This is a genomic window from Micromonospora sp. DT228, assembly GCF_049841595.1.
Classification (GTDB): domain Bacteria; phylum Actinomycetota; class Actinomycetes; order Mycobacteriales; family Micromonosporaceae; genus Micromonospora.
Window position 1 is genome coordinate 172220 of record NZ_JBNCKO010000011.1, and the last position, 55767, is coordinate 227986.

54 protein-coding genes, 1 pseudogene and 1 riboswitch (2 of these 56 only partly in view) are annotated in these 55767 nt (G+C 71.0%); of the genes and pseudogenes, 27 read left to right on the forward strand and 28 right to left on the reverse strand.

Annotated elements, in window-relative coordinates; genetic code table 11:
- Positions 1-1171, forward strand: partial view of a peptidase domain-containing ABC transporter gene (locus ACLQ29_RS22575; RefSeq protein ID WP_425773532.1) — the 3' portion only. Its footprint begins 962 nt before the window's first position; only the last 1171 of its 2133 coding nucleotides appear in the window; the start codon falls outside the window, past its left edge; the stop codon is at positions 1169-1171.
- A gap of 20 nt (positions 1172-1191) precedes the next feature.
- Here ACLQ29_RS22575 and ACLQ29_RS22580 read toward each other — a convergent pair whose 3' ends face one another.
- Positions 1192-4002, reverse strand: a complete 2811-nt coding sequence (locus tag ACLQ29_RS22580) for an AfsR/SARP family transcriptional regulator (RefSeq protein WP_425773533.1) — start codon at positions 4000-4002, stop codon at positions 1192-1194.
- 122 nt (positions 4003-4124) lie between these two features.
- Between ACLQ29_RS22580 and ACLQ29_RS22585 the strand changes: the two genes are divergently transcribed.
- The gene (locus ACLQ29_RS22585) at positions 4125-4646 is read left to right on the forward strand and encodes an aldo/keto reductase (RefSeq protein WP_425773477.1); all 522 of its coding nucleotides are present in this window, start codon (positions 4125-4127) and stop codon (positions 4644-4646) included.
- 8 nt (positions 4647-4654) lie between these two features.
- Here the strand turns inward: ACLQ29_RS22585 and ACLQ29_RS22590 are convergent, their stop codons facing one another.
- Positions 4655-5482: a hypothetical protein gene (locus tag ACLQ29_RS22590; protein WP_425773478.1), complete on the reverse strand. Its 828-nt coding sequence runs from the start codon at positions 5480-5482 to the stop codon at positions 4655-4657.
- Positions 5482-7074, reverse strand: a complete 1593-nt coding sequence (locus ACLQ29_RS22595) for a LuxR C-terminal-related transcriptional regulator (RefSeq protein WP_425773479.1) — start codon at positions 7072-7074, stop codon at positions 5482-5484. Before ACLQ29_RS22595 ends, ACLQ29_RS22590 begins: the two co-directional genes overlap by 1 nt.
- A gap of 199 nt (positions 7075-7273) precedes the next feature.
- On the opposite strand from ACLQ29_RS22595, the gene ACLQ29_RS22600 reads away from it, so the two are divergent.
- On the forward strand, positions 7274-7534 hold the full coding sequence (locus ACLQ29_RS22600; RefSeq protein ID WP_425773480.1) for a hypothetical protein: 261 nt from the start codon (positions 7274-7276) through the stop codon (positions 7532-7534).
- A 13-nt stretch (positions 7535-7547) separates the two neighbouring features.
- Positions 7548-8681 carry a cupin domain-containing protein gene (locus ACLQ29_RS22605; protein WP_425773481.1) on the forward strand — a complete coding sequence of 378 codons (1134 nt, stop codon included), beginning with the start codon at positions 7548-7550 and terminating at the stop codon, positions 8679-8681.
- 106 nt (positions 8682-8787) lie between these two features.
- Here ACLQ29_RS22605 and ACLQ29_RS22610 read toward each other — a convergent pair whose 3' ends face one another.
- The 5 genes from ACLQ29_RS22610 to ACLQ29_RS22630 form a co-directional block, all read right to left on the reverse strand.
- Positions 8788-10251, reverse strand: coding sequence for a PepSY-associated TM helix domain-containing protein (locus ACLQ29_RS22610; RefSeq protein WP_425773482.1), 1464 nt, complete (start codon positions 10249-10251; stop codon positions 8788-8790).
- Between the two features lie 197 nt (positions 10252-10448).
- Complete coding sequence (locus tag ACLQ29_RS22615; RefSeq protein WP_425773483.1) at positions 10449-11045, reverse strand: copper resistance CopC family protein; 597 nt, start codon at positions 11043-11045, stop codon at positions 10449-10451.
- Entirely contained in the window at positions 11042-12256 is a 1215-nt protein-coding gene (locus tag ACLQ29_RS22620; protein ID WP_425773534.1) for a Dyp-type peroxidase, read from the reverse strand. Before ACLQ29_RS22620 ends, ACLQ29_RS22615 begins: the two co-directional genes overlap by 4 nt.
- 23 nt (positions 12257-12279) lie before the next feature.
- Positions 12280-12879 (reverse strand): copper chaperone PCu(A)C, encoded by a 600-nt coding sequence (locus tag ACLQ29_RS22625; protein WP_425773484.1) that lies wholly within the window; start codon positions 12877-12879, stop codon positions 12280-12282.
- Positions 12880-12944: 65 nt separating this feature from the next.
- Positions 12945-15056 (reverse strand): copper resistance CopC family protein, encoded by a 2112-nt coding sequence (locus ACLQ29_RS22630; RefSeq protein WP_425773485.1) that lies wholly within the window; start codon positions 15054-15056, stop codon positions 12945-12947.
- A gap of 129 nt (positions 15057-15185) precedes the next feature.
- A riboswitch (cobalamin riboswitch) is annotated at positions 15186-15399 on the forward strand.
- Positions 15400-15595: 196 nt separating this feature from the next.
- On the opposite strand from ACLQ29_RS22630, the gene ACLQ29_RS22635 reads away from it, so the two are divergent.
- From ACLQ29_RS22635 to ACLQ29_RS22645, 3 genes are all read left to right on the forward strand, one after another.
- Positions 15596-16042 carry an acyl-CoA thioesterase gene (locus ACLQ29_RS22635; RefSeq protein ID WP_231396807.1) on the forward strand — a complete coding sequence of 149 codons (447 nt, stop codon included), beginning with the start codon at positions 15596-15598 and terminating at the stop codon, positions 16040-16042.
- A 107-nt stretch (positions 16043-16149) separates the two neighbouring features.
- Positions 16150-17142: a zinc-dependent alcohol dehydrogenase family protein gene (locus ACLQ29_RS22640; protein WP_425773486.1), complete on the forward strand. Its 993-nt coding sequence runs from the start codon at positions 16150-16152 to the stop codon at positions 17140-17142.
- A 699-nt stretch (positions 17143-17841) separates the two neighbouring features.
- Entirely contained in the window at positions 17842-18342 is a 501-nt protein-coding gene (locus ACLQ29_RS22645) for a DinB family protein (RefSeq protein WP_425773535.1), read from the forward strand.
- 43 nt (positions 18343-18385) lie between these two features.
- On the opposite strand, the gene ACLQ29_RS22650 is transcribed toward ACLQ29_RS22645, so the two are convergent.
- Positions 18386-18769 (reverse strand): hypothetical protein, encoded by a 384-nt coding sequence (locus tag ACLQ29_RS22650; RefSeq protein WP_425773487.1) that lies wholly within the window; start codon positions 18767-18769, stop codon positions 18386-18388.
- 200 nt (positions 18770-18969) lie between these two features.
- Entirely contained in the window at positions 18970-19185 is a 216-nt protein-coding gene (locus tag ACLQ29_RS22655; RefSeq protein WP_238659872.1) for a winged helix-turn-helix domain-containing protein, read from the reverse strand.
- Positions 19186-19876: 691 nt separating this feature from the next.
- Here ACLQ29_RS22655 and ACLQ29_RS22660 point away from each other — a divergent pair.
- Complete coding sequence (locus ACLQ29_RS22660; RefSeq protein ID WP_425773488.1) at positions 19877-20836, forward strand: GNAT family N-acetyltransferase; 960 nt, start codon at positions 19877-19879, stop codon at positions 20834-20836.
- A 28-nt stretch (positions 20837-20864) separates the two neighbouring features.
- On the opposite strand, the gene ACLQ29_RS22665 is transcribed toward ACLQ29_RS22660, so the two are convergent.
- Together ACLQ29_RS22665 and ACLQ29_RS22670 are read right to left on the reverse strand one after the other, a co-directional pair.
- Positions 20865-21443 carry an HD domain-containing protein gene (locus tag ACLQ29_RS22665; RefSeq protein WP_357369315.1) on the reverse strand — a complete coding sequence of 193 codons (579 nt, stop codon included), beginning with the start codon at positions 21441-21443 and terminating at the stop codon, positions 20865-20867.
- Positions 21440-22566, reverse strand: a pseudogene (locus ACLQ29_RS22670) (helix-turn-helix domain-containing protein). Before ACLQ29_RS22670 ends, ACLQ29_RS22665 begins: the two are co-directional and overlap by 4 nt.
- Positions 22567-22767: 201 nt before the next feature.
- Here ACLQ29_RS22670 and ACLQ29_RS22675 point away from each other — a divergent pair.
- The 3 genes from ACLQ29_RS22675 to ACLQ29_RS22685 are packed head-to-tail and all read left to right on the forward strand — an operon-like array spanning position 22768 to position 23403.
- A complete protein-coding gene (locus ACLQ29_RS22675; RefSeq protein ID WP_425773489.1) occupies positions 22768-22974 on the forward strand; it encodes a hypothetical protein in 207 nt (68 codons plus the stop codon).
- A gap of 40 nt (positions 22975-23014) precedes the next feature.
- Complete coding sequence (locus ACLQ29_RS22680; RefSeq protein WP_425773490.1) at positions 23015-23233, forward strand: hypothetical protein; 219 nt, start codon at positions 23015-23017, stop codon at positions 23231-23233.
- Entirely contained in the window at positions 23230-23403 is a 174-nt protein-coding gene (locus tag ACLQ29_RS22685) for a hypothetical protein (protein ID WP_425773491.1), read from the forward strand. The genes ACLQ29_RS22680 and ACLQ29_RS22685 overlap by 4 nt, the downstream gene beginning before the upstream one ends.
- Before the next feature lie 97 nt (positions 23404-23500).
- Here the strand turns inward: ACLQ29_RS22685 and ACLQ29_RS22690 are convergent, their stop codons facing one another.
- Entirely contained in the window at positions 23501-24502 is a 1002-nt protein-coding gene (locus ACLQ29_RS22690; protein WP_425773492.1) for a hypothetical protein, read from the reverse strand.
- A 36-nt stretch (positions 24503-24538) separates the two neighbouring features.
- Positions 24539-25537: a cupin domain-containing protein gene (locus ACLQ29_RS22695; protein ID WP_425773493.1), complete on the reverse strand. Its 999-nt coding sequence runs from the start codon at positions 25535-25537 to the stop codon at positions 24539-24541.
- 92 nt (positions 25538-25629) lie between these two features.
- Between ACLQ29_RS22695 and ACLQ29_RS22700 the strand changes: the two genes are divergently transcribed.
- The 9 genes from ACLQ29_RS22700 to ACLQ29_RS22740 all read left to right on the forward strand — a co-directional run bounded on the left by ACLQ29_RS22700 (position 25630) and on the right by ACLQ29_RS22740 (position 34853).
- Positions 25630-26475, forward strand: a complete 846-nt coding sequence (locus ACLQ29_RS22700) for an NAD(P)H-binding protein (protein ID WP_425773494.1) — start codon at positions 25630-25632, stop codon at positions 26473-26475.
- On the forward strand, positions 26472-27020 hold the full coding sequence (locus tag ACLQ29_RS22705; RefSeq protein ID WP_425773495.1) for a DUF1772 domain-containing protein: 549 nt from the start codon (positions 26472-26474) through the stop codon (positions 27018-27020). The genes ACLQ29_RS22700 and ACLQ29_RS22705 overlap by 4 nt, the downstream gene beginning before the upstream one ends.
- The gene (locus ACLQ29_RS22710) at positions 27017-27178 is read left to right on the forward strand and encodes a hypothetical protein (protein ID WP_425773496.1); all 162 of its coding nucleotides are present in this window, start codon (positions 27017-27019) and stop codon (positions 27176-27178) included. The genes ACLQ29_RS22705 and ACLQ29_RS22710 overlap by 4 nt, the downstream gene beginning before the upstream one ends.
- A 216-nt stretch (positions 27179-27394) precedes the next feature.
- Positions 27395-28057: an alpha/beta fold hydrolase gene (locus ACLQ29_RS22715; RefSeq protein WP_425773536.1), complete on the forward strand. Its 663-nt coding sequence runs from the start codon at positions 27395-27397 to the stop codon at positions 28055-28057.
- Positions 28050-28658: a TetR/AcrR family transcriptional regulator gene (locus ACLQ29_RS22720; RefSeq protein ID WP_425773497.1), complete on the forward strand. Its 609-nt coding sequence runs from the start codon at positions 28050-28052 to the stop codon at positions 28656-28658. Before ACLQ29_RS22715 ends, ACLQ29_RS22720 begins: the two co-directional genes overlap by 8 nt.
- Positions 28658-29881, forward strand: a complete 1224-nt coding sequence (locus ACLQ29_RS22725) for a low temperature requirement protein A (RefSeq protein WP_425773498.1) — start codon at positions 28658-28660, stop codon at positions 29879-29881. The genes ACLQ29_RS22720 and ACLQ29_RS22725 overlap by 1 nt, the downstream gene beginning before the upstream one ends.
- An 86-nt stretch (positions 29882-29967) precedes the next feature.
- Entirely contained in the window at positions 29968-30672 is a 705-nt protein-coding gene (locus ACLQ29_RS22730) for a DUF998 domain-containing protein (protein ID WP_425773499.1), read from the forward strand.
- A gap of 172 nt (positions 30673-30844) precedes the next feature.
- Positions 30845-34147: a S8 family serine peptidase gene (locus ACLQ29_RS22735; RefSeq protein WP_425773500.1), complete on the forward strand. Its 3303-nt coding sequence runs from the start codon at positions 30845-30847 to the stop codon at positions 34145-34147.
- Positions 34148-34265: 118 nt separating this feature from the next.
- Positions 34266-34853, forward strand: coding sequence for a DUF4760 domain-containing protein (locus ACLQ29_RS22740; RefSeq protein WP_425773501.1), 588 nt, complete (start codon positions 34266-34268; stop codon positions 34851-34853).
- Positions 34854-34884: 31 nt separating this feature from the next.
- Here the strand turns inward: ACLQ29_RS22740 and ACLQ29_RS22745 are convergent, their stop codons facing one another.
- Together ACLQ29_RS22745 and ACLQ29_RS22750 are read right to left on the reverse strand one after the other, a co-directional pair.
- Positions 34885-35325: a hypothetical protein gene (locus ACLQ29_RS22745; protein ID WP_425773502.1), complete on the reverse strand. Its 441-nt coding sequence runs from the start codon at positions 35323-35325 to the stop codon at positions 34885-34887.
- 253 nt (positions 35326-35578) lie between these two features.
- The gene (locus ACLQ29_RS22750) at positions 35579-36046 is read right to left on the reverse strand and encodes an SUKH-3 domain-containing protein (RefSeq protein ID WP_425773503.1); all 468 of its coding nucleotides are present in this window, start codon (positions 36044-36046) and stop codon (positions 35579-35581) included.
- Between the two features lie 67 nt (positions 36047-36113).
- On the opposite strand from ACLQ29_RS22750, the gene ACLQ29_RS22755 reads away from it, so the two are divergent.
- Both ACLQ29_RS22755 and ACLQ29_RS22760 read left to right on the forward strand, forming a co-directional pair.
- Complete coding sequence (locus tag ACLQ29_RS22755; RefSeq protein WP_425773504.1) at positions 36114-36287, forward strand: hypothetical protein; 174 nt, start codon at positions 36114-36116, stop codon at positions 36285-36287.
- A gap of 171 nt (positions 36288-36458) precedes the next feature.
- The gene (locus tag ACLQ29_RS22760; protein ID WP_425773505.1) at positions 36459-37418 is read left to right on the forward strand and encodes a GNAT family N-acetyltransferase; all 960 of its coding nucleotides are present in this window, start codon (positions 36459-36461) and stop codon (positions 37416-37418) included.
- A gap of 117 nt (positions 37419-37535) precedes the next feature.
- Here ACLQ29_RS22760 and ACLQ29_RS22765 read toward each other — a convergent pair whose 3' ends face one another.
- The 4 genes from ACLQ29_RS22765 to ACLQ29_RS22780 form a co-directional block, all read right to left on the reverse strand.
- Positions 37536-38246 (reverse strand): siderophore-interacting protein, encoded by a 711-nt coding sequence (locus ACLQ29_RS22765; RefSeq protein ID WP_425773506.1) that lies wholly within the window; start codon positions 38244-38246, stop codon positions 37536-37538.
- 11 nt (positions 38247-38257) lie between these two features.
- On the reverse strand, positions 38258-38890 hold the full coding sequence (locus tag ACLQ29_RS22770) for a LutC/YkgG family protein (protein ID WP_425773507.1): 633 nt from the start codon (positions 38888-38890) through the stop codon (positions 38258-38260).
- Positions 38887-40266: a LutB/LldF family L-lactate oxidation iron-sulfur protein gene (locus tag ACLQ29_RS22775; RefSeq protein ID WP_425773508.1), complete on the reverse strand. Its 1380-nt coding sequence runs from the start codon at positions 40264-40266 to the stop codon at positions 38887-38889. Before ACLQ29_RS22775 ends, ACLQ29_RS22770 begins: the two co-directional genes overlap by 4 nt.
- 62 nt (positions 40267-40328) lie before the next feature.
- Positions 40329-41039, reverse strand: coding sequence for a (Fe-S)-binding protein (locus tag ACLQ29_RS22780; RefSeq protein ID WP_425773509.1), 711 nt, complete (start codon positions 41037-41039; stop codon positions 40329-40331).
- Positions 41040-41155: 116 nt separating this feature from the next.
- Here ACLQ29_RS22780 and ACLQ29_RS22785 point away from each other — a divergent pair, with 116 nt between their 5' ends.
- The 4 genes from ACLQ29_RS22785 (at position 41156) to ACLQ29_RS22800 (ending at position 44919) form a co-directional block, all read left to right on the forward strand.
- Complete coding sequence (locus ACLQ29_RS22785; RefSeq protein ID WP_425773537.1) at positions 41156-41986, forward strand: fumarylacetoacetate hydrolase family protein; 831 nt, start codon at positions 41156-41158, stop codon at positions 41984-41986.
- Between the two features lie 47 nt (positions 41987-42033).
- Positions 42034-42831, forward strand: a complete 798-nt coding sequence (locus tag ACLQ29_RS22790; RefSeq protein WP_425773510.1) for an SDR family NAD(P)-dependent oxidoreductase — start codon at positions 42034-42036, stop codon at positions 42829-42831.
- Between the two features lie 31 nt (positions 42832-42862).
- Positions 42863-43771 (forward strand): hypothetical protein, encoded by a 909-nt coding sequence (locus ACLQ29_RS22795; protein WP_425773511.1) that lies wholly within the window; start codon positions 42863-42865, stop codon positions 43769-43771.
- Positions 43772-43971: 200 nt separating this feature from the next.
- On the forward strand, positions 43972-44919 hold the full coding sequence (locus ACLQ29_RS22800) for a metallophosphoesterase (RefSeq protein ID WP_425773512.1): 948 nt from the start codon (positions 43972-43974) through the stop codon (positions 44917-44919).
- A gap of 53 nt (positions 44920-44972) precedes the next feature.
- Here the strand turns inward: ACLQ29_RS22800 and ACLQ29_RS22805 are convergent, their stop codons facing one another.
- The 6 genes from ACLQ29_RS22805 to ACLQ29_RS22830 all read right to left on the reverse strand — a co-directional run bounded on the left by ACLQ29_RS22805 (position 44973) and on the right by ACLQ29_RS22830 (position 51273).
- A complete protein-coding gene (locus ACLQ29_RS22805) occupies positions 44973-46796 on the reverse strand; it encodes a sensor histidine kinase (RefSeq protein WP_425773513.1) in 1824 nt (607 codons plus the stop codon).
- On the reverse strand, positions 46793-47494 hold the full coding sequence (locus ACLQ29_RS22810; RefSeq protein ID WP_425773514.1) for a response regulator: 702 nt from the start codon (positions 47492-47494) through the stop codon (positions 46793-46795). The genes ACLQ29_RS22805 and ACLQ29_RS22810 overlap by 4 nt, the downstream gene beginning before the upstream one ends.
- Before the next feature lie 73 nt (positions 47495-47567).
- A complete protein-coding gene (locus ACLQ29_RS22815) occupies positions 47568-48797 on the reverse strand; it encodes an ABC transporter permease (RefSeq protein WP_425773515.1) in 1230 nt (409 codons plus the stop codon).
- Positions 48794-49483, reverse strand: a complete 690-nt coding sequence (locus tag ACLQ29_RS22820) for an ABC transporter ATP-binding protein (protein WP_425773516.1) — start codon at positions 49481-49483, stop codon at positions 48794-48796. Before ACLQ29_RS22820 ends, ACLQ29_RS22815 begins: the two co-directional genes overlap by 4 nt.
- Positions 49480-50682 carry an efflux RND transporter periplasmic adaptor subunit gene (locus tag ACLQ29_RS22825; protein ID WP_425773517.1) on the reverse strand — a complete coding sequence of 401 codons (1203 nt, stop codon included), beginning with the start codon at positions 50680-50682 and terminating at the stop codon, positions 49480-49482. The genes ACLQ29_RS22820 and ACLQ29_RS22825 overlap by 4 nt, the downstream gene beginning before the upstream one ends.
- 6 nt (positions 50683-50688) lie before the next feature.
- Entirely contained in the window at positions 50689-51273 is a 585-nt protein-coding gene (locus tag ACLQ29_RS22830) for a hypothetical protein (protein WP_425773518.1), read from the reverse strand.
- Positions 51274-51459: 186 nt separating this feature from the next.
- On the opposite strand from ACLQ29_RS22830, the gene ACLQ29_RS22835 reads away from it, so the two are divergent.
- On the forward strand, positions 51460-52038 hold the full coding sequence (locus tag ACLQ29_RS22835; RefSeq protein WP_425773519.1) for a sigma-70 family RNA polymerase sigma factor: 579 nt from the start codon (positions 51460-51462) through the stop codon (positions 52036-52038).
- Positions 52039-52086: 48 nt separating this feature from the next.
- Here the strand turns inward: ACLQ29_RS22835 and ACLQ29_RS22840 are convergent, their stop codons facing one another.
- Both ACLQ29_RS22840 and ACLQ29_RS22845 read right to left on the reverse strand, forming a co-directional pair.
- A complete protein-coding gene (locus ACLQ29_RS22840) occupies positions 52087-55446 on the reverse strand; it encodes a hypothetical protein (protein WP_425773520.1) in 3360 nt (1119 codons plus the stop codon).
- Between the two features lie 70 nt (positions 55447-55516).
- Positions 55517-55767, reverse strand: partial view of a hypothetical protein gene (locus ACLQ29_RS22845; protein WP_425773521.1) — the 3' end only. 595 nt of this gene lie beyond the right edge of the window; only the last 251 of its 846 coding nucleotides appear in the window; its start codon lies beyond the right edge, outside the window — the gene reads right to left on this strand; its stop codon occupies positions 55517-55519.

The window sequence follows — 55767 nt, forward strand, 5'->3', positions numbered from 1 at the left end:
GGACATCGCCGCGCAGGCCGAGGAGCAGAACTACGCGGTCGAGGTGCTGGCCGGGGCCGAGACGGTCAAGGCGATGGGCGCCGAGCAGCAGGTCCTCGGCCGCTGGTCCGGGCTGTTCCAGACCCGGCAGTTCGCCTCGCTGCACCGCCGTCAGTTGGAGACCGGGTTGGAGGCGATGCTCGGGGTGTTCCGGATGGGGTCGCCGCTGCTCCTGCTGTGGGTCGGCGCACACCAGGTCGTCGCCGGCGCGATGTCGCTGGGCACCATGCTGGCGCTCAACGCCCTCGCCGCGGCCGTGCTCACCCCGCTGATGGGACTTGTCAACACGGCCCGCCAACTACAGACCGTCGGCACCCACCTGGAACGGATCCGGGACGTGCTGGACGAGGCCGCCGAGCAGGACCGCTCCACCTCCCAGCCGCCGGGCGACATCTCCGGGCAGGTGACCCTGAGCGGGGTCGGCATGCGCTACAGCGCCAACGCCGCCTGGGCCGTACGCGGGGTCGACCTGTCCATTCCGGCCGGCGCGAAGGTGGCGCTCGTCGGGCGGACCGGTTCGGGCAAGACGACACTCGCCAAGACGATCATCGGGTTGTACGTGCCCAGCGAGGGCGAGGTCCGCTTCGACGGGCGTCTCCTGCAGGACCTCGACTTCCGCGAGCTGCGCCGCTGGTGTGGCATGGTCAACCAGGAGCCGGCCCTGTTCGCCGGGTCCGTCCGCGACAACATCTCCCTCGGCCACCCGTCGGCGACCTACGACGAGGTCGTCCTCGCCGCCAGTCGCGCACAGATCCACGACGAGATCATGGCGATGCCGATGGCGTACGAGACACGTCTCACCGAGGGCGGCGGAGGGCTGTCCGGCGGCCAACGGCAACGGCTCGCCCTCGCCCGCGCCCTCGTGCACAACCCGCCGCTGCTGCTGCTCGACGAGGCGACCAGCCACCTGGACGTGGTCACCGAGCGTCGGGTGGACGAGGTCCTCTCCGCGCTGTCGTGCACCCGGATCGTCATCGCGCACCGGTTGAGCACCGTGCTCAACGCGGACCTGATCGGCGTGATGGAGGAGGGCGCCCTGGTGGAGCAGGGCACGCACGAGGAGCTGATCGCGCACGGGCGCTACTACGAGGCGCTGATCCGCGACCAGCTCCAGACGGCCCGGCCGCTGTAGCCGGACGTCGCCCCGCCGGTTCACCGACCCGGCGGGCCGGGCGCGACACGTGCCAGGAGCTGTCGCACCACCTCGGCGGCGGGGTTGCCCAGGTCGTCGTAGATCCGTATCGCCCGCTGCCAGGCCTCGGCGGCGGCGGGAGGGTCGGCCATCGCCTCGCGCGCCTCGCCGAGCCGGACGAGGGTCAGCCCCTCGTGATATCGGTTGGCTGACTCCTGGAAGCGCTGGACGGACTGCTCGTAACAGACCGCCGCCCGGGCCGGGTCACCGAGCCGGTGGTACGCGAAGCCCAGACTGTCCAACGTCGCGGCCTGCCCGACGCGATCGTCGATCGCCTCCTGTTGGGTGAGCGCCTCGGCGCAGTCGACGACGGCCTGGTGGTAGTCACCGGTCAGGGCGTGCAGGTAACCCTTGACGTTCAGCGCGCGGGCCTCGGCGTACCTGTTGCCGATGAGCTGCGAGACCCGGAGCGCCTCCGCGCTGTGCTTGAGCGCCTCGTCCAGCCGGCCGTACTGGGTGCAGTGCTCGGTGTACTGGCGCAGGATCAGCGCCAGGCTGTCCAGGTCCTCGAGTTGCTCGTACAGCTCGAGCGCCCGCCGCACGTGCTGCTCGGCCGCGTGCTCGTCGCCGAGCCGCATGAGCGCGCGGGCGAGCATCCGGCTGGCCAGCGCCTGCGCCCGGACGTCGCCGATGCGCTGCGCCGCCGCGAGCGCCGCCTGCTGGGCCGCGAGCTGCTCCTGGAACATGCCCCGGGGCGAGAGGTACGCGGCCAGGGTCCAGGCGAGCTGACAGGCGTACCGCTCGAAGCCGGTGTCCGCGGCCTGCCGCAGCACCCGCAGCAGGACGGGGTGCTCGGCGTGGAACCAGGCCGCCGCGACGACCCGGTCGGGCATCGGCACGTGCACGTTCGCCGGCATCGGTGGTTCCAGGTCGATGGGTGCCCAGGTCGGCTGGAGCAACACCGCGCCGGGGTGCGCGCTGTGCAGGTAGTGGTCGTACATCCGGCGTGCGGCGGCCTGCCGCTCCTCGGCCAGGTCGGATGCCTGGGCCAGCTCGGCCGCGTACGACCGGAGCAGGTCGTGCAGGGCGTACCGCTGGGGGAGGTGCTCGGTCAACAGGTGCAGACGGGTCAGCTCCTGCAGGAGCGGGGTGACGGCCGTGCGGGGGCGGCCGAGCAGCGCGGCGGCGGCGTCTCCGGTGAGGTCGGGGCCCGGGTGCAGGCCGAGCAGGCGCAGGAGGCGGGCTGCCTCGGTGCTCAACGTCCGGTACGACCAGGAGAAGACCCGGCGGACGTCTCCGTCGGCCAGTTGCTCCAACCGGGATTCGGACGGGCGTAGTTGGGCCGCGACGGCGTCGATCGGGAAGGTGGGCCGGGCGGTCAACCGGGCCGCCACGATGGACAGGGCGAGTGGGAGGCGACCCGTCGATTCGATCATCTCGCTGGTCGCCGCCGGTTCCGCGGCCACCCGGTCGGCGCCCAGCCGGGTGCGGAGCAGCCTCGTCGACTCGGCGGCCGTCAGCACCTCGAGCGTCAGCGGTCGGGCGCCCTGGGCCACGGCGAGGCTGCTGAGCTGGTCGCGGCTGGTCACCAGGACCGCGCACTGGCCCACGCCGGGCAGCAACGGCCGTACCTGGTCGGCGTCGCGCGAGTTGTCGAGGACGACGAGCATCCGGCGCGAGGCCAGCAGGCTGCGGTAGAGCCCGGCCCGAGCGTCGACACTGCTGGGGATACGGCCGACCGGCACGCCGAGCGCATCGAGGAAGTCGACAAGGGCGTCGGCGGGGGACACCGCGTCCGCGTCGTCGTAGCCGCGGAGGTTGACGTACAACTGGCCGTCGGGGAAGCGGTCGACAGCCCGATGGGCCCAGTGCAGCGCGAGCGTCGTCTTGCCCACGCCGGCCATGCCGCTGATGGTGACGATGTCCACGGTGGCGGCCCGCTCGGGCCGGGCGCCGAGGGCCGCGTCGAGGAGGCCGAGCTCGGCGCTGCGCCCGACGAAGCCGGGCAGGGCGAGTGGCAGTTGCTGAGGGCGGCCCGGCGCCGCGTCGTCCGCCGGCCCGGTCGTCGTGGACCGCTGTCCGAGACGGTGGTGCAGGATGTCGTCGTGCAACCGCGTCAGCTCGGGGCCGGGGTCCATGCCCGTCTCCTCGGCCAGCGCCCGTCTGGCCTGCTGGAACGCCGCCAACGCCCCGGAGATGTCGCCGATCTCGTAGAGACCTGTCATGAGCTGGGCCCAGGCCCGCTGGCGTAGCGGGTGACGGTCGAGTAGCGCGCGCAGCCGGGGGATCACCTGGGCCGCCTCGCCGAGCGCGAGCCGCGCCGCGGCGTGGTCCTCCTCGGTCAGCAGCCGCCGCTCCGTGATCCGCGCGACCCGGCTGGTGAGGAGCCGGGGCAGCGGCAGCCCGGCGAAGGCGGACCCCCGCCACATGCCGAGCGCGACGGCCAGTTCCGGCTGCGCCGCCGCCGGGTCGCCGGCCGCCAGCGCCGCCCGTCCGCGTTCCGCCGCCGCGTCGAACCGGTCCAGGTCCCGCTCGTCCGGCTCGACGCGAAGCAGGTAGCCGCCAGGTGTGGTGAGGATTCGACGGCTCTCGTCGGGAGCGCGGTCGAGTGCCTGGCGCAGCCCTCGCAGGTAGCTGCGCAGGTTCGCGGCGGCCGAGGCGGGGGGCTGGTCGCCCCACACCATCGTCATCAGCTCGTGGGCGGAGATCGCCTCGCCGGGGCGGAGCAGCAGAGCAGCCAGCACCAACTGCTGTTTCGTCGATCCGAGGGCGACCGGTCGGCCGTCCCGGGACACCGTCAGCGGCCCGAGTAGGTCGAAGTGGAGGGGCATCGTCACCTCGGCCCGCGGTGCCGGCCGCCCGAGACTGGCGATCGTTTAAGCATCGATCAATGACGTTAGCACCGATTGAACATGGTCTTCATATTTGGCCGGGTGGCTCCCGCCGGTGGCCGGTGGAGTGGCCCGGACCGACGCGGAGATTCCACGCGTACTCGCTGCTGTCCCGTGGCCCGGAGGCCGCGATCCTGCCGGCGTTGCGCGAACTGGGCATCGGGCTGACCGCGTACGGGGTGCTGTCCCGAGGTCTGCTCAGCGGGCACTGGTCGGCCGACCGCGAACTGACCGGCACGGACTTCCGGGCGAACAGCCCTCGTTTCCAGGGCGCACACCTGACCGCGAACCTGCGCCTCGTGGATGCGCTGGGCCGGGTCGCGCGGCGGCTGGGCCGGGTCGCGCGGCGGCTGGGCGCGACCACGAGCCAGGTGGCGATCGCCTGGGTGGCGGCCCAGGGCGAGCAGATCGTGCCGCTTGTCGGCGCGCGGCGGCGAGACCGGCTGACCGAGTCGCTGGCCGCGGCCCACCTGGTGCTGGACCGGGAGGCGTTGGACGAGATCGAGCGTGCCGTGCCGGCCGGCGCCGCCTCCGGCCAGCGGTACGCCGCGCCGATGATGGACCTGCTCGACAGCGAGAAGTGACGGCGACGTCAGGGAGTTGACCGCCAGACCCAGTTGCGGCGCTCGTAGAGCGGCACCAGCCCGGCCCGGCGCAGGTTGTCCAGCGACGGGTTCCGCGTACCGGGTGCGGGTTTCCCGGTCTCGGCGAACAGCCACCGGCATCCGGCCTCCGCCGCGGCTCGGGCGCGGGCGGCGATCAGCGCCGACTGCGCACCGAGGCCGCGGTGACCGGGCACCGTCGCGGCGGCGTTGAGCGAGGCCGACTCGCCGTGCAGGAACAGGTTGCCGCCGGCCACGACCTCGTCGCCGTCCCACGCCGCGTGTGGCCTCCAGGCCGGCTCGCCGACGGTCGCGGCCAGCATGTCGGTGAGCCCACCGGCCGGCATGCCGAAGCCGGCGAGCAGCACGTCGGCCCAGCGCCGCGCTTCGGCCGTCGGCACCGGGCCGACCCGCAGGCGGGTCTGCGCCGCGGCGACGTCGCCCGCTCGGGCGGCGAGCTTGACCCAGGTGCTGCCCGCTTCGAGCCCGCGCGCCGCGGCGATCTCGTCGAAGCCGTCGGGCAGCACCGCCGGGACGAGCTGGAGGACGGCCTGGTCGACGCCCTGCTCCCGGTAGAAGTCGAGGGCACGATCCAGGACCCGCACGGTGAACGGCTCGGTGACGCCGAAGCCGAGCGCCTTGCTCCAGTACCCGCTGGAGGGGTCGTTGCGCATCGCGAGGGCGACACCGCCGCCGATGCGCGCGGTCGCGACCCCGAGATCGGTGTACGCGGGCTCGGGCGCCCGCGACTCGTAGGCGTACATGAACTCGCACTCCACGCCCTCGGCGAGCGGGGTCAGGTCGGTCGTGTCGGTCATCAGCCGATTCTCGCCTTGTACCGATCCCAGGCCCGCACCAACTGCATCCGATTGTGGATACCCAGCTTGTGGTAGATGGACCGGAGTTGGGTGTCCACCGTGTGGAAGGAGACGAAGAGGGTGCCGGCCGCCTCCTTCTTCGTGGCGCCGGCCGCCAGCACCTCGGCCACCCGCTCCTCGGCCGGGGTGAGCGCGCCGATACCGGTCCGCGGCGCACCGTCGACCGGCGGCCGGTGCCGCGGGGTGGCGGCGAGTTCGACACACCGCCGATCGGCTGTCGCCTGGTCGCCCGGCGCGCCGATCCGGGCGTAGAGGGCTGCCGCCTCGTGCGCGGCGTCCCACGCCTCGGTCGGGCGTAGTCGAGGGGTGTTCGCGAGGTCGAGCAACGCGTCGGCGAGCGCCGGCCGGGCGGCGGTGGTCCGCAGCCCGTCGACGGCCGAGCGCAGCGCGTCCGGGTCGCGATCGCGCAGACCCCTGGTCTGCGCGGCCAGCGCGTGCCACAGCGGAACCGGGGTACGGGTGGCCACCAGCTCGACGAGTTCGGTGACCCGGCGGGCCGCCCGGGCGTCGCCGACGGCCATCGCCGCGCGCACCAGTCGAGGGCCGAACTGTGGCACGGGCAACAGCGACCGAACCGACCGGTGCAGGTCAGCGACCACTCTGTCGAGCAGGCGCGCCGGCTCGCGGAGGGCCGGGTCGCGGACCGCGACACAGAACGCCGGAGTCCACATCGTACTGTCCGGCCATCGTCTCTCCCGGAGGCATCCGCGCAGGACGGCGCGGGCGGCGTCGTGGTCGCCGCGGCGGTAGTGGACCTCGGCGATCACCGCGACCAGCAGGGCACGCACCTCCGCGCCGAGGTCCGTCGAGCCCGACCCGAGCGTCGTGACCGCCAGCGCGCCAGCCTCGGGCAACTCTCCCACCGCGACCATCCGTAGGCCGTCCAGGGCGGTCAGTCTGCCGCTCATCAGGATGTCGGGGGAGGCCGTCTCGTCCGCCGCCGTCGCGCTCCGCGCGTCCTGGTGCCGGCCCAGGCCGAGATGGACGAGGATTCGTTCGGCCCGGATCGACGTGGCCTCCGGTCGTGCCACCCAGGCATCGGGGTCCAGGGCCGCCAGCACGGCGTCCGCGCCCGGTAGATCGCCGTGCGACAGCGAGCGAGCGGCCCGAGCGAGCGCGAGGTGGCGAGCGGACGAATTGTCGCCCGCGGCGGCGTGCGCGGTGCCCGCGTCGCGGAGCAGGGCATCGGCGTCCGGGTGGCCGGTGCGCGCCGCGATCGCGGCGACCATGGCGAGCAGAGTGCTCCGGCTCCGGTCGTCCAGGCCCTGGCCGAGCGCCTCCCGCAGGCCGGCGAGGGCGATCGACGGCTGCTCCCGCGCCGCGAGCCGGGTCAGGTGCCCGAGCGCCTGGGCCCGGCTGCGCTCGCCGTGCCGGTGCTCGCCGATCTCGGCCGCCACCGCGTACGGTGCCGCCGTCCCGCCTCCGGCGAACCGGAGTTGGTCCGCCGCGGCGAACAGCGGACGCCGTCGGTGCTCGGCGTCGGCGAGGTCGTCAGCCGGAGATGTTCCGGCGTCGAGGGATGATTCGGACAATGGCGTTCTCCCCGGTGGTTACCCGGCGCGTCGACATGCCGTCCTGCGACCGAGCCTAGCCACGGCGTTCGGAGCGGGCGACCAGATCGACGAACCGGCCCGATTGCGCTTGATGGCCCACGCCGTCCCCTATCTGACCTGCGGTAATGGCGCGATCACGGGATGCGACGGCGACGGCTGGGCCCGGATCATCGACTGTATGACCCCATCGACTGAGCTGCCCGGCCGGTACCGACTCCGGGTCGTACTGCTGGCTCTCGTCCTCCTCGCCACCACCGGGGCGGGTGGTCACGCTCCGCCGTGGACCCGCCTGGTGCTGGCGGCGACCGCGGCAGCGGTTCCCGCCGCGATCGCGGTGACGTACGGCTGGCCGGCGGTGCGCATCTTCCTGGGGCTGCCGTCCCGGCCACGCCTGCGAGGTGGATCCCTTTCCGCGCCCAGTCCGGGCCAACCGGAGTAAGGAGACAGCGATCATGGCGAACAGCGATCCTCAGCCGCGCCGCGGCGACCAGGGGGCCCCGCCCTTCGCGGGCCGTAACGTGGAGGTCGAGCGGCAGAACCCCGATCTGCTGGTGCCGCCCACGACCGACAGCCGGCTGGTGCCCAACCTCAAGTTCTCGTTCTCGCAGGCGCACACCCGGGTGGAGAAGGGTGGCTGGACCCGCGAGGTCACCACTCGCGACCTGCCCATCGCCACGCAGTTGGCAGGTGTCCAGTTCGGCCTGGAGCCGGGCGCGTACCGGGAGATCCACTGGCATCAGCAGTCGGAGTGGGCGTACATGCTCAGCGGCAGTTGCCGGATCAGCGCGGTCGACCACGAGGGACGCAACTTCATCGAGGACGTCAAGGCCGGTGACCTGTGGTTCTTTCCGCAGGGCGTGCCGCACAACATCCAGGCGCTCGCCGACGGCGCCCAGTTCCTCCTGGTCTTCAACGACGGCGCCTTCTCGGAGAACAACACGTTCCTGCTCAGCGACTTCTTCGCCCACACGCCTCGGCACGTCCTCGCGAAGAACTTCGGCTGGACGATGGAGCAGATGGAGAACCTGCCCGAACGGGAGAAGTACATCTTCCAGGGCGACGTCCCACCGTCCTTGCAACAGGACCGGGTGATCAGCCCCACCGGCGACATCCCGCGCAGCTTCAAACACCGGATGACGGCACAGACGCCGCAGCGTTTCCGGGGCGGGACGGTCCGGATCACCGACTCGACGAACTTCGCCGCGTCCGTGACCACCGCTGCCGCCCTCGTCGAGGTCGAGCCCGGTGGGATGCGCGAGTTGCACTGGCATCCGACCACCGACGAGTGGCAGTACTACATCTCCGGGACCGGTCGGATGGGCGTCTTCGCCTCGCAGGCAGCCGCCCGCACGTTCGACTTCCAGGCCGGTGACGTCGGCTACGTGCCGTTCGCGTACGGCCACTACATCGAGAACACCGGTGACGAGCCGTTGGTGTTCCTGGAGATGTTCCGGCATCCGCGCTTCGAGGACATCTCGGTGATGCAGTGGATGGCCAACACACCTCACGAGATCATCGCGGACACGATAAACGTGCCGAAGTCGATTGTCGACGAGTTGCCGACCACCAAACAGGTGGTGCTCTGACCCGGTGACCCACCCTCGCGGGGGTCGCCGCGACCGCCGGTCCGGTCCGGGCCGGACGGTCCGGCGTCCGGCCGCCCGTCCGCGAACGGACGGCCGGACCGGCGGATCACCTCCCGACGGGTGCCGGCGAGACGGGCGCCTGGGCGGGTCGTCGGCGGCGGGACACCGCGCCGGCGACGACGTCGATGACGAGGAAGGCGAGCAGGGTGAGCCCGAACAGGGGGAGCGCCCAGCCGATCGCCGCGGTCACCGGTACGCCGATCAGCAGTGCCCAGAGCGGCAGGCCGCGTACGCCACCACGGGCCGGCGGGGTGCCGGCGAGGGCGCGTCGGTCGGTGCGGGTGGGTCGGCGTTGCCACCACATGCGGTAGCCCCAGACGATGACGCAGAGCAGCCCGAGGGCCAGCGCGGCGAGCAGGATCTGGTTGGCCAGGCCGAAGAGCAGGCCCATGTGGGCCTGGATGCCCAGGCCGCTGAGTTGGGCCAGCAGGGGCCAGTCGGCGAAGTCACTGCGGGCGGTCACCGTGCTGGCGGCCGGGTCGACGGCGATGCGGTCCTTGGCGACCGGCCAGGTGTTGTCGATCTGCGTGACGGTCCAGGCGAAGCCCGGCTCCGCCGCCGGGATGATCTCGACCGGCCCGGAGAGTCCCGCGTCGCGGGCGACGGTCAGGACCCGGTCGAAGGCCGCCGACTCGACTGTCCCGCCCTCCCCGGCGTCACCGTGGTGGTGACCACCGCCCGGCGCGGCGGGGACGGCGGTGAGGCTTGTGGAGATCTCCGGCGTGCGGGCATTTAGCGCGTCGAGACCGGAGGCGAAGTTCGCGCCCGCGTAGCGCGACCAGGTCAGGCCGGTGGCCGACAGGAAGAGCAGACCGACGGCCAGCCAGACACCTGTGGTGGCGTGCCAACCCCGGGTGCGGCGAACACCCCTACCCGTGGACAGGTCCGGCACGAGCAGGTGCCGGGCGGTGGCTCGGGCCGCGCCGCGTCGACGCCACCAGAGGATCACCCCGCCGAGCGCCAACACCCACAGCCAGCTCGCGGCCAGCTCGGAGTAGTGCTCGCCCACCGTGCCCAGGTGCAGGTGGCGGTGCAGGTCGTCCAGCCACGTCGCGGCCGGCGTCGAGCCGAACCAGGTGGTGAGCTGCCCCTGGGACTCGGCGGTGTACGGGTTGACGTAGACGGTGTGCTGGTTCTCGCCGAGCTCCGGCAGGGAGAACACCACTTTTGTGGTCCGGTCGCCGTCGCCGGGCTGCACGGCGGTGATGCTGCCGGTGGGGTGCGCGTTTCGCGCGGCCCCCACCTGCTCGGCCAGCGGAAGCTGACGGTCACCCACCTGGGCGACGGTCAGCTTGTCGCCGTAGAGGATCGAGTCGAGTTGCGGGGTGGTGGTGTAGGCCAGGCCGGTCAGCGCGGCGACCACCAGGAACGGGGCGACGAGGAGGCCGGCGTAGAAGTGCAGCCGCAGCAGCAGCGCGCCGAACGGCGACGGGCGCCGGGCCGGCCGGGCGGGTTTCTCGGGCGCTGCCGACGCTGGCGTCGGCGTACCGGACAACTCGGTAAGAGACATGGTGATCCGATCGGAAGAGTCGGGATGCACCCGAAGGTGTCTCCCGTACTGGTCTGGTCGCCCGGTGGTGTGTCGCGTCGGCTCTGTCTGGTAGTCGGCTCGCCGGCACCGCCGGTTCCCGGCGATGTGGATGGTCGATTCGCCGAGGTCAGCGCCCGGCGTCGCGGCGCGCCGGGACCGCGCGAGAGCGGGTCGGCTCAGCGGCGGGCGGACCGCCGCCGCCACAGCAGCCCGGCCGCCACCACGACGAGGACGGCCAGCGCGGCGCCCGCGACGAGCACGCCGGCACCCGGGCCGTCGTCGGTCTCGACCGCGGCGGCGGCGGACGGGGTTGTGGCCGGCGTACCGGCGTCGGGGACCGGCGCGGCGCTGGACGCGGGGTCGGCCACCGTGAACGGGTACGACCCCTGCACCGGATGCCCGTCGGCGGAGACGACCCGGTAGGCGACCGTGTACCTGCCGTTCGGCAGTGTGTCGGTCACCTGGACCGTGCTCGTCGCCCCGGCGACCACCGGCTCGCCGGTGGTGAGCTTCCGCTTGGCGGCGTCGGTGAGCACGATCGTGGTGAACGTGGGGTCGAGCCGCTGCATGAATTCGAGGGTGACCTCGGTCGGTGCGCTCGGGAGGGTCGCGTCGCGGGCCGGCGTCGACGACGTGAGCGAGTTGTGCGCCCAGGCCGGGGCGGCCGGAATGAGCAGCGCCACGAGGACGGCGAGCGCCGCCGCGCCGAGCCGGACGGCGGTGGGGCGGGGCGGCGGCACGCGCGTTGTGGAGTCTGAAGTCGGCGGGGTCATCCGAGCACCTGCTCGCCGATCCAGCCATCCGGGGCGCATCCGGGTGGGATGGCGAAGACGGCGGACCCGATCGGTGTGGTCCATTCGTTGAGCAGGTCCCGGTCGGCCAGCCGGCGTTGGATGGGCAGGTACTGCCGGGCGATGTCGGCCTGGTACGAGGTGAAGATCAACCCGCTGTCGGCGTGGCCCTCGGCCGTCGGCGCGCCGTCGTAGTTGTAGGGCCGGCGCAGGATCTTCAGCCGGTCGTCGGTGACCCGGGCCCGGGTGAGGTGGGAGAAGTCGGGGATGACGGTGAGCCCGTCGGGGCCGGTGGCGGCGAAGTCGGGCTCGTCGTGTTCGGCGGTGCCGGTGAGGGGTGCGCCGGTGTCGAGCCGCCGCCCGATGGCGAGTTCGCGATCGGTGCGGCCGAGCAGGTCCCAGGTCTCCATGTTCATGCTGATGCGTCGCACCACGAGCGTGGTGCTGTCGCGCAGCCACGCCGGGCCGTCCGGCACCCAGAGGGCGGTGTCCAGCGGGGTGCCGGGCCGGGGGTTTGCCGTGCCGTCGAGTTGGCCGAACAGGTTGCGCTGCGTGTGGCCGCCCGGCTCGACGCCGGGGCTGCGCCGGAAGCCCTGCTGGACCCACCGGACGACGGCGAAGGGCCGGCTGTCCTTGACCAGGACTCGTTGGGCGTGGGCGACGGTGACCGCGTCATCCGCGCAGATCTGCACCAGCAGGTCACCCCCGGACCAGGCCGGCTGGAGCCGATCGACGCGGAACGGGGGCAGGTCTTTGACCGAGGTCGGCCGCCGATCGTCGACACCGGCGGCCCGGTACAGGCCGGGCCCGAAGCCGAAGGTCACGGTCAGCCGTGCCGGCAGCAGCCCGAGTTCGGCCTCGGTGTCGGCCAACGCGGGTTGGCCCTGGGTGAGTCGGGCGGCGTCGTCGGTGAGCAGCCGCAGCATCCGACCCAGCGCGGCCCGGTCGGTGCCGGCCCGCAGGGTCAGCGCGACGAATGCCGCGTGCGCCTGCGGTTCGGTGGCGATCCCGGCCTGCCGGGCACCGTGAAACGGCTCGACCAGGCTGCCCACGCTCGCCGCGGGCGTCGTGTCGGCAGCGGCCACCGACTCTGGTCCGGGCTGCCCGGCACGGGTCGCGACGATCGCGGCCCCGCCGGCCACGGCGCTGCCGACGGCGAGAGCCCCGCCGGTGAGCAGGCCACGCCTGCTCACCGGCCGGACCTGTGACGTCTCGGTCACGACGCCGGGCTCATGCTCATCCCCGGCGTAGCGCTCATCCCGGTCATGGGCTCGCCGTGCCCGGGAGCGTAGCTCTCCTGCGCGCCGGTGAACGGCTTGGCCACCGCGCTGAACTGCTGGGTCCGGCCGTCGGCGAAGGTCAGGGTGAAGGTCACCTCGTCACCAGCCTGAACGGGCTTGGTGAGGTTCATCAGCATCAGGTGATCGCCGCCAGGCTCCAGCGCGTGCGTGCCCTTGGCCTTGACGACGATGCCGCCCTGCTTCTGCCGCATGACCATCGTGCCGTCCTTCATTGCCATCTCGTGCAGCTCCATCGACGACACAGTGGTCGTGGCGCTGGTCACCGTGACATCGCTGTCGCCGTCGTTGACCAGCGTCCCGAAGGCCGCCGTCATGCCCTTGTCGGCGGCCTTCACCCACGGGTCGCGAATGCCGAGCACCCCGGCGTCCGGGTTGGCCGAGACCGACGCGGACGGGCGCGACTGCGCCGACGACGGAGCGTCGGACGAGTCGCAACCGGCGGCCCCCAGCGCCAGGACGGCGGCGGCGAGGACGGTGGCCGAGCGGCGTGAACCGAGCGGGCTGGTGGTGCGCATGTGTTCTTCCTCCGATGATTGCTGCTGGCTGGATGGTCGGCCGCAGCGGGGAGAAAGTTCCAGCCTCAGGGCACGTTGATCGTGTACTCGGCGGTGTGCACCTTGCCGGCGACCTGGAAGTCGAAGAACGCCCGGTACCGGCCCGAGCTCGGGGCGGTCAGCCAGAACTTGACCGACCCGTCGACCAGCTCCGGCTCGGGGTGGACGTGCACGTACCCGAGGTCGCCCTCGCGGACGACGACCAGGTGCCCGTACGCGCCCAGGTACGGCTCCAACTGCGCGGGAATGGTCGGGTCGGCGCTGACCTGGAAGTGCATCGGCGCCGTCACCCCCACCGTGGGGGTGCCGCTCATCGACACGGTGTACGGCCCGGCCGTCGCCTGGGCCCGTACCGGTGGCAGCGGCGTCGGGGTGTGCGCTCCGGGCACGGTGTGGTCGACGCCCAGCACGAGTGGGAGCTGCGTGTCGTTGGCCGCGGTGACGGAGAAGTCGGCGTAGACGCGGTAGCCGCCGGGTCGGGCCAACGTCAGCGGGACGCTCCAGGTGCCGTCGGGCGCCATCGTCGGGTGCAGGTGCTGGTAGCCGGACAGGTCACGGCCGACCACGATCAGGTGCAACGGCTTGTCGTGGACGACCGCGAAGCGGGTCGCCGGTTGCCTGTCGGTCCCGACGATGCGGAACCGGTAGTCCGCGCGTACACCTGGGGGTTGGGATCGTTCCAGTGGTTGCAGGGTGTACCCGCCGGCGCTGACCGTCGTGCCGGTCGCCAGCGTCTCGCCCGTCGCGCCGTCACCCCGATGCGTGTGCGGACCGGTGCCCGCCGGGTGTTGGTGCCCGTCGTTCGCGGCGCCCTCCTGGCCCGGGGCGGGCGGACCGCCCGCGGGCTGCCGGGCGCTGCGGTCCGCCGGGTTCCCGTCGCCGGTCCCGATGCGGGCCAGCCCGAACCCGGCCAGCAGAGCGATCACCAGCCCGCCGACGAGCAGCGCCAGGTGGGTGTTGCTCAGCCGGGATCCAGGAGTCGCGGCCGCCAGGTCCGTGTCGGGCCGTGCGCCGGGCTCGACCGTCGGCTCGCCGTCCGTACCGCTGCCGGTCTGATCGATCGGCGTCGGATCGGCCGCGACGCCCGTGCGGGCCGCGACGCCCGTGCGGGCCGCGACGCCCGTGCGGGCCGTGACGACCGTGTTGCCCTTGCGCGCCGCCGGCACGGTGGCGGGTTGCCGCCTGTCGCCCGTGACCGGCGCGACGACGCCGACCTTGCCCCCGACGGTCTTGCCGCCGACAGCCTTGCCCCCGCTGGTCTTGCCCCCGACAGCCTTAGCCCCGACAGCCTTAGCCCCGACGGTCCTGCCCGCGCCGGCCTTGGTCGTGGCACGGGCGCCACCGCCGCGCCGACCGGAGGTCGCCGCCGAGGTACGGCCCCGGCCGGTGGATGTGCCGGCGGAGGCCGATCGGCGACGCCAGACGACGTACCCGGCCACCGCCAGGGCCGCCGCGACCGCCACCGCCCAGCCGGCCAGGGCCAGCGTTCCGGGGCCGCTCTCCTCGGTGGACCCGGTCGACGGAGCCGCCGCGGCCGGCGGGAGGGACGGATCGTCCGCGGTGGTCGGCACCGCCGAGGCCGGCCCGCTGTTGTGCTGCTCGGTGGCGGCCACCAGCGCCGGGTCCGGCTGTGTCGACGGCGGGCTCCATCCCTTCGGCGCCGCCGTCACCCGCCCGTCGTAGCGGAAGGTCAGGGTGCCCCGCACGGTGTCGCCGTCCGAGGCGACCGACAGATAGCTCACCGAGTACTGGCCCTTGGCGGGCAGGTGGGCGACGCTCACCACCGCGGGGAACCCCGTCGTGTACTCCCGCGGCTCGAACTGCCCGTTGACCAGGAAGTACTCCCGTACCGGCTGCTCCAGCGGTTTCGGTTCACCCTGCGACCAGCCGTTGTCGACACGGGTGCCACCCGGGGCGGTGATCGTGAAGAACGCGTTGGCGGCGGCCTTCTCGGTGAAGAAGAGCCGCACCTCCGTGAACGGCTCACGCACGGTGGCCCCGCTCGCCGGCGTGGACGTGGCGAGGGTCCCGTGCGCCGCGGCGGGTTGGGCGGACGCGAGGAGGGCGACCGCCGAGGCGAGGAGGAACGCGAGGAGGCCCGAGACCACCCGCCCGCAAGTCTGGGGGAGACGACGCATCTGGATATCCTCACCCTCGCGAGACTTTTTTCAAGAGGTGGCGATCTTCTTCCTCGAACGTCAAAAGTTGACGACGAGCACGCGGCCGCCGCGGCACGATGCCCCCGGTGGACAGATTCCCTGGCCAGCTATGCTGCCGACGGCGCTGGTTCGCCCCGTCCTGACCGGCTGGGCGTCGTAAGAGGGAACCCGGTGGAAATCCGGGGCTGCCCCGCAGCGGTGAGTGGGAACGACAGCCGTCATCAGCACTGGGCCAGCGGCCTGGGAAGCGACGGCCAGTAGGGGACCGGCACGACCGGTCGGGCCCGCGAGTCCGAAGACCTGCCGGCGCCGCGTACACAACCGTGTGCGCTGCCGTCGGCCTCGCGGGTGGGCTGAGCGGGTGACGGGCCGTGCGTGTGGTGCACGGCCAGGTCCTCGTCAGCGTGTGTCCGCGACCGGCGGCGTGGTTTCCCGAGGGACGGACTACCGCTGTGCACGACACCACCACGATCGCCGGCCGAGCGCCGTCGGCGTCGCACCTGACCCTGTCGCAGATCATGGACCAGCACCACACAAACCTGATGGGTACGGTGCACGGCGGCCGGATCCTCAACCTCATCGACTCCGTCGCCGGTGTGGTCGCCGCCCGGCACTCCGATGGGCCGGCGGTGACCGCCGCCATCGACGAGACCGCGTTCCTGCGCGCGGTGCGGGTCGGCGACGTCGTGCACGTCGACGCCCGGATCACCTGGGCCGGCCGTAGCTCGATGGAGGTGGCCGTCAAGGTGACCGCCGACCGGTGGGACCGGGCGGTGCCGCCCACCGACGTGGCCACCGCCCACCTGGTCATGGTCGCCATCGACGACGACGGCCAGCCCCGTACGGTGCCGCCGCTGCTGCCCGAGACCGACGGGGACCGGCGACGGTACCGGGAGGCGGAGATCCGCCGGGAGCACCGGCTGGCGCTGCGGCGCGCGCTGCTCGACGGCGCCGACGACGGCTGACCCGTGCTCGGTCCGCCCGTCGCGGTGCTGGCCGGTCCGAGGAACCCGCCCCGCCGTCGATCTGGTCGGATAGCGTCCACGTGAAGCCTCGATCACGGAGAGTGTGGATGGTTATGCGCGCTGCGGTGCTGCGGGAGTTCGACGTTCCGCTCCTGGTCGAGGAGATCGACAGACCCACCCCCGAGCGCGGGCAGGTGCTGGTGCGGATCGTCGCCAGCGGCGTCAACCCGCTCGACACGAAGATCCAGGCGGGAAAGGCCGCGCACGCGCGCGTCCAGCCTCCCGCGGTGCTCGGCCTGGACCTCGCCGGCGTCGTCGCGGCGGTCGGTGCGGACGTGACCGACTTCGCGCCGGGGGACGAGGTGTACGGGCTGTGCGGGGGAGTGGGCGACCTCCAGGGGTCGCTTGCCGAATACGCCGCCGTGGACGCGCGGCTCCTGGCCCGCAAGCCGAAGACCCTCTCGATGCGGGAGGCCGCCGCGTTGCCCCTGGCGGCGATCACCTCCTGGGAGGGGCTTGTCGACCGGGCCGGAGTCCGTGCCGGGCAGAAGGTGCTCGTGCACGGCGGCGCCGGCGGTGTCGGATACGTGAGCGTCCAACTCGCCCAGGCGCGCGGCGCCGAGGCGTACGCCACGGGCGGGCCGGCGAGCATGAGTCTGATCGAGAGCCTGGGCGCGGTGGCGATCGACTACACCTCGACAAGCGTCGAGGAGTACGTGCAGAGATACACCGACGGGGCGGGGTTCGACATCATCGCCGACAACGTGGGCGGCCCGACCCTCGACGCGTCCTTCGCGGCGGTGCGCACCTATCACGGACACGTGGTCAGCGCGCTGGGCTGGGGGACGCACTCGCTCGCCCCGCTGTCGTTCCGGGGAGCGACCTATTCCGGCGTGTTCACCCTGCTGCCGATGCTGACCGGGCGCGGACGCGAACACCAGGGCGACATTCTGCGCGAGATCGCGACGCTTGCCGACGCCGGCGCCCTGCGCCCGCGACTGGATCCGCGCACGTTCACGCTCGACACGGTCCTGGACGCCCACCGACTGGTCGCCAGCGGCACCGCGAACGGCAAGGTGGTCGTGGACGTCGCCGGTTGAGATGCGGGGACCGCCCGTCCGATCTGCAGGGCGCGTCGCTGCGGGCCGCCCTCTGACCCTGGAGCTTCTGCGACCCCTCGGGCCGGCGTTGCCAGCAGGTCGGGGCCCGCCCGGATCACACGCGCATACCTACCCCGGCCTCGTTGCATTGCTGCCGCACCCTGGCGCCTCGCAGGCGTCAGGGCGCTCGTGACGACGGATTGGGTAGTGGCAGCCGGATACCCTGCTGGATAACCGACCGGGGAGAGCCAATGGGCCTGTCAAGCCGTGAGTGCCCGGACTGCAGACGACGGGTGAAAGAGCCGTTTCAAGAGACGATCACCGGCCGCAAGGTCTGCCCGGACTGCGCCAACGCCCTCTTCATGGGCTCTGCTGCCGGCGCAGTCACGGGAAATGTCGGCTCCGGGTACGGAGTCTGGGCCATGCTCATGCGCAAGATCCGGCGTTCGTCTGAGTGACGACCAGGACGACTGTGCTCGGACGTCCATGAACTCCGGTGGACTTTGAGGCAGCTCGATCCTTCTGGTCACCCCGCTCGCCGAGGACCGGTGGTTCCTTCGGGACGACGAGTCGAGCTTCGCCAGCGATGTGCCGCCGTCGAAGTTGGTGCACCCGCAACTCACTTGACTGGTGCGATCCGCCCGCGATTTGGTAGCGCCGTGAGCAAACTGTGGACAGCCCCCCCAGGATGACCCCAGGATCTTCGGTCAGCCCGTCGGCGAGAAGGCAACCTACCGGGAGTACCTCGGCAACTACCGTCTGACCATAGAGATGAAGTGCGACGGACTGGACGCCGAGCAGCTTGGCCGACGCTCGGTACCGCCCAGCAGCCTGAGCTTGCTCGGCCTGGTCCGCCATCTGGCGCAGATGGAGAACCAATGGTTCCAGCGTGTGCTGCAAGGGCGAACCGACGCACCGTGCCTTTACCAGCACGAGGACCACACGGATTGGGACTTCGGGGGCGCGGTCCCCGACCCAGCGGTGGTGAAGGACGCCTTTGCAACCTGGAAGGCCGAGATCGCCAAGGCGGACGAATGGCTCGACGCCCTCAAGGAGGCCGACCTGGGCCGCGAGGTGTCGGTCGACGGTGGCAGCCACGCCACGCGCGACGCGCTTGTCCACGTGATCGAGGAGTATGCGCGGGACGCTGGCCACGCCGACCTCCTGCGCGAGTGCATCGACGGGCGAACCGGCCTGTGACCCACCAGGGCGGTAAGGTCTGAGTTCCGCTCCGACATCTGAGTCAGGAGTTTCTGGCTCGCACGAAGTCCGCGTAGTCCTCCCCGGAAACCCCGTGGTTGACCCAGCGATCCGGCGACGCCCCGGTCGCGCGCTGCGCCAACTCCAGCGCTTCGGCCGGGTCTTCAACGTGACAGATCAAGCGGCCGGGCCCCGGGTCGTCCTCGCCCTCTGGGTCCAGCGACGGGAACACGGACAAGTCCCGGCGGTTCTCGTCGTCCAGGTCCTGCACGTCATGGATGGATACGTTGTAGCCCTCTTGCCAGGGCCAGATAGACACCCAGCGGATGCCTTCGACGCCTGCAACCACGACGGGTCCGAGGAACTGCTCGACCTCCTTTTTGCGGTGCAGCGCGCCAAGGAGGAACGACCTGCTGAGGTATCGCACCCTCGGAGGTTAACCGGCCCCCCGTTTATGCAAAACGCATGCCCGGTTGCTGTCGACAGCAACCGGGCCAGACGGGAGGGGCTCAGTCGGAGAAAGGCGGAACATTCCCGACGTCACGAACACGTGCGGGCCGACCCGAACAATGCGTTCAGAACTTGCAGGCGTGAAGTCGCTGTGGCGGCCGACTCTACGGAGCAAATTCACTCGGCGACGAAGACGCCAACGCCGGGAAGCGTTTCGGTCATCCCTTTGATCCGTAATACCTGCATGGCGCGGTCGATCACCGGCTCGGTGACCCCGTAGTGCTCGATCAACTCACGCCGACTGGGCAGCTTGGAGCCGGGCTGGAACTCGCCGGACTTGATGCGTTCGGCGAGGTCGTCGGCGATCTGCTCGTAGCGGTAACGCGGTGGCACGTGGCTCTCCTCGGTTGGCAACACGAGTAGACCACCTACGTCAGCCCTTGACTACCCAACGGTGCCTGTTGGGGGTTGCCGAGGAGGTCGATTCCCTCGGTTGGCGCTGTGGGCCGTCCTCGCCGGCGTGGATGTCCGGCGCGTCCCCCGCGCTCGGGCATCCACGCCTCCAGATCGCTCCGGCACAAGGAGACGGCAGTGTTCCCTTCGACAAGGGCAGAGCAGATCCTCGCGCGAGCGGGCGAGGCCAGCCGGTTCGCACAAGTGGATCCCGCCAGATCCGGACTACGACCAGGAGGTCTGGGACGAGCAGGTCCGCCAGCACAAGCACGGCCATCTCAGGAACGAGCGTCCGAAGGTCCGACTCCAACGCCTCGTCTGACGTCAGCCGTACGGCAACGGTTCCGACCGAACCAGGGCCGAAAGGCGCGCCAGCAGACCGGTTGACCTCGCATTGAGCCTGGTCTGACCGTCATGCCGAGAATCCACACCGAAGAGGTCGCTGGTTCGATACCAGCATCGCCCACTCTCCGTTTGTGCAAGTCACGAGCCCGATACCAGCTCGATCGACAATGGGCTGTCCGCGTGTACGTCCTAGCATTGCGAGCAGCGGTCCGAGCGCGGGTGCGGCGGCCGTCGCGATGACCGGGCGTGCGGTCCTCCGAGGAAATGGCAGGGAGAAGGCGGGACAGTGGCGGTTGAGCAGTTCGGCTCATTGGCGGAGGCCGGCGTCACGATGCGGCCCTATGTGGGTGCCAGTGACATTGCCGGCGTCCAGGCCGTCCGTGCCGAGGTGCACCGGGCCGACGGTGATCTCTGGCTGCCCGGACCCGATACCAGCGAGGATCCCGACGGAGTACACCCGTTCTGTCTGGTCGCCCAGGCCGACTCGGGGCGAATCGTGGGCTTCACCTGGATGGACCGGTGGTCCGAAGCGGCCGACACCCGGGTCTACCTCCTGAGTGGATGTGTGGCACCAGGGTGGCGCCGCCGGGGCATCGGCACCGCGATGCTGCGGTGGCAGGAGGCACAGGCCATCGAGTTCGACCGCAGCAGGCCGGTCGACGGCCGGAGCGTCTTCGGCGCGAACGTGGGCGAGCACCAACCGGGCAAGCTGGCACTGCTGACAGCTCACGGCTACCGAATCGCGTTCACGGTCGTTGACATGGCCCACGACCTGAACGGTTTACCGGACGGCGACATTCGGCTGCCCGAAGGGCTCATCCAGCGTCCGGTCGAGGCTGCCCACCACCCCCAGATCCACCAGGTGATCGAGGAGTGCTTCGCGGGAGCACGTAACGGCTACCGGGCCAGGACCTACGAGGAGTACCTCCGCGACGTCCAGGACATCGACATCTGGTGCGTCGTCTGGGCGGGGGACGACATCGCCGCGGTTGTGGTGAACGAGTTGCAGACCGACGGTACCGCGCTGACGCCGTGGGTTGCCGTAGGCACCGCGTGGCGTCGGCGGGGCGTCGGTCTTGCGGTGCTGGGGCGCACGCTCCGTATTTTGGCGGAGGCGGGAGTCTCGACGGCCCGCCTCAGCACGGTCGCGGAGAATCCGAACAACAGGGTTCGGTTGTACGAGAAGGCGGGATACCGGGTGACGGCTTGGCAACCCCGTTACCGCAAACCAGTCGAGGCGCGCTGAGCTGAGGCGGCGGGATCCCGCCGAAGGCCTACTCCTGCGGCGGGGGAGTGAGCCAGGCGAGGGGTTGTCCGCTGAGGGCGGCGTCGGCGAGGCGGTGGGCGCTGGCGGTCTTGAGTGCTGCTCGTGAGCTGTCGATCCAGCGCTGGACGTTGTCGATGCCCTGATGGCGGTACTCGACGGCTTGGACGAGGCATTCCAGCTTGTCGGCGTCGCGGGCGACGACGGCTTCCGGCGTCTCGCCGGCTTCGTACTCGGCGACGGCAGCGGTGATGACGTCGGCGACGGCCGGTGGGCAGGCCGCAACCTGGTCGGCGGTGACGGCGGTGTTGGGTACGGCGGTGAGGTAGCGCTTGGCGATGTGCGGGATGTCGGTGATCCGGGTTTCCTGAGTGTCGTGTAGAACGCACAGCATCGACACCCGCGCCGGGTCCGCGCCCTCCATGGCGGCGAGCATCATTCCGATGAGCGAGGTCCGGAACGAGTGCTCGGCAATGGATTCGGGGTGCTTGACGCCAGCGAACCACCAGCCGGTACGGGCGGCGCGTTTGAGGACGCCGGCCTCGAAGATGAAGCTGACTGCTCCGGCGGCGTCGTGGTCGTCGGTCATCTGCCCGTCCCTGTGCCGGTGAGTCCGTCCGCCCGCAGGCGATAGACGATAGAGGTTAGTTCCTGCCGTGACTGTGCGGAGATTCGATCACTGTCCAAGAGCGGGACACTACGGTCGAGGAACGCCCGAGTCACGGCGGGGTTGTCGACAGCGAGACCGCGTCGTGCGGCCAGCAAGGCCCAGACGTTGTGGATGTTGAGGTCGACGAAGGGATGCCCTGGATCCAGGCGATGGACCAGGTGTCGAAGAAGGATTGAGCCATGCCAGTCAGCGAGCGCTTCGGGCATGAAGGAGTCGTCGCGGTGGCGGTACGGGATCTCGCCCACCCAGTAGGCCGAGTAGTTGAGGGCCGCTCGCTCGCAGGCATCGTCGGGGTGTGCGTGAGCGATGAAGTCCCGTAACGGTTCCGGGTCCCCCTGGTTGGCGAGGGACGTGACGACGGAGCGGGCGTCGGGCCACAGCGGTGACCAGGTGCGGAAGGTGGTCATGGGGCGAGCTCGGGCGGTGGTCTGGGTGAGCCAACCTGCTGCCGCCTTGGTGGGGTCCATGCCGGCGAGGAAGCAGGCTTGCCGGTGCAGCAGCACGTTCCGATGCCGTCCGGCTGCGGCGCGATCGGCGAGCACGTGTAGGTGAGCGAAAAACGCACGCTGCTCGTCGACGGGCAGGGTCGGCCCGGACGCGACTGGACCCCGCCGGGTATGGGCGATGGATAGACCTTTGGCGAAGGTCGGTGTCTGCCCGAGGACGGCCCAGAGGATCAAGTCGGCCAGACGGTGGGTGAGCACAGACCAGCCCAGCGGATGTTCGGCGAGGTCGCAGCGGTCGACGTGTTCGTTGAGGACGGCGGCGAGGATGAGATCCGCCTCGGCGGCGTCGTCGAGTGCTGCGAGCAGGACGGTGTTCGCGCAAGCCGCCCGAGCCGGCGTCGGACGGCGATCGCCTGCCCGAGCGGTACCGCGGTGAATGGCCGACGCCCGGACTCCCAGCTCTGCACCGTTACCCGGTCGACGTTGAGGTCGACGGCGAGCTGCTCCTGCGTGAGCGGGATGGACTCCCGGATCACCTTGAACAGGTAGCCGGTCACCTCGCCGCGATGTGGTGCTGATCGTCCGCGACCTGTCATCCATCATCCCTACGTTGACCCGTGGTCGACGTTTCGCCGTGAAACCAATCCTCCGGCAGCTCATCTGGCCTGCTCACTCGTACTGCGGGTGAGTCCAGCCGCCGTCGTCGTGATCGTAGCGTCGTAGTTACCGAACGTTCCAGATCCGGTCCCGTGGTTCGGGGTCGGCCATGGAGTGCTGCCTGGTGGAGGGAGTAAGTGATGCGAGACAGGACACCACCACGGCGACGAGTTTCCTACGACCAGTACCTGATCGCCGCCGCGATGACCCTGGCACGGCGACACCGCCCGGCGTGGTCGTGGCGGAAATGGAGCTGGATCTGCCGCTGTGGGGCGGAGCTGCCCTGTCGTAGCCGACACCGCATCCCGATCAACCGGGGGCACTGGCCCGCCGAGGAGGAGCAGTGAGCAACGAGGCGGAGCAGCGGATGCAGCTTGGCGGCTGCTCATGACCACGCACGGCCCGGTGCTGCCGATCTGGAGTTGCGGCGGCTGCGATGCGCCCTGGCCCTGCCGCACGCGGCAGCGCGAGCTACGCGCCGAGTTCGGCGACGCTCGGATCTCCCTGGCTCTCTACCTGGGTGCCCACCTGGTGCGGGCCTCCGAGGATCTGACCTGGGTGCCGGCGGGGCTGCTGCACCGACGCTTCCTCGGCTGGATTCGGTGAGCATCCTGCGACGCGGTGACGAGAAGTTCCACTACGGCGACGGCTCGCACAAGTGGATCCCGCCAGATCCGGACTACGACCAAGAGGTCTGGGACGAACAGGTCCGCCAACATAAGCAGGGACACCTGAGAAACGTGCACCCGAAGGTGCGGATCCAGCGGCTGGTCTGACGTCAGCAGTACGGGCAACGCTGCCAACCGAACCGAGTCAAGAGGCGCGCCAACAGGCCGTCAGACCTCGCATCTAGCCCGCTCCGAGCGCCCGTCATCAGACTTTTTTACTGGCCCAATAGTCCCGCTCGGGCAGCAGGACCCAGTGGTCGGCGGGGCCGGTGATGCATCGGGCGTCGACAGGACGCAGGCCGACGAACGCGCACGCGTATGCGGGGGCCTGCGACTGGTAGAGGTAGCTGAGCAGGACCATCTGGCTGGTGTCTGTGCTCCTGGGGGCACCGCCGGGGTGCAGGTCCCAGCCGATCGTCTCCCCATCGCGGTAAATGCTGCCCTGGTTGCCGCTTTTCGGGTTCGCGTACAGGGCGTAGGCGATGGTGCCGGCGGACAGCAGCCGACCGGTCAGGGGTGTCCGAGGCTGGTATCCCCACGGCTGGGTGATCACGCAGCCGCCGGGCACGTCGGTGACGCCGACGAGCAGCAGATCGCTCGTCTCCGAAAGCCAGAACCAGTCGTGCTCGTCGCCTGGTTCGGGATCCTCGTCGACGTCGACGTCGTAGTGGGCGAGTAGGTCGTCCTCGGTCATCGGGGTGCCGTCGAGCCGGCGGATCGCCTCGATCGCGTCGATCCCCGCGACGCAGAGAAGCCCGGTCCCGTCGTAGTGGTCGACCTGCAAACGGTCGCCCAGTTCACCGGCCAACTCGACGGCTTCCCGCTCGGCCGGGCTCAGCTCGACACCGGCCGGTGCGGCGCCGAACAGGTCGGGTTCGCGGCTGGCGAGGCTCAGCCGGCCGGGTGACCAACCGGCCATCATCGGCTGCCACGGGTCCGCACCAGCGGCCGCCAGCACCCGGGCGTTGTCGTGCCGCCGCGAGTGAACCGCCAACCACAGCGGGGACTGGTCGTCGGACAGGCAGTCGACATCGCTCGCTGCCGCCGCCATCGCCGCCACGACTGCGGGCGAGCAGCGTTCCGCAGCGACGTGCAGGGCCGTGTCAAGCCCGAGTGGCATGCAGGGGTCGGCTCCCGCCGCCAGACGAGCCCGCACCTCATCCTCGTCGCCGCCGTCCCGCAACTGCACGCCATCCCACCCCGTCATGACTCGCCCTCCCGTCGCCTGTCAACACGCGCGACGCTAATCGGCGCATACGACACCGCCTGCGGGAGATTGCCGATGGCTCCAGCGGTGCGACGGCGGTACCGCACTGCGGCGGCGGTGTGCGGTGGGGCTGGTGCCGCGGACTCGTTTGAAGGCGACCGAGAGGGCGAAGGCGTTCGCGTAGCCGACCCGGCGTGCGATCGCCTCGACAGTGTCGGTCGTTTCGCGCAGCATGTCCGCAGCCAAGGCGATCCGCCAGCCGGTGAGGTACGCCATCGGCGCTTCGCCCACCAGTGGGCTGAACCGCCGGGCCAGGCTTGCGCGGGAAACGCCGGTCCGCTCCGCCAACTCGACAATGCTCCATGGGTACGCCGGGTCCTCGTGCATCAGCCTGAGTGCGAGGCCGACGACCTGGTCGCTCTGCGCCCGATACCACCCGGGGGTGTGGGAGTCCGGCCGGGCGAACCACGCACGTATTGTGGTGATCAATGCCAGGTCCAGCCAGCGGTCGAGGACGCTCTGCTGGCCCGGCTCGTCGCGCTGGATCTCGCCGAGCACCATCGACATCACATGTCCGGCGACCTCTGCCGCGGGAACTACGAGGACCGAAGGCAGGGCCGCGAGCAGTCGCCGGCTGACATCGCTCTCCAGCTGATAGGTGCCGCTGACAACCATCGCCTCGCCGTCGGGGTGACCGCCATGGGTCCGCACGCCGAGCCGGGTGCTGTAGTCGGTAGGTGCGCCCGGTAACGGTTCGCAGATGCCGCCGGGATGGATCCGAAGCTGTGGGGCGGTGCCGAGTTGATCGCCCACGACGTACGGCGCGGGGCCGGTGAAGATGGCGACGTCACCCTCGTGCATCCGGGCCGGTTCGATGCCATCGCGCACCACCCAGGCGGATCCGCGCACGAGGGTCGCGAGGGTCAGCGGCGCCTTCTCGCGGATCTCGAGCGCCCAAGGCGTGTCCATGATCGTCAGGTTGAAGACCCCGCCTCGTGCGCGGGTGCCGGCTAGCAGGTCGTCGAGCACATCCATGTGTGAAACTCTAGCTAGAGGCGAGACGCACAAACATGAAATCGCGCGGAACAGCCATGTTTTGTCTCATCGGTTCGCGGTGAAATTGAGCCATGACAAACACACCGATCCTCATCCTCGGCGGGCAGGGCAAGACCGGTCGCCGGGTGGCAGAGCAGCTCACCTCCCAGCAGGTCCCGGTCCGGCTGGCCTCGCGTTCGAGCGAACAGCGTTTCGACTGGTACGACGACAGCACCTGGTCGGCCGCGGTTGCCGGCATCGACACGGCGTACCTGGCCCCGCCGGTCGGGCCGATGGGCCTCGCTCAAGCTGGCACGTTCATCAAGCAGGCCGCAGCCGAGGGCCTGCGCAGAGTGGTCCTGCTCTCCGGCCGTGGCGTCGGCAGTCCGGGCCGCGAGTTCGCGGTCTACCAGGGCAGCCTCGACCTCGAGAACGCCGTGAAGGACAGCGGCGCTGACTGGGTCATCGTACGGCCGTCGTGGTTCGCGCAGAATTTCAGCGAGGACTTCCTCCACGACCACGTCCTGGCCGGCCAGATCCGGCTGCCGGCGGGCGACGGCGCCGAACCCTGGATCGACGTGAACGATGTCGCCGAGGTGATGACGGCCGCCCTGCTTGACACTGGGCACGACGGCCGGGCGTATGCCCTTTCCGGACCGCGCACCCTCACCCTGACCCAGGTCGCGGCCGAGCTGTCGGACGCCATCGGACGGCCCGTAGGGTATGTCGACCTCGAACCGGAGCAGTTCGTCGCTGAGCTCGTCGGGCACGGCGCACCGCAGGAGGACGCCGAATCCCTCCGCGATCTGTTCGCAGTGATCCGCAACCACCGCTCCGAGTACACCTCCGACGGCGTTCAAGAGGTTCTCGGCCGGGCACCCCGCGATTTCGGCGACTGGGCGCGCACTGTCGCGCACACCGGGGCATGGTCGGCATGAACATCATCAAGATCCTCACCCTCGTGAGCCTGACCGGTACGGCGTTGATGGGCGGCGTGTTCTACGCCTTCGGCACCGCGATCATGGGCTCGCTGCAGCGGATGCCGACCGGACAGGGCGCGGCCGCGATGAACCTGATCAACGTACGGATCCAGAACCCGCTCTTCCTGCTGATCTTCCTGGGCACCGCGCTGGTCTGCCTGGCGCTGGCGGTGCTCGCCGTCGTCAAGGACAGCCCGGGCAGGTGGTGGCTGGTGGGCGGCGCGGCACTGTACGTCGTCGGCGTGATGGTCATCAGCTTCGCCATCAACATCCCGCTGAACGACAGCCTGGCCGCGGCCGACCCGACCACCGCCGCGGGTCACACGGAGTGGGTGAACTACCTGGCCAAATGGAACCCGGCGAACAACGTCCGCGCCATCAGCTGCACTCTGGCCGTCGTCGCATTCGGCCTCGCCCTGCACGCCGGCTCCACCACCTCCGCCGCTGTGGCGCCATCCCGATCCCCGCAGAATGCCCAGCCGAGCCTTCCCGCGGAACCGTGAACACCACCATCGCGCTGCTCACCCTCAAGGCACCCGCCGCCCAGGCGCTCGTCCTGGCGGTGCAGATCATCGTGGCGGCCGCGCTGCTCGCCGCAGAACGCAACCGTGGCCAGGACCGACCGGCGCTGGACCACCGCCAAATGGCTGATCTGCGGTAAACGGGTCGCTGGGTCGATACCAGCATCGCCCACCACGTTCCACAGCAGGTCAGAGGCCGGCTGGACGGAGTCCAGCCGGCCTCTTCGCCACGCGCACCTTCACCGGGGCGCCCTCGTCCGATTGCCGGAGGAACCGTCGATGAAGATCACTTGACGCATTGGGTTAACGCAATTAACCTACAGGAAGTGCCATTAACCAGTCCTGTGGAGGTCGTCATCACCGAGTGCCTGAGCATCGCCGGCAACAACCTCGCCTATGAGGTGTCCGGGCAGGGCCCTCTCGTGGTCTTGGCGCACGGTATCGGCGACAGTCGGCACTCCTACCGTTTCCTCGCTCCGGCCCTGGTCGGCGCCGGGTACCGGGTCGCCAACGTCGACATCCGCGGCTGCGGCGACTCGAGCCTCGGCTGGGATGCCTACAGCCGCACCGACATCGCGGGTGACCTCGTCGCGGTCGTGCGCCACTTCGGCGGCCCCGCCGTGATCATCGGCCAGTCGATCAGCGGCGGCGCGGCGACCATCGCGGCCGCCACCGCGCCCGATCTGATCAACGGCATCATCGAGCTGGCGCCGTTCACCCGCTTACAACCCTTCGATCTTGGCGGGCTGATGCGGGTGAAGCGCTTCCGAACCGGTTACAGCCAGATGGCGCAGGTCATGGTCAATGTCACCTGCCCGGTCCTGATCATCGAGGGCAGCCTCGACCCCGACTGGGCCGACCCCCGCGCCGAAGGCGAGAAGATCATCGCTGATCTGCCCAGGGGGCTCGGTGAGCTGGCCATCATCGAGGGTGCCGGTCACTACCCGCACGCGCAGACACCGGATCAGGTTCTCGCGCTGGCCCAACCTTTCCTCGACAAGACGCTGGCGAATGCCTAGGGCCCGGCTCACCCCGCTGACGGTCACCGAGGCCGGCGCCGCCCTGATCGACGAGATCGGCTTCGAGAACTTCAGCATGGGCCTGCTCGCGGAACGGCTCGGAGTCAAGACCCCCGCGCTCTACAAACACGTCGCCAGCCAGGCCGATCTGGCCCACCGCATCGCCATCCTGTCCATGGCCGAGTTCGCTGACGCCATTCGTGACGCCATCCAGGGCCGGGCCGGCAGTGACGCCCTCGCCGCCGGCGCGCAGGCGATGCGGACCTACGTGCGGAAACACCCCGGCCGGTACACCGCCGCCGACGCTGCCCGCCCGACCGGACCCGACGACCCGCTCATCCCCGCCATCGAGCGGGTCGTCGCCTCCTGGGCGGCCATGCTGCGCGGCTACCACCTGGACTCCAGCCAGGAGATTCACGCCCTGCGGACGCTCCGCAGCGCCCTGCACGGGTTCTCGACCCAGGAAGCAGCCGGCGGGTTCCGGATCGGCGCATCCGTCGACGACAGCTTCACCTGGATGATCAACTTTCTCGACCACGGCCTGCGGGCTGCCGCCAGCGCACCCACGAGCACCCGGACACCACCATCCGGCGGCCACTGATGGTGAACATCGACGAAGAGCCCAAGGACACCACCGTCGAGCGGCACGCGAGCTGGGCCGAGCTCTTCTTCGATCTGGTGGCGGTGGCCGGAGTGGCCGCCCTGGCACACGTGCTCGGGCCTGAACTGGACGCCGCGGCGCTCGGTCTCTACGCACTGCTGTTCCTGGCTCTGTGGCTGTCCTGGACGACGTTCATGCTGTACGGCAACGTTGCCGCCGGCCAGACCCGCGTGCTGCGGCTGATGGTCGGCATGTTCGGCCTGGGGACCATGGCCGCGTCTGTGCCAGGCGTGGCACACACCGTGCTCGGCCACGGCAGCGACATCCGTCCGCTCAACGTCTTCGCGATCGCATACATCGCCACGCGTGTCTACGGGTCCAAGTCGTGGCAACGCGGCGCGGTACTGCTGGACTTCCCGGTGGTGCAGTACTCGGTAGGACTGCTGCCCTGGTTCGCGTCGCTCTGGGTCGACGAACACTGGAAGCTCGCGCTCTGGGCAGCAGGAGTCGGCCTCGACCTGCTGCTGATCCTGGTCCTGTCCGGCAGCAGGATCCTTCAGCGCGTCCAGTCGTACCTCACCGCGCCAGAAAGTGCTCGGCGTCGGCCACGATCAGGAGGCCGCCCCGACGGCACGGGACCGGTCATCCACGGGGTGTCGGTCGATCCGGCCCACCTTTCCGAGCGGCTGGGACTCTTCGTCATCATCGTGCTGGGCGAATCGGTGGTGCAGGTCGTCGCCGCCGCAAGCGAGACGCGGTACGACATGGGCCTGCTGGCCACCGCAATCGCGTCCTTCGTTCTGCTGGCCGGCATGTTCGGCCTGTCCGTCGTCTTCGGATACGCCGGCCTGCCGCACCTGCGCGCCGGCCGGATCCCCACCCGCGCCGCCCTCGGCCTGCACTGCCTGGTCACCGGCGTCGTCGCCACCATCGCCGTACCGCTCTCCCTGGTGGTCGGGCACGGCTCCGACCCACTGCCCGAGCAGGATCGCTGGCTGCTGTGCGGCGCGGTTGCGGCCTACTTCACCCTCGGCGTGGTCACCGGCATCGCCAGCCACAGTGCCGACCTGCCGAGAACGATCTCACGGGTCACCACGGGCATCGCGGCCCCACTGCTGCTCGGCCTGCTCGCCGCCGCCGTCAGTGGCCGAACGCTCGTGGTCTACCTGGCCCTGATAGTCCTGGCCCACCTCTGGTTCGAACGACGACTGGGGCCACGATGACCGCATCCGTCACCCCTGGAATCGCCGCCACTTCCCCTCCACAGACGACTGACTGATCAGTCACCCCGACGGAAACGGAAAACATCATGAGCAAGCTCCGGCCCCTCGCCGCTGCCGCCTTCCTGCTGGGCCCGGTGATCTATCTCGCCGCCGAAGCGATCACGGCCGCGGCGTGGAAATCGCCCAGCTACAGCTACGCCGACAACTGGATCAGTGACCTCGGATCCGCAACGGCCGGGGTGTTCCAGGGCCGCGAACTCGACTCGCCGCTGCACGTCGTCATGAACTCCGGATTCATCATTCAGGGCGTCCTCTTCGGGATCGCCGCGGTGCTGCTGTCGCGGATGATCAGCGGGCGACGTACCTTCACCGCCGTGACGGGGATCGTGACCATGATCGGCTACATCCTTGTCGGAACCTTCCACGGTTCCCTGCAGGCGCAGCAGAACGGCACGCTTCCCCTGCACTTCACCGGAGCAACGCTGGCGATCCTCGGCGGCAACGTGCTTGCCCTCGTCCTGGGCATCCACTGGCGAAAGTCTCCCCAGACGCGGCTGATCGGCCTCATCAGCATCGTCGTGGGAGCATTCGGCCTGGTCTCCGTAACCGCTCTCTTCCTCACCTTCGATGCCGGCCTGCCCTCGGGCGCAATCGAACGCGGCTCCGTCTACACCATCGTCATCTGGCAACTCGCCGTCGCCGTCGCACTGCTCCGCGGCCGGGCCGACTCTGGCGCACCCCGCGTCGCCGCGACCAGCGCATCCACCAACACGGCATCCACAAGCAACTGACCTCCAGCTCCACAACCCCGATCAGCGACCGGAAACACGCCCGAGGTCCGAAGCCCTCATCACCTCAGTGATCAGTCTCACTCCGTACCCAGGCAGCCTGTCGTTCGTCCAACCTCGACTTACCGGCGGACGGATACCTCACGGAGGGCGCTGGGTGACGATGGGGAAACGAGTGCGAGGAATAGGGGCGGCTGCGCTCAGTGCGGCGCTGGCCGTCGCGGGTGTGGGGCAGGCGGGGGCCGCCGAGTCCACCGGTACGGCGGTCCCCGGGAGCACCGGAGTCGACGCGGCGGACCCGCTGCGTACGGTGACTCTGGTTTCCGGCGACCGGGTCCGAGTGCGGTCCGGCACGTACGAGATCCAGCCTGGTCCCGGTCGCGAGCGGATGGTTTTCGCACAGCACCGGATTGGTGGCCACGACTACGTCATTCCGGCCGATGCGCTGCCCATGATCGGTGCGCGTCGCGTCGACCGCCGACTGTTCGACATCACCGAGTTGCTGGCATCGAGGTACGACGACGCCGCGCAGACGGAACTGCCGCTGTTGGTACGCGCGACGGACCAGACCGCTGCCAGGCAGCGCGCTTCCGGCTACGCGGTGGTACGTGACCTGCCGGGGATAGGGGCTCAGGCGGTCCGGGTCCCCAAGAAGCGGGCCGGCGAGTTCTGGAGGTCGCTCGACACGCAGGTTGCCGGCAGAGGCGCGAGCGCGGGCGTGGAACGGGTGTGGTTGGACGGGCAGCGTCAGATCAGCCTGGACCGCAGTGTCCCGCAGATCGGTGCGCCGACGGTGTGGCAGGCGGGCCGGACCGGCCGGGGCGTCACCGTCGCGGTGCTGGACACGGGCATCGACGCCACGCACCCGGACTTCACCGGTCGGCTGGCGCAGGTACGCAACTTCACCGACGACCCGGACGCCGATGACCATTTGGGCCACGGCACCCACGTCGCCTCGACCATCGCCGGTTCGGGTGCCGCCTCCGGTGGCCGGTACCGGGGTGTGGCGCCGGACGCGACGTTGCTGGTCGGCAAGGTCTGCACCGATGGTGGGTGCCCCGACTCCGCGATCCTCGCCGGGATGGAATGGGCCGTCGACAATGGCGCGGTGGTGGTGAACCTCAGCCTCGGCGGCGCCGACACCACCGAGACGGACCCCCTGAAGGAGGCGGTGGAGACGCTGACCGCTCGTGCGGGCACGCTCTTCGTCGTGGCCGCCGGCAACAGCGGGCCCCAGGCCCGAAGCATCAGTTCGCCGGCCAGCGCCGACTCCGCGTTGGCCGTGGGCGCGGTGGATGGCGCCGACACACTCGCCGAATACTCCAGCCGTGGCCCGCGGCTGACCGGTGGTGCGATCAAGCCGGAGATCACCGCACCGGGCGTGGACATCGTCGCCGCCCGGGCGCGCAACTTCGAGGCGGACGACCCGGTTGACGAGTCGTACACCCGGATGTCGGGAACCTCCATGGCGACGCCACACGTCGCCGGTTCCGCCGCGTTGCTCGCCCAACAGCACCCGACCTTCCGGGCGGCGGATCTGAAGGCGACCCTGATGGGCACGGCCCGGCCCGCTGCGACGTACCGGCTGACCGAGCAGGGCGCGGGTCGCGTCGATGTGGCGGCGGCGTCGGGCTCGACGGTGCGGGCGGACCCACCAGCGGTGGATCTCGGCATCGCGAGATGGCCCCACCAGGACGACCGGGCGGCCAGCCGTACCGTCGCCTTCCGCAATGACGGCGCGACGGCGGCAACGCTGTCGCTGACGGTCTCCCTGACCGGGCCGGACGGCGCCCACGCGCCGGCGGGCATGTTCCGCATCGAACCAGCGCAGCTCACTGTCGCGGCCGGTGGTTCGGCGTCGGCGACCATCACCGCCAGGACCGCCATCTCCGGCTCGGAAGGGGTGTACGAGGGGCGGGTGGTCGCCAGCGGCCCCGCTGGGGTGGTGCGGGTCCCGGTGACCATCGACCGGGAACCGGAGAGCTATGACCTGAAGCTCACGCACCTGGACCGGACGGGCAGCCTGACCGGCAGCTACACCACCTCGCTGGATGGTCTCTCCGCCTCCGGCACCGTCGTACCCTACGAGCCGGACGGGACGGCCAGCATCCGGCTCAGGGCCGGCAACTACCACCTCACCAGCATCATCTCGGAGGAACACGGCGATGATCGCCTCGTGTCCCTGCTCACCCAGCCGCAGGTCGAACTGACGGCGGACACCACAGTCGTGCTGGACGCCCGGCTGGCCAAGTCCAACACGGTGACCGTGCCCAGGCCGGCGGCAACGCCAAACGGATCGGTCGTCGGGTACTACCGCCACCTACCCGACGGTGGTCTGAACTCCGCGTCGGTGGTCTCGCTCGACGGCATGGCACCGCTGTTCGCCGCACAACTCGGTCCCGCGCTCGCCGGGAACGTGATGCGGGGACGTCTGCAGACGGTCTTCACCGAGCCAGGCCCGGACGGCCAGTTCGGGTCCGGGTCGCACCGCTACCACCTGGCCTGGTTCCCGTCCGGACAGGTGCCGTCCGGGATCCGCAAGGAGGTGCGGCCCACGGATCTGGCGGAGGTGACCGCGACGTATCCCGCGAGCGGGTCGGGCACGATCGGTGAGAAGGTGGTCACGGCGTCACGTCCGGACTACACCGAAGCGGTGTCCTTCGGCGGCCTTGTTCCCTTGCCGGGCACGCGCACCGAGTACTACTCCCGAGCGGACGACACCCGATGGTCGGCCGATGTCAGGATGGGGGAGGTCGAACAGATGTCCGCGCCCACCGCCTATCCGGCCGGCCGGCAGACCGAATCGTGGCAGGCGGGCCCGCTGGGCCCGGGCTTCCCGGCACTCCCGTCCATCATCGCGGTCTATTCCGACGGTCACTGGGTCACCCGACAGGGAAATCGGATCGTCGCCGCCGTTCCGCTCTTCTCCGACCGGGATATCCGGCACGCCGGCTTCGCCGACACCACGTCCTACACACGGCACCTGTTCCGCGACGGGAAGCTGGTGCCCTCGATCGACGGTTTCGACTACGAGGTGCCCGCGGCAGCGGCGAACTACCGATACAGCGTCACCGCAACCCGAGACGCCGAACTCTCCACCCGCGTGCAGGCCGAGTGGACGTTCCGCTCCGAGAGGTCGGAGCAGCTCACCCAACTGCCGGTCATGGCGGTGCGCTTCGCACCCGCGCTCGACGGCGACAACGCGGCGCCGGCCGGCAGAGCACTCCGCATCCCGGTCACCGTGCAGCGGCAGGCCGGTGCGACGCCAGCACAGGTACGGTCGCTGACCGTCGAGGTGTCGTACGACGACGGCCGGACCTGGCAGCCCGCATCGGTCCGCGAGTCCGGTGCTGGCTGGCTCGCCGACGTGCGTCATCCGGCCGGCGCTGGCTACGCCGCGCTCCGCGCGTACGCGGTGGACCAGAGCGGCAACACGGTGCGCCAGACCATCACCCGCGCGTACCGCATCAAGGGCTGACCTCGGCGCACGCCCTCACCTGCGAGATGACCGACGCCCCTGCTGGCCCCGATTCCATGTCGGGGCCAGCAGGGTCAGCCCGCTGGCCGCTCGCCTCTACCTACTACCCTCGGGGCTTGTGATATCTGACCTGGCGGATGTCGTCGCGGCGTGTGGCTCGGCGATCGCGGTTGTCGTGACCGTCGTCTTCGCGCTGCGCCAGCTGCGCTCGGCGCAGACCGCCAACCAGACCCTCGTCGCGATCGAACTGCTGACCCGAGACCGGTCCAGCGACGAGTTCCTCCACGCTGAGGACTTCGTCCTCAATGAGCTCACCCTCCGCCACCCGCCACCCGATGTCAGCGTCAGTGACCTGCCGGCCGAAGCGCGTCACCAGGTGGTCCGGCTGTCTTTGTACTACAACGGTCTGGGCCAAATGCTCGCTTTCGCGGCGGTCGATCCGAGGCTCCTCGTGGGCACGGTCAGCTACCGCTCCCGGCAAGCCTGGCGCGTGCTGGAGCCCTACATCCTCGCCGAGCGTGCCCAGCGCGGCGAGACGTACCTGTCCCACTTCGAGCACCTGGTCCACCTGGCCACGCACAACCCGTGGGCCACGGCGGTACGCAAGTTCAACCTCCAGAGCTTCGGCAGCTATCCCGCCGAGCTTGGCCTGAACGACAGTTCGGCACAAGCGTTGTCGCGTCAGCACGAGAATGCGCAACAGTGAGTTCATGCAGATTGTCGAACACCCTGGGGCATCACCGCGTTCGGAAGGGCGAGGCGGCCGGAGTCGACGCCGGGTCGTAGTTGGCGTCGGATTTAAATAGGACGATTCCGCTCGCCGAGTCCAGCAAGTATGAGACTGACACGGCCGAACCTTCCTCGCCGTCGCTCCAATCGAGGCCGGTCCCGCCGCGCCATTTCGGCTCGGTGGGCAGCCAGGACGACAGCCGGGGGTGTGGCGCGGCATCGTCGGGAATGTCCACGTCCAAGGCTGTCGTCAGTTCGGTCAGCCTGGCAACGTCCGCTGGCGCAACCCGGACCGCGCCCTCACGCACCAGGAAGAGGTCGCCAACGTTGAAGTCGCAGCGGCCGTTTTCTGTCCACTCCCACCAATGGACCTCCAGGACCCGACCCAGCGGCTGCAACTCGGGCTCGATCGGCGCGGTCTCGGTGTGCACGGATGCGTCGACCGTCACCTCCGGCTCCGGGCAGCTGAACGGCATGGAACAGCCACTCTGGGACGTCGATAGCGCGACCAGGGCAAGAACGGCCACCACACGGCGCCTCACGTCACTACCCGGACGAGCATTGTGGGTAGCCAGGAGTCGATCACCCGACCCATGGTACGGACGTCAGGCGCCAGTTATGTCGACAGGCCCGATCGAGGAAGCTCGCTGACGGCAACGTGCGGACGGTCGGTTGTTCGCCAGGAGGCAACTCGGCCGTGTTTCAGGGGCCAGAATATCGGTCGATCTGGCCGCCGGCTTGGAGCTGCGTGGGCATCGTTCCCTCGCACAAGGCAATCAGGCCCCGGTCGCCTGGCCCGAAAGCGGCAACCCAGGTCTCGACCAGGAGAATCACGCCCCGATCGTCCATCCCGAGGAAGAACCGACCCTGGTCCAACTCGCCCAGCGGGTATAGCGACCGTCCGATCTTGCCACCCCACGCCAGGAACCGACCCTCCTCACCGACGCAGAGCGACGGATTCAGCTCGAACGGGACACGCGCCGCCGTCCGTCCCGGTCCATGAACATCAACGACGAGGTCGCCGAACTCGCTGAGGAATGCCTCTGCTGCCGGGTGCATCTCGAGCCCAAGCAACTCCGCTCGCCATCGCGCCGTTTCCACCCGCCGCCCCAAGAACCACCCGGCGCGCCGCAACGGCCGCTCGACGTCAGGCGGGAACCTCCCGACCATCCGCTCTCCTTACCCGTCGTTGACCCACCCCGAGCAACCTGCACTACCGATTCCTCGGCTGGACCCGATGAGCATCCTGCGCCCGGGTGACGAGAAGTTCCACTACAGCGACGGCTCGCACAAGTGGATCCCACCGGGCCCGGACTACGACCAGGAGGTCTGGGACGAACAGGTCCGCCAGCACAAGCACGGCCACCTCAGGAACGAGCGCCCGAAGGTCCGCATCCAACGCCTCGTCTGATGCCAGCAGTACGGCAGCGGTGCCAGCCGAACCGAGCCGAGAGGCGCCAGTAGGCCGAGTAACCTCACACCACGCAACAATGCGAGTAGCGGTCCGTAGCGCGGGTGCGGCGGTCGTCGCGATGACCGGGCGTGCGGTCCTCCGCGGAACTGGCACGGAGATGGCGGGACGGTGGCGGTGGAACAGCTCGGTTCGCTGGCGGAGGCCGGGGTCACGATGCGGCCCTATGCGGGTGCCAGTGACATCGCTGGCGTCCAGGCCGTCCGTGCCGAGGTGCACCGGGCCGACGGTGATCTCTGGCTGCCCGGTCCCGACACCAGCGAGGATCCCGACGGAGTACACCCGTTCTGTCTGGTCGCTCAAGCCGACTCGGGGCGAATCGTGGGCTTCACCTGGATGGACTGGTGGTCCGAAGCGGCCGACACCCGGGTCTACCTCCTGAGTGGATGTGTGGCACCAGGGTGGCGCCGCCGGGGCATCGGCACCGCGATGCTGCGGTGGCAGGAGGCACAGGCCATCGAGTTCGACGGCAGCAGGCCGGTCGACGGCCGGAGCGTCTTCGGCGCGAACGTGGGCGAGCACCAACCGGGCAAGCTGGCACTGCTGACTGCGCACGGCTACCGGGTCGCGTTCACAGTCGTCGACATGGCCCACGACCTGAACGGTCTGCCGGACGGCGACGTTCGGCTGCCCGAAGGGCTCATCCAGCGTCCGGTCGAGGCTGCCCACCACCCCCAGATCCACCAGGTGATCGAGGAGTGCTTCGCGGGAGCACGCGACGGCTACCGGGCCAGGACCTACGAGGAGTACCTCCGCGACGTCCAGGATGTCGACATCTGGTGTGTGGTGTGGGCGGGGGAGGACATCGCGGCGGTGGTGGTGAACGAGTTGCAGGCCGACGGCACCGCGCTGACGCCGTGGGTAGCCGTCGGCACCACCTGGCGTCGGCGGGGCCTCGGTCTTGCGGTGCTGGGGCGCACGCTCCGTATCTTGGCGGAGGCGGGAGTCTCGACGGCCCGACTCAGCACGGTCGCGGAGAATCCGAACAACAGCGTTCGGTTGTACGAGAAGGCGGGATACCGGGTGACCGCGTGGCAACCCCGTTACCGCAAACCAGTCGACGCGTGCTGAGCCGAGCCGGGGCCTCGCATCGAGGCCCCAACCCCCGAACAGGTCGTCGACCACGGCACTCGGTCCAACGCGGCTCGGGGGCGGCGATCGCCGTGCGGCGTGGCGCTTGGTCGGTGCTCAGTCGAGGCCGGTGCGGCCCTCGGCCCAATATGCCTTGCCCATGACCTGCCGGGGCTTGCGCGTCCACCCACGGCTGTCTCGCCGTACGGCGTGCACGGTCGCGGCGTCGCCGGTGACGATGAGGGTGTACGGCGCCGGGATGACCGCTGCGCGGCACTGGTGGAGAAGCGCGACCGGGTCGGCGTCCTTCGTGACTACCGTCAGTCGTTCGGTGATCCCCAGTTGGGCGAGCACGTCGGTGAGCGCGACGGGATCGCGTGCCTCGAAGACGTACGACGTCTCGGCGGGAAGGGTGCCCAACGCGCGGGCGAGCGCCACGCTTGTCTCGTCCCCGACGAAGAGCACGGGACCCGTGGCCGCGCGCAGGTCGATCGAGCGCCGTGGCCCGAGGACCTCGCAGGTCTGGCCCTCTGTCACCCGCTCGAACCACTGCCTCGCCGGACCGTCGCCGTGCGTGTAAACGACCAGCTCCGTCACACCTGCGGCGGCGTCCCAAGTCGTGGGTGTGTAGGTGCGGAGGCTCATCGAGCCGCGCCGTGGCCGGAGCTGGAGTTTCGCTCCGGGCACCCAGGTCGCCTTCCGGAACGCCTCGGCCGACAGCGTCATCCGAATGAACTCGGGTGAGAGCTGGCGGAGGCCGGTGACGTGGGCGTTGTCCAACATGGCGCCACTGGCGAGGTCGGCCAGGCGTCCGGCGAGTCCGGTCATCGTTCCTCACTTCAGGCTTCGTTGTGGTGCGGCAGCGATCCTCGGGGGTGCCCGCCGACGAGCACGACCTCCAGTCGGCGTGGGCCGTGCACGCCCTCGACCCGGTTGAGTTCGATGTCGCTTGTCGCGGACGGGCCCGAGATCCAGGTCTGGGGCGCGCGTGGGTCGAGCCGGGTCAGCGCCTCCGGCAGCAGGCCGACGACCTGGTCGGCGCGGACGACGCAGATGTGCCGGTCGGGCACCAGGGTGAGCGCTCGCCGCCCCTGCGTCGGGCCGGCGTCGAGGATGATGGTGCCGGTGTCGGCGACCGCCACGGCACAACCGGTCAGGACCGCGTCCATCGTGTCGAGCTCGGCCGGTGTCAGCGGGGGAGCGTCGCGGTGCGCCTGCCCGACGTGGCCGGTCAGCCAGTCGGCGGGCACGTCGGTGGGGACGGCGAGCCGGTCGACCTCGGCCAGCAGCCCGGCCAGGGCGTCGATGCCCCGGTGGACGGTCGCCCGGTAGTCCACCAGCCGGTCGACGAAGACCTCGACCAGGTCGGGGCGGTCGTCGGCCCGGCGGTATCGGCGGGGCACCCGCACCGGGGGCGGGTTGTCGGCCAGGGCCGTCCGCAGCCGCGCCAGGATGTCGTCGCGCGCGGTCACTGCTGCTCCCACCACTCGCGGAAGGTCTGCGGCGCGGGCAGCGGCAGGTCCCGGGACCGGGTCCACGCCGAGGCGGGCCAGGGCAGCCGGCGCAGCGTCCGAGCGCCGGTGCGCCATTCGCGGTACGCGCCGAGCGGCCCCGCGCCCCGGCGGGCCAGCCGCAGGGCGGCGGCCCAGCGCCGGGGGCTGCGCATCACCCACGACAGGACGCGCATGGCGGCCCGTTCCGCACGTGGATGCGGTGCCTGCTGGCGGAGGTGGACGAGGATCTCCGGGATATTGATCTTCACGGGGCACACGTCGTAGCAGGCGCCGCAGAGCGTCGACGCGTACGGCAGGGAGGCGTTGTCGGCCACCCCGGTCAACTGGGGCGACAGGATCGCCCCGATCGGCCCCGGATACACCGAGCCGTACGCGTGTCCGCCGGCCCGCTCGTACACCGGGCAGACGTTGAGGCACGCGGAGCAGCGGATGCAGGACAGCGCCGGCCGCCCGACCGGGTCGGCGAGCACCGCGGACCGGCCATTGTCGACGAGCACGACATGCACGTCCTGCGGGCCGTCCCCGGGGGTGACGCCAGTCCACATCGAGGTGTAGGGGTTCATCCGCTCGCCGGTCGAGGACCGCGGCAGCAGTTGCAGGAAGACCTCCAGGTCGGTGAAGGTCGGCAGCAGCTTCTCGACGCCCACGACGCTGATCAGCGTCTCCGGCAGCGTGAGGCACATCCGCCCGTTGCCCTCGGACTCCACGACCACGAGCGTGCCGGTGTCGGCGATGGCGAAGTTGGCGCCGGACACGGCGACCCGGGCCGCGAGGAAACGTCGCCGCAGGTGGGCGCGGGCCACCTCGGCCAGGGCGGCCGGCTCGTCGCTGAGGTCGGCCGGCGCGTCCGGCATGCGACGCTGGAAGATCTCCCGGATCTGGGTCCGGTTCTTGTGGATCGCCGGCACCAGGATGTGCGACGGGGTGTCGTCGCCGAGCTGCACGATCAGCTCCGCGAGGTCGGTCTCGTACGCGGCGATCCCGGCCGCCTCCAGGGCCTCGTTGAGCTCGATCTCCTGCGTGGCCATCGACTTGACCTTCACGACCTCGTCGGCCCCGGTGGCCCGGGTCAGCTCGACGACGATCCGGCAGGCCTCGGCCGCGTCCCGGGCCCAGTGCACGGTGGCGCCGGCGGCGGTGGCGGACGCCTCGAACTGCTCCAGCAGCTCCGGCAACCGGCGTTGGACGTCCGCCTTGATCGCGGCGCCGGCGTCGCGCAGAGCCTCCCAGTCGGGCACCTCGTCGACGACCCGGGCGCGCTTGCCGCGGATGGTGCGGGTGGCCCGGTGCAGGTTGGCCCGCAGTTGTGTGTCGGCGACGGCCGGCTTCGCCATTGTGGGAAAGGGCAGTGGGATGCGGATCCGCCCGCTCCCGGTGGCCGGTGCGACCGACCCGCTCACGAGATGGCCCCCGTCGCGGCGAGGATCTCGGCGTAGTGCAGGGCCCGCACGCCCGACCGGTGGCGGTCCAGGCCGCCACCGATGTGGGCCAGGCAGGAGTTGTCGGCGGCGGCGAGCACCCGTGCTCCGGTCTCGCCGACCCGGGCGCACTTGTCGGTGAGCATCGCGGTGGAGACGTCCGGGTTCTTCAGGGCGAACGTGCCGCCGAAGCCGCAGCACTCCTCGGCGTCGGCCAGCTCGACCAACCGGATGCCGCGCACCTGACGCAGCAGCCGCAGCGGCCGGTCACCAAGCCGCAGCAGTCGCAGCCCGTGGCAGGTGGGGTGGTAGGTCACCGTTTCCGGGAACGCGGCGCCGACGTCGGTGACGCCGAGGACGTCGACGAGCAGCTCGGACAGCTCGTAGGTGCGCTCGGCCACCGACGCGGCGGGCGGGTGCAGCCGTGGGTACTGGTCGCGGATCATCGCGGTGCACGACCCGGACGGCACGACGACGGCGTCGTAGGCGTCGAAGACGTCGACGTAGTTGCGCACCATCGGCATCGCCTCAGCCCGGTAGCCGGTGTTGGCGTGCATCTGCCCGCAGCAGGTCTGGCCCGTCGGGAAGTCGACGGTGTGACCGAGCCGGCGCAGGATGCGGGTGACCGCGATGCCGGTGCCCGGATAGGCGATGTCGTTGACGCAGGTGATGAAGAGGGCTATCCGCATGGCGGCGTCGACCCGCCTTGACTGTGTTGGTGTGAGCGAGTACACACTGGCGAAGCAAGATCCTATCGGAAACGACTCTGCCGCCACCAGGCACCGGAGGATGGTTCGTGAGATTCATGCGCGTCGGGCCCGTCGGGCGGGAACGCCCCGTCCTGTCCGTCGACGGCCGGCACTTCGACCTCTCCTCGCTGACCGCCGACATCGACGCGGAGTTCCTCGGCGCGGACGGCGTCCGGCGCGTCCGCGAGGCCACCGACCTGCCCGAGATCGACGTCACCGGTCAGCGGGTCGGCGCACCGATCGCCCGTCCCGGTGTGGTCCTCTGCGTCGGGCAGAACTACGCCGCGCACGCCGCCGAGTCGGGCGCCGAGCCACCCACCGCCCCGATCATCTTCTACAAGGCGCCGAACACCGTCGTCGGCCCCTACGACGACGTCCTGATCCCACGCGGCTCGACGAAGACCGACTGGGAGGTGGAGCTGGCGGTGGTGATCGGCCGGCAGGCCCGCTACCTCGCCTCGCCGGCCGACGCTCTCGGGCACATCGCCGGGTACGCGCTGTCCAACGACGTCTCCGAGCGCGACTTCCAGCTCGCCGTGTCCGGTGGCCAGTGGTCGAAGGGCAAGTCCTGCGAGACGTTCCAACCGCTCGGCCCGTGGCTGGTCACTCCGGACGAGATCGACGACCCGCAGGCGCTGCGGCTGCGCTCCTGGGTCAACGGCGAGCCCCGGCAGGACTCCACGACGAAGGACATGATCTTCGAGGTGGCGTACCTGATCTGGCACCTGTCCCAGTACACGGTCCTGGACCCGGGCGACGTCATCAACACCGGCACCCCGCAGGGCGTGGCGCTCTCCGGCCGGTTTCCGTACCTGGCCGCCGGCGACGTGATGGAGGTCGAGATCGAGGGCCTCGGCCGGCAGCGCAACATGCTGGAAGCCGCCTGACGGCGGTGGGTGTCGACTCGGAGGACTGCTCGGGAGGGGAGTGAGGCATGCGGTGTGACGGTCTGGTGGCGGTGGTGACCGGAGGTGGCTCGGGGATCGGTCACGCCTGTGTGCGGGCGTTCCTGGCCGCCGGCGCTCGGGTGGGGGTGCTGGACCTGGACGTGTCGGGTCTCCCCGAGGACCCGCGCGTGCTCGGCGTCCGGGCGGACGTGGCCGACAGGTCCTCCCTCGCCTCGGCCGTCGCCTCGGTCGCCGACACCTTCGGCGGCATCGACGTCCTGGTCAACAACGCCGCAATCTCCGCCGTGGGCACGGTGGAGGACAACGACGACGAGGCGTGGAGCCGGGTGCTCGACGTCAACGTCGCCGGTGTGGCCCGGATGAGCGCCGTCGCGCTGCCGTACCTGCGCCGGTCGTCGTCCGCGGCGATCGTCAACATCTCCTCGATCGCGGCGACCGTCGGCCTGCCCCAGCGCGCCCTCTACTCGGCGTCGAAGGGCGCCGTGCACGCCCTCACCCTCGCCATGGCCGCCGACCTGGTCACCGAGGGGGTCCGGGTCAACTGTGTCGCCCCCGGCACCGTGGACACGCCCTGGGTGGCCCGCCTGCTCGCCGGCGCGGCCGACCCGACGGCGGAGAAGCGGCAACTCGCGTCCCGCCAGCCGACGGGACGGCTGGTGACCGCCGACGAGGTGGCCGCCGCCGTCGTCTATCTCGCGTCGCCGGTGACCGGGTCGGTGACCGGGTCGTCGCTTCCGGTGGACGGCGGCATGTCCGGCCTGCGGCTACCCGCCCGGGTCGCCTCCGCGCCGGCCCCGGCGCAGCGGGGAGCGGTCGCCTCCTGAGGGGGCCGGTGGCGCGTGACATGATTGCGCCATGGGGAAACAGCAGGACGTCGGCGAGCCCGACCGTCACAGCGGGTCCGACGTCGCCGACCACCGTCCGATCGGTGGCAGCGCTGACGCCCGGCTCGCCCTCGCCCAGGACCCCACCACGCCACAGATGACACTTTTCGACCTGGCGTCCGATCCGTCGGCAGTGGTCCGCAAGGCGGTCGCCGCTCGGGCCGACGCGCCGGCGCAGGCACTGCGGCCGCTGACCCGCGACCATGACCGGCAGGTGCGCGAGGCCGTGGCGAGCAACCCCTCGGCCTCGATCGCCAACCTCATGCGTCTCGTCAAGGACGACGACCGGTGGATCCGCTGGGCGGTCGGCAGCAACCCCGCCTGTGACGAGTCGATCCGCCGGGTCATGTCCGAGGCATCGGACAAGGAGCTTCGCGGTCTCCTCGCGGAGCGCCGGGACCTGGAGCCGGAGCTGGCCGCCAAGCTTGTCGACGACGTCTCACCCGAGGTACGGGAGCGGCTCGCCAGCCACACCCACGACCCGGACGTGCTCACCGCCCTGCTGGCCGATCGCACCGCACGCGTACGCAAGGGGTTGGCCCGCAACCCGCGGACCACCGCCGCGCAGCGCAGCGCGCTCGCCGCGGACCCGGTGGTCGACGTCCGCGTCGCGCTCGTGCGTGCCGTCGAGGTGGACGAGGCCGACCTGACACGCCTGCTCGACGACCGCTCGGTGCAGGTCCGCCTGGCCATGGCGACCTCCGAGATCGTTCCGGCGCACATCCGGCAGGCCCTCGTCCGCGATCCCGACGAGATGGTGGCCAGCGCGGCCCGGGACTTCCGCCCGGGGTCCGGCAACTCCTCGGCGGTGCGGCCTCCCCGCATCGCCCACCGGCCCTCCACCGCCGGCGCGGGTCGCCGCGGCGGCACGTCTCGGTAGGGCGAGTCGGTCGCCTCGCCGGGGCGGCGGAGGTGGAGCACCTCCGCGCAGAGTGCGGCCCACGTACTCAGGACCGTTTCCAGACATTTACATCTGCCGTCCCAATCCTCTCTAGGCTGCGAATACCCAGGTCCTGGGCGTATCTCGGCAGGAGAGGATCAGCGATGCGGATCAGGAGATCCAGGTCAAGGTTCGTAGCGATGGCGATGGCGGTCGTCGTCGCGGGAGGAACAACTGTTGGCGGTGCGATTCGTACGGCGGCCGCCGACGCCACCGACACGAAGTTCAGCTTCGCCGTCCTGCCGGACACCCAGCAGGAGGTGATCAACAGCAGCGACACCCGCTTCCTCAACCGCACGAACTGGCTGGTGCGGAACCGGTCCGCGCTGGACCTGCGCTTCGTGACCTCCTCCGGTGACGTGGTCAACTGGGACACCCCGGACCACGCGCAGTACGTTCTCGCCCGCAACGCGATGCGCCCGATCGAAAACGCCGCCATCCCGTACGCCCTGGCGCTTGGCAACCACGACACCCAGGCCCCCGGCGTCGGCGGCCCGGTCCGCGACCCCGCCCGCGAACTCATCCGCGACACCACGGTGTTCAACCAGTACTTCACCGTCAGCCAGTACCGCGGGGTCAAGGGGCAGTTCGAGGCCGGCAAGGTCGACAACTCGTACTCGACGTTCGAGGCCGGCGGCGTGCAGTGGTTGGTGCTGACCCTGGAACTCTGGCCCCGGGTCGCGGCCGTCACCTGGGCCAGGAACGTCGTCGCCGCCAACCCCCGGCACAACGTCATCGTGGTCACCCACGACTACATCGACGGCAACGGCGGCATCGAGCAGAGCGCCGGGTTCGGCGCGACCAGCCCGCAGTATCTCTTCGACAACCTGGTCAAGCAGTACGCCAACATCCGGTTCGTCTTCTCCGGCCACACGGGCATCGCCGGCAACCGGGTCGACACCGGAGTCAACGGCAACAAGATCTATTCGTTCCTCCAGACGTTCCACTCCAACTCCACGAACCCGGTCCGACTGGTCGAGGTCGACACCGCCGCCAACTCGCTGCGGACCTGGATCTACGCGCCGCACACCAACAGGTCGTTCACCGAGTACGACAGGTCGTTCACGGGTATCGGGGTGGTCCGCTGACGCGTACCCCGGTCGGTGCCGTGGTCCCGGCGGTTGGCGGCGGAACGGCCGCCTCAACCGCCGAGGCCCGGCAGTCGGACGGTGCAGAGCGTGCCCCGGCCCGGTTCGCTCTGCACCTCGATCGTGCCGCCGTGTGCCTCGGTCAGGTGGCGCGCGATCGCCAGGCCGAGCCCGCTGCCGCCCGTCACCCGGCTGCGCGACTCGTCGGCCCGCCAGAAACGGTCGAAGATCCTCGGCAGGTCGGCCGCGGCGATGCCGCTGCCGGTGTCCCGGACGGAGATGGTCGTGCCGTTCGCGCCGACCGTGACCGAGCCGCCGGACGGGGTGTGGCGGATGGCGTTCGAGATCAGGTTGCCGACCACCTGTCGCAGGCGCACCTGGTCGGCGTGCACCACCGGATCGCCCACGACGCTGAGTTGCAGGCGTACCCCGGCCGCGAGCGCGCTGCCCCGGTGGCTGTCGACCACGTGGGTGAGCACGTCCCGCAGGTCGGTCGGCTCCGGGTTGATCCGCAGCGTGCCCGCGTCGGCGGCCGCCAGGTCGCCGAGGTCGTCGATGATGTGCTGGAGCAGCAGCGCCTCCTCGTGCAGCAGCGCCAGCAGGTGGGCGTCGGTCGGGGCCAGGTCGTCCTGAGCCGCCTCCAGCCAGATACGGATGTTGCTCAGTGGGGTACGCAGCTCGTGCGCCACGTCGTCGACCATGGTGCGGCGTTGTGCCTCGGCCCGGTCCCGACGTCGCGCGGAGTCGTTCAGGGCGCGCGCCAACCGGCCGATCTCGTCGCGGCCGGACACCGGGGCGGGCGTGCGCAGTTCGGCCGCGACGGCGAGGTCGCGCAGCGGCCGCACCAGGCGTCGCCCGACGAGTACGGTCGCCGCGACGGTGGCGAGCAGGACCGCGCCGGTGACCGCCACGATCCGTCCGATGCTGCCGCCGGACAGGCTCAGCGTGGTGCGGCCGGTGCCGGGCGCGGTGACGAACAGCAGCGCGCGGGGCGCCACGTACGGTCGGAGTTGGGTCCGGCGCGCTGATTCGACGCAGCCCTGCACGACGCCGATCGGCCCGGCCGGCTTGAGCAGTGACGGCGGCTTCACCTCGATGTCGTCGTGCGCGGTCCGGACGACGGCCGAATCGCTCAGATATGCCGTGAAGGTCGGCGTGATGCGTAACTGGGAGGCGCGGTCGCCCAGGCCGAGACAGCGGGCGGTCAGGGTGGTCAGCGTCTCGAGCGCCTTCTTCTCGGCGGCACTGACCAGGCTGTCGAGCGCGAACCCGCAGCTCTCGGTCACGGACCGGGTCAGGGCCCGCTCGGCCTCGGCGCGGACGGTGGTGAGCACGACGCTCGGGCGGCCGGTCTTCGCGATCTCGATGGCGCCGTCGTAGCCCACCTTGTTGAAGCAGGTCAGGGTGTTCTTGGCCACCTCGTTCAGCACGTACCGGTCCTCGGACGGCACGACGTAGGGCCCGACGGCCCGCTCGTCGATGTGCGCGTCGCCGCCGGTCAGACCCAGGTCGACCGAGAGCGGGTCCACCACGGCCGAGGGGCGGGTGTTCCGCAGCGACGGCCCGGCCTGCGAGTCGAGGATGACCCGGTGGTCGTCGGTGGTCAGCGTGATGCGGCGACCCAGCTCGGCGGCGCGCGCGTGCACCAGGTCGGCGGCCCCCGACCAGTCGCGGTGGGTGGCCGCGTAACCGACGAGCGCCTGGTAGACGGCCTTGTCGTCGGCGACCGCGCCGCCCTGCTCGTGGCTGATCGCGCGGGTGGTCGTGGTCGCCGCCAGCCAGGCGGTGGCCGAGATCGCGGCCAGCGCGATCACCACGGAGGCGACCAGCAGCCGGGTCACCAGGCTGTGCCGCAGCGGCACCCGGTCCTTGCTCACGGCGTCGGGCCCGGAGTCAGCTTGTAACCCACACCGTGCACGGTGAGCAACTGCTGGGGACGTCTCGGGTCATGTTCGATCTTGCGGCGCAGATTCACCACGTGCACGTCTATGGTGCGTTCGGTCGAGCTGCGGTCGAGGCCACGGGTGTGGTGCAGCAACTGTGCCCGGGTGAAGACCCGGTCCGGTTGCTCCGACATGGCGGCCAGGATGGCGAACTCGCCACGGGTGCACTCGATCCGCGCACCGTCGACGGTCACGTGGTGCCCGACCGGGTCGACGCTGATCCGACCGGTCTGCCGGATGCCGCGGGCGGCGGGCTCGGGCGCGCCCCGGGACGCGCGGCGCAGCAGCGTACGGGTGCGGGCCACCAACTCCCGTGGGCTGAACGGCTTGGTCAGGTAGTCGTCGGCGCCGAGGTCCAGGCCGAGCAGCAGGTCGCTCTCGGCGCTGCGCGCGGTGAGCATGAGCACCAGGACGTCCGACTCCTGCCGCAGCGTGCGGCATACCTGTAAGCCGTCCATTCCCGGCATCATCACGTCCAGGATCAGCAGGTCGGGCCGGTCCCGGCGGGCGGCGTCCAGCGCCGCCCGCCCGTCGTGCACCACGATCGTCTCGTGGCCGGCGGCCACCAGATAGCGGCGGATCCCCTCCGCGTGCCGCAGATCGTCGTCAGCAACCAGGACCATCGCACACATGCCGGCGATGATAGGTCGCCGCTGCGGCACCGAACCGGTTTCCGGCCCGACCTGACAGATTCCTAACGGCAGCTCAGACACTCGACAGGGACTCGGTGGGATCGAGCGAGGCCGCCCGCATGGCCGGGTAGACCCCGGCCAACACCCCGATGATCAGCGCGCCTCCCAGCCCGACGGCGGCAGCCGCCGCCGGGATTGTCACCGGCCAGTCCTGGAGGGTGGCGTAGCCGGCGACGGCCACCGCGCCGGCCAGCGCTCCGGCCGCTCCGCCAAGGGCCGACAGCACGATCGACTCGGTCACGAACTGGACGCGCACCTGGCCCCGGTTCGCGCCCAGGGCCCGGCGCAGGCCGATCTCGCGGCGTCGCTCCAGCACCGAGATGTACATCGTGTTGGCCACCCCGATGCCGCCGACGAGCAACGCGATCCCGACCAGCCCCAGCAGCAGCGAGTTGAAGGTCTGCCGCACCGCCTGCTTGGCGGCGAGCCCGTCGGAGGGACGACTGACGAGGACGTCGCTCGGATGCTCCGGGTTGGCCGTGGCGGCCAGCACCGAACGCACCGCCACGACCTGGGCGTCGGTGGTCTGCACGTAGATCCGGGTCGGGTGTCCGTCGAAGCGCAGCCAGCGGTTGGCCGCCTCCCACCCGATCATCGCGGAGCGGTCGATCTCGGGCGCGAGCGGCACCGCGTCGAGGATGCCGATCACGCTGAACCGCTGCCCGCCGAGGTGGACCTGCATCGGCCGGGCGAGGTCGACGGTGGTGAAGCCGAGCCGCTGGGCGGCCACCGAGCCGAGGACCACGGTCGGCAGGCGTTCCATCGCGGCATCCAGGAAGCGGCCGGAGCGTACCCTGCCGTCGATCGCCGCGAGCAGGTTGGCCCTGGTGGCGACGACCGCGATGGCGTTGTAGTCGCCGGCGGCGGTCCGGTCCGAGCGGGCGACGTTCAACCCGAAGTCGGCGGTCGCGCTCGCCACCGTCACCGGCGCGATCCGGGACACCATGTCCACCGACTCGACCGGCAGTTTGACCGGTGGCTCGCGGTTGGGCGCCGGTGTGACCTGCAGTCGGTTGGTGCCCAGGGCGGCCAGCTTCTCCTCGAGCGCCCGCTGGCTCGACGCGGGAATCCCGGTGACCAGGACCAGGGTGGCGATGCCGATCGCGATGCCGAGCGCCGACAGCGCGGCTCGCGCCGGTCGCGTGCGGAGACCGAGTAGGCCCAGACCGACCAGGTCGGCAAGGGCCAACCGGACCGGTGCGGCGTCCCGGTCCACTCTCGCCGCTCGACGGGTACGCCTCATGCCGGCGCACCGCCCGCCGCGGAGTCGGACACCAGGCGGCCGTCCCGGATGCGGAGCTGTCGGGGCACCCGGGCGGCCACCTCGTGATCGTGGGTGATCAGCGCGATCGTGGTGCCCTCCCGGTTCAACTCGGTCAACAGGTCCAGCACGGCCGAGCCGGTGGCCGCGTCGAGCGCCCCGGTCGGTTCGTCGGCCAACACGAGCGCGGGACGGTTGACGAGCGCCCGGGCAATCGCCACCCGTTGGCGTTCGCCGCCCGAGAGCGCCTGGGGACGATGGTCGGCGCGGTGGGCCAGACCGACCCGCTCCAGTGCCGCCAGGGCCAGCGCCCGGCGGTGCCGGCGGTGTACGCCGGCGTAGAGCAGGCCGGTCGCGACGTTCTCGGTCGCGCTCAGCCCGTCGGTGAGATGGAACTGCTGGAACACGAAGCCCAGCCAGCGGCCACGCAGGCCGGACAACTGCCGGTCGGACATGGTGCCGAGGTCCCGCCCGCCGATCAGCACCCGGCCCTCGGTGGGCCGGTCCAGCGTGCCCATGATGTTGAGCAGGGTGGACTTTCCCGACCCGGACGGCCCCAGGATGGCCACGAACTCGCCCGCGTCGATCCGCAACGAGACGTCGCGCAGCGCCGTCACGTCCCCGCCGTAGCGCCGGCTGGCGCCATCGATCTCCAGCACCGTCGTCACGACGTCGTCACCACCCGGGTGCCGGCGGTGATGCCCGTACCGGTGATCTGCACCAGGCCGTCGGCGAACAGGCCCACCTTCACCGCGACCAGGGCGCCGTCGGAGATCTGGACGCCGTAGCCGCCGCCGCTGAGCGCGAGCAGCGCGCCGACCGGGACGGCGAGCACGTCGCGCTCGGTGGTGCCGGTGAACCGGACCTCGACGGTGGCCGAGCTGATGTTCTGGATCGCCGCGGCATCGTCCACCGCGATGACGACCTGCACCTTCGGACCCTCCGAGCCCGGATTGTCGCCGTCCGACGAGCTGGCCTGGACGTTGCTGCTCACCGAGGTGATGGTGCCGCTGGCGTGCGAGCTGTCCGGAAGGGTGATCTGCGCCTTCTGCCCCGCACCGAGGTCATCGGCCCGGCTGGCGTCGATCTCGACGGAGACCGCCTTGGCCTGATCGCTGATCGCCATCAGGTTGCCGGTGGCGTCGTCGCCGAGTTGGGCCGAAGCCACGCCCACCCGCACCGCTCCGGGCAGCACCAGGACGTCGCCGAGGGTCACGGTGCCGGTCGCCGGACGTACGCCCTTGGCCGCCTGCCAGCGTTTCACGGCGTCCTTGAGCGATCGGGTGAAGACGGCGTCCTGGCTGGTCACGACGGTCTGGTACGTCCCCGTGCCGGAGGCCGTCGGCGTCGGATCCGGCTTGTTCGCATCCCCGCTCGCACCCTGGTCGCCGGCGGCTGGGCTCGACAGGCCCTGGACGGTCACCCGGGTGCCCGGCGCGGGCTGGGACCCGATCCGGTAGCCGAGCGCCCGCAGGTTGTCGGCCAGCACCTTGACGTCGCGGCCGACCATGCCGACCACGTCGATGTCGCGAAACATCGGCGACGACCCGTAGAAGAGGATCACCGGCCGGTCACCGGAGCGATACATGATGTCACCGCGGGCGATCGTGGCGCCGGGCTTCGGCAACCAGGTGAGCACCCCGGGCGCGACACCCCGCAGGGTGCGCTGCTTGCGGTAGCCGACCGTGCCGCTCTCGGCCCAGTAGTCGGAGAGGTCGGTCCGGACCACCTCGGCCGTGGCCACCTCGGCCGTGGCCGGCTGCGCGGCCGGAGAGTCGTCGCCGGCGCTGGTGTGGACGGCGTAGCCCACGCCGCCCAGCGCGAGCACGCCGCACGTGATGGTGATGATGAGGGGTTTCGTCCGCATGGTCGGCTACCGCTGCGTGAAGGCCGAGATCTCACACTGACGCTGGATCTCCATCCCCGCGTCGCTGTTCGCCTTCTCGAGGTTGGCCTTGGTCTCCGGCGCGACCCAGATGTCGGCGTTGTCGGTGCCCCCTTGCCGGATCTCCATCGACAGGCCGTGCTCCCGGACGCACTGCAGTTTCTCGCGGAGGTCGTCGGCGAAGTTCGGGTTCTGGTGCGGGTCGAGCTCCGGAGCGCCCAGCGGCTCCTTGTCGGCGCACGCGTCCACGGCCGGCTGATACTTCTTCTCGTCCATCTTGTAGCTGAGAAGCGGGCCGCCGCTGCCGTCCCTCGCCGGTGCCGAGGGCACGCCGTGCTGCGTCCAGCAGGCGTAATACGCGCCGTAGAGGCGGTCGATCTCCTGCTTGCTCGCGCCCAGGGGGAGCTGGCGGTCGGCGTTGCTCGTCGAACCGGCCGGGCCGGCGCTCGCCGACGTGGTCGCGCCCGGGATCGCGGCCACCTCCGGCCCCGATCCCCTTGAGTCGCCGCCGCAGGCCGCGAGCGACAACAGCAGACCCGCCAAACCGATCATCTTCACGTTCGTTGTGCGCATGCCGGTCAGCCTGGTCGCCGCATGTCAGCAATGTGTTAGGTGCGCACACCGTTTTCACAGGCGCGGTCAGGTCCCGGGAACTTTCCCGGGCCCACCGCCGACCACCAGAGTGCGCGGCTGAGCGGCGCGATCCGATGACGGCATCTCGGCATGGAGGAGCGCCCGTGGCACCCAGGACGGTGGTCTGTGCGCAACGGCGCCGCTGACGACGAGCAGGTGACCCGGTGGGCGCAGGAGGCGGGCCGGGGTGACCGGCAGGCCGCCACGGCGTTCGTCCGGGCACTGCAGGACCAGGTCTGGCGGTTCCTGTCGCACCTGGCCGGGCCGGGTGAGGCCGACGACCTGACCCAGGAGACGTTCCTGCGGGCGTTTCGCAACCTGCCCGGCTTCGCCGGCCGCTCGTCGGCGCGTACCTGGGTGTTCACGATCGCGCGCCGCGTCGCCGTGGATCACGTCCGGACGGCGGTCGCCCGGCCACGGCTGGCGTCGGTGCCGGACTGGCAGGCGGCGGCCGAGGCCGCCGGCGCCATCACTACCGGCGCCGACGAGGGTGTCACCCTCCAGCAGGTGATCGCGGGTCTGAGCCGTGAGCGTCGCGAGGCGTTCGTGGCCACGCACGTGCTCGGCCTGTCCTACGCCGAGGCCGCGGAAGTCTGCCAGTGCCCCGTCGGCACGATCCGCTCCCGCGTCGCCCGGGCCCGCGAGGATCTCGTCGCGGCCTGGCAGGCCGACGGGGGTCCGACCCGTAGTCGGCGAACCGGCTGAGGGCGTATCGAGGCACGGTGCGGCCGGCCGCCGGACGGCGGGCACCCGTCAGTCTGCCGCCATGCAGATGTCGAAGGCGCCGTCGCGGACGTCGGCGACCGGGTGCCTCCGCAGCGACCGGAGCAGGTCCCGCCAGGCCTCCGCCCAGCCGCGCGCCCGGCCCTCGTGCACCAGGGCCACCGCGAACAGGCCGGTGGTGGCCTCGCCGCGCGCGGCGAGGGTGCGGGCCGTGGCGAGCACGAGGTCCGGATCGGGTGCCACCGGGGACCACCGCGCCGTCCGCTGGCTGAGGAGGTCGGCCAGCCGGGCGGCGAGCGCCGGCCGACCGGCGACCAGCTCGGCGATCTCGACCACGTCGGCGGTGATCTGCTCCGGTGTGGTGCCGCTGAGCCGCAGCAACGCGGTCAGCAGCGTGGCCGCCTCGGCGACGTACGCCGGGTGCTGTCCCAGTTCGCGGGCCGCTGCCTGAGCCAGCGCCCGGTCCCGGTGCGACTCGGCGGACCGCGCCCAGGCCCCCGCCTGGCCCAGGATGGCGTCGACGCGCCGCCGGGCCGGGCGGTCCGCGAAGGGCCCACCGTCGTCCGGGTCGGCCTCGTCGATGCCGACCAGGGCCCGCAGGGCGGTGGAGAGCACGTCCCGTTCGGGCCGATCGGGGTGGTCGAGCATCGCGCCGACGATCGGATGCGCCGACGGCCAGGCGGAGTGGCCGCCGAGGTCGGTGAGCGCCGCCGTGACCAGGTCACTGAGATCCGGCGCCCAGGGCATCCACTGCGCCATCCGGGGCCAGGCGGACCGGGCGACGCCGTGGTCCGGGCTCGCGCAGGCGAGCGCCACGAGGGCGCCGTAGCGGGGCCGGTCCGGTCCGGCAACCTGCTCCGGCGACGTCGTCAGGACGATCTGCGCCTCCTCGGGACCGCCGGTGGCCGCCTCTTCGAGGATCACCCAGCTCTCCGGTGCCGGTAGCCGCTGCCGGGCCGCGGCGACGACCGCCACCCGGACGTCGCGGTGCTGGTCGGGTAGCTGCCACGCCGCCAGCAGCACCGGCATCGTTGCCGGCGGGCCGAACTGGCCGAGCAGACGCAGCGACGCCTTGCGGCTGGTCACCTTGCCTCGGCCGAGGGCCACCCGCGACAGGGGCGTCAGGAGGTCGCTCGGCCGGATGAACCGGGCCGCGCGACCGGCCGCGTACAGGGCGACCCGGGCCCGATCGTCGTCGGCGTGCGCCAGCAGCAGCGGCAGGGCCTCGTCCGGTCGGTCGGTCCACGGCAGCGCGCCCAGCGCCGCCTCGGCCAGGGTGACGTCAGCGGACGCCGCGTACCGCAGCACCAGGTCCCGCCCGACGCCGGGGATCGGCGCGGCGGCCTGGATGGCGGCGGCGCGGCCGTGCCGCGGCGTGCCGGCATCGGCGGCGACCTGCTCCAGCAGGCGTACGTAGGCCTGCTGCTGCCGGGGCAGCCACCGCTCGGCGTGCACGGGTGGGCCGGGAACCCAGCGGGCGTCGGCGGTCAGGAACGCCCCGCGGGGCGGTGGGTCGAGCAGTACCCGGTCGAGCAGGTCGGTACGCCGTGTGCTGACCGCCCGCCACACCGTGGGGAACGTGATGGTGGACAGGTCCCGGGCCAGCACCTGCTCGACCCGCTGTGCCCGGGTCGTCGGGTCGGCCAGCCACAGCTCGACGGCTTCGCGGACAACGGGGGCGACAGTGCCCGGCGTGCCCGCCCGGCGCAGCAGCTCCTGGAGCTGGGGCAGCCGCCAGGCCCGCCGTCCGAGGGCGCGGGTCACCGCGAACAGCTCGGTGCACCGCCCGCGGGACATGCCCGCCTCGATCCATGGCCGTAGCCGGTCGAAGACCATCTCCTCCTGGCCGTGGCGCAGCGTCTCGTCGAGCGGGGGCAGCGGGGGGAGCCGGTGGCCGCCGAAGAGTCGATCGAGGGTCTTCAGCGCCCATCCCAGCAGGGGCGGGTCGTCGTGGTGTTGGCCCAGCACCCCGACGGCGAGGCTGCCGAGTGCGGCCAGGGTACGGCTCGACGCGTCGCGCGTGGTCGTCGCGTCGACAGTGAGCTGGGTCAGCGCCTCGACCGAGTCCGCGCGCAGCAGTCGGGACAGCTCGGCCAGGGCGGTCAGGGCCGCCGCGCGGACCGAGTCCTGCTCGTTGCGCAGCCGAGCCAGCCGGGCCACCGCCTCGGCCACCGCCGCCGGGTCTCCGCTGCGCCGCGCGGCGGCCAGCAGCAGCTCGTACGCGACGGCGCGCTCCTGCGCGTCGGCCGCGCCCAGCCCCGGGCCGAGCGCCGCGGACGCCTCCGGCCAGGGCAGGAAGGCACTCCACGACCGCACCGCCGCCGCGTCGTGGCGGACCCGGTCCAGTGCCAGCACCCGGCGGGCCTCCCGCGCTCGCCAGGCGCGGGGGAGTACCTCGATCAGCGGCGGATCCGGGATCTCGGCGGCGGTCTCCACGCCGTCGTGCACCGCGTCGTAGAGGACGCCCCGCCGAGACGGTGCGACGGCCGCCAACAGCCGGTCCAACGAGTTGTTGTGGCCCCGCACCCGCCGACCCAGCTCGACCAGCTCCGCGTCCGGCAGGCGAACCAACCGGCGCAGCAGCGCCGGAGGTAGCCACTGGTAGGGCACCCAGCCCGCCCGGGAGGGGGCGATCAGCATCGCCAGGACCCGTTGCGGCGACGCGGCGGCGAGCGGGCCGTAGGCGGTCAGGCCGCCGGGGAGGTAGTCGGTCGGGGCGTAGCGTTCCAGCAGCGTCAGCGCGTGTCGCGGCCGCTTCCGGCCAGCCAGCAGGACGCCACTGGAATGCGTCGTCCACCAGGTGTTGCGCTCGCGGGGGCCGAGACCGGCCAACACCTCCTCGGCGTGCTCCAGCAGCACATCGCCGTGGCGACGGGCCAGTGGCCCCCACCCCGGCACCGTGTGCTCGACGGCCGGCAGCAGCCGGCGGACCGTGTCCGGACCGCAGGCCGGCAGCAGCGTGGCCACCTCCGCGGCGCCGAAGCGATCCCACACGCCGTCGACCAGCCCGTCGGCGATCGCCGGGCGGCGTAGGCGCCGCAGTGAGCGGTAGACCAGGCTGCGCAGGTCGGCCGGCGCGTCGCGCACGAGCGCCAGCAGGTCGGCACCGGCGAGCCACCCGCCGCGCAGGCCGGCCTTCACCGCGACGGACCGGATCACGCGGTCCGGGTCGCCGAGCGCCAGCCGCACCGCCGCGTGGTCACCGACGATCTGGCTGGCGGTGACCGCCAACAACCTGTGGTACGCCGCCCCGGCGCGCAGGTCCGCCAGCACCACCGGCAGGTCACCTGTGGTGCCGAGGTCATCGACTCGACGCGCGAACGTCGCCATCCGCTCCGGGTACGGCAGCCCGTCGAGGTCGTCGAGCAGGCGCTGTGTCGATCTCTGCACGGCGCCCATTGTGGCCGGTACGACCCCGAACCGTCGCCCCGTTTCCGGCCCGCCGCCCTGACCCGAGGGCTCAACTCTGGACGTAGCGGGTCCCGTTCCAGCGGTAGGTGCGATCCACCGGCACCTCGGGCTCGGCGTACTTCTTGAACGAGGAGATGACCAGGCGCCCGCCGGTGATCCGCACGTCGTTGCCCGCCTCGGCCACCGGCCCGACCCAACTGCCGACCAGTTGACCGGTGCGTCCGGTGACGACCAGCACCTGACCGGAGGCGTCCTCGTCGCCGGCGCCGGCCAGACAGGACCCGTACACGACCGCCTCGT

Excerpts from the sequence above, each read along its gene's own strand:
- ACLQ29_RS22625 (WP_425773484.1), bottom strand. The coding sequence starts at position 12,879 with ATGCGCACCACCAGCCCGCTCGGTTCACGCCGCTCGGCCACCGTCCTC.
- ACLQ29_RS22605 (WP_425773481.1), top strand. The coding sequence starts at position 7,548 with ATGGCGAACAGCGATCCTCAGCCGCGCCGCGGCGACCAGGGGGCCCCG.
- ACLQ29_RS22790 (WP_425773510.1), top strand. The coding sequence starts at position 42,034 with ATGCGGTGTGACGGTCTGGTGGCGGTGGTGACCGGAGGTGGCTCGGGG.
- ACLQ29_RS22695 (WP_425773493.1), bottom strand. The coding sequence starts at position 25,537 with ATGGATGTGCTCGACGACCTGCTAGCCGGCACCCGCGCACGAGGCGGG.
- ACLQ29_RS22705 (WP_425773495.1), top strand. The coding sequence starts at position 26,472 with ATGAACATCATCAAGATCCTCACCCTCGTGAGCCTGACCGGTACGGCG.
- ACLQ29_RS22580 (WP_425773533.1), bottom strand. The coding sequence starts at position 4,002 with ATGCCCCTCCACTTCGACCTACTCGGGCCGCTGACGGTGTCCCGGGAC.
- ACLQ29_RS22610 (WP_425773482.1), bottom strand. The coding sequence starts at position 10,251 with ATGTCTCTTACCGAGTTGTCCGGTACGCCGACGCCAGCGTCGGCAGCG.
- ACLQ29_RS22795 (WP_425773511.1), top strand. The coding sequence starts at position 42,863 with ATGGGGAAACAGCAGGACGTCGGCGAGCCCGACCGTCACAGCGGGTCC.
- ACLQ29_RS22755 (WP_425773504.1), top strand. The coding sequence starts at position 36,114 with ATGAGCATCCTGCGCCCGGGTGACGAGAAGTTCCACTACAGCGACGGC.
- ACLQ29_RS22665 (WP_357369315.1), bottom strand. The coding sequence starts at position 21,443 with ATGACCGACGACCACGACGCCGCCGGAGCAGTCAGCTTCATCTTCGAG.
- ACLQ29_RS22780 (WP_425773509.1), bottom strand. The coding sequence starts at position 41,039 with ATGCGGATAGCCCTCTTCATCACCTGCGTCAACGACATCGCCTATCCG.
- ACLQ29_RS22590 (WP_425773478.1), bottom strand. The coding sequence starts at position 5,482 with ATGACCGACACGACCGACCTGACCCCGCTCGCCGAGGGCGTGGAGTGC.
- ACLQ29_RS22785 (WP_425773537.1), top strand. The coding sequence starts at position 41,156 with ATGCGCGTCGGGCCCGTCGGGCGGGAACGCCCCGTCCTGTCCGTCGAC.
- ACLQ29_RS22600 (WP_425773480.1), top strand. The coding sequence starts at position 7,274 with ATGACCCCATCGACTGAGCTGCCCGGCCGGTACCGACTCCGGGTCGTA.
- ACLQ29_RS22750 (WP_425773503.1), bottom strand. The coding sequence starts at position 36,046 with ATGGTCGGGAGGTTCCCGCCTGACGTCGAGCGGCCGTTGCGGCGCGCC.
- ACLQ29_RS22640 (WP_425773486.1), top strand. The coding sequence starts at position 16,150 with ATGGTTATGCGCGCTGCGGTGCTGCGGGAGTTCGACGTTCCGCTCCTG.
- ACLQ29_RS22720 (WP_425773497.1), top strand. The coding sequence starts at position 28,050 with ATGCCTAGGGCCCGGCTCACCCCGCTGACGGTCACCGAGGCCGGCGCC.
- ACLQ29_RS22825 (WP_425773517.1), bottom strand. The coding sequence starts at position 50,682 with ATGCGGACGAAACCCCTCATCATCACCATCACGTGCGGCGTGCTCGCG.
- ACLQ29_RS22810 (WP_425773514.1), bottom strand. The coding sequence starts at position 47,494 with ATGTGTGCGATGGTCCTGGTTGCTGACGACGATCTGCGGCACGCGGAG.
- ACLQ29_RS22815 (WP_425773515.1), bottom strand. The coding sequence starts at position 48,797 with ATGAGGCGTACCCGTCGAGCGGCGAGAGTGGACCGGGACGCCGCACCG.
- ACLQ29_RS22690 (WP_425773492.1), bottom strand. The coding sequence starts at position 24,502 with ATGACGGGGTGGGATGGCGTGCAGTTGCGGGACGGCGGCGACGAGGAT.
- ACLQ29_RS22800 (WP_425773512.1), top strand. The coding sequence starts at position 43,972 with ATGGCGATGGCGGTCGTCGTCGCGGGAGGAACAACTGTTGGCGGTGCG.
- ACLQ29_RS22730 (WP_425773499.1), top strand. The coding sequence starts at position 29,968 with ATGAGCAAGCTCCGGCCCCTCGCCGCTGCCGCCTTCCTGCTGGGCCCG.
- ACLQ29_RS22775 (WP_425773508.1), bottom strand. The coding sequence starts at position 40,266 with ATGGCGAAGCCGGCCGTCGCCGACACACAACTGCGGGCCAACCTGCAC.
- ACLQ29_RS22830 (WP_425773518.1), bottom strand. The coding sequence starts at position 51,273 with ATGCGCACAACGAACGTGAAGATGATCGGTTTGGCGGGTCTGCTGTTG.
- ACLQ29_RS22765 (WP_425773506.1), bottom strand. The coding sequence starts at position 38,246 with ATGACCGGACTCGCCGGACGCCTGGCCGACCTCGCCAGTGGCGCCATG.
- ACLQ29_RS22680 (WP_425773490.1), top strand. The coding sequence starts at position 23,015 with ATGACCACGCACGGCCCGGTGCTGCCGATCTGGAGTTGCGGCGGCTGC.
- ACLQ29_RS22635 (WP_231396807.1), top strand. The coding sequence starts at position 15,596 with ATGGACCAGCACCACACAAACCTGATGGGTACGGTGCACGGCGGCCGG.
- ACLQ29_RS22700 (WP_425773494.1), top strand. The coding sequence starts at position 25,630 with ATGACAAACACACCGATCCTCATCCTCGGCGGGCAGGGCAAGACCGGT.
- ACLQ29_RS22615 (WP_425773483.1), bottom strand. The coding sequence starts at position 11,045 with ATGACCCCGCCGACTTCAGACTCCACAACGCGCGTGCCGCCGCCCCGC.
- ACLQ29_RS22630 (WP_425773485.1), bottom strand. The coding sequence starts at position 15,056 with ATGCGTCGTCTCCCCCAGACTTGCGGGCGGGTGGTCTCGGGCCTCCTC.
- ACLQ29_RS22725 (WP_425773498.1), top strand. The coding sequence starts at position 28,658 with ATGGTGAACATCGACGAAGAGCCCAAGGACACCACCGTCGAGCGGCAC.
- ACLQ29_RS22675 (WP_425773489.1), top strand. The coding sequence starts at position 22,768 with ATGCGAGACAGGACACCACCACGGCGACGAGTTTCCTACGACCAGTAC.